The 53,131-nt window shown below is 65.4% G+C and carries 47 protein-coding genes; 30 read left to right on the top strand and 17 right to left on the bottom strand.

Annotation, left to right across the window (positions count from 1 at the left end):
* Nucleotides 1-267: 267 nt before the first annotated feature.
* Nucleotides 268-1,080 (bottom strand): class I SAM-dependent methyltransferase, encoded by an 813-nt coding sequence (locus ATB98_RS03705; protein ID WP_066869196.1) that lies wholly within the window; start codon nucleotides 1,078-1,080, stop codon nucleotides 268-270.
* A gap of 205 nt (nucleotides 1,081-1,285) precedes the next feature.
* On the opposite strand from ATB98_RS03705, the gene ATB98_RS03700 reads away from it, so the two are divergent.
* Together ATB98_RS03700 and ATB98_RS03695 are read left to right on the top strand one after the other, a co-directional pair.
* Nucleotides 1,286-1,606, top strand: coding sequence for a LysR substrate-binding domain-containing protein (locus ATB98_RS03700; RefSeq protein WP_066869192.1), 321 nt, complete (start codon nucleotides 1,286-1,288; stop codon nucleotides 1,604-1,606).
* 277 nt (nucleotides 1,607-1,883) lie between these two features.
* Nucleotides 1,884-2,747 (top strand): alpha/beta fold hydrolase, encoded by an 864-nt coding sequence (locus ATB98_RS03695; RefSeq protein WP_066869189.1) that lies wholly within the window; start codon nucleotides 1,884-1,886, stop codon nucleotides 2,745-2,747.
* Nucleotides 2,748-2,781: 34 nt separating this feature from the next.
* Here the strand turns inward: ATB98_RS03695 and otnC are convergent, their stop codons facing one another.
* Together otnC and ATB98_RS03685 are read right to left on the bottom strand one after the other, a co-directional pair.
* Complete coding sequence (gene otnC / locus ATB98_RS03690; protein WP_066869186.1) at nucleotides 2,782-3,459, bottom strand: 3-oxo-tetronate 4-phosphate decarboxylase; 678 nt, start codon at nucleotides 3,457-3,459, stop codon at nucleotides 2,782-2,784.
* A gap of 18 nt (nucleotides 3,460-3,477) precedes the next feature.
* Complete coding sequence (locus ATB98_RS03685) at nucleotides 3,478-4,482, bottom strand: LacI family DNA-binding transcriptional regulator (RefSeq protein ID WP_153436043.1); 1,005 nt, start codon at nucleotides 4,480-4,482, stop codon at nucleotides 3,478-3,480.
* 217 nt (nucleotides 4,483-4,699) lie between these two features.
* Between ATB98_RS03685 and ATB98_RS03680 the strand changes: the two genes are divergently transcribed.
* The 4 genes from ATB98_RS03680 to otnK all read left to right on the top strand — a co-directional run bounded on the left by ATB98_RS03680 (nucleotide 4,700) and on the right by otnK (nucleotide 9,088).
* Nucleotides 4,700-6,016 carry an MFS transporter gene (locus ATB98_RS03680; RefSeq protein WP_066869180.1) on the top strand — a complete coding sequence of 439 codons (1,317 nt, stop codon included), beginning with the start codon at nucleotides 4,700-4,702 and terminating at the stop codon, nucleotides 6,014-6,016.
* A 72-nt stretch (nucleotides 6,017-6,088) separates the two neighbouring features.
* The gene (ltnD, locus tag ATB98_RS03675; protein ID WP_066869177.1) at nucleotides 6,089-7,018 is read left to right on the top strand and encodes an L-threonate dehydrogenase; all 930 of its coding nucleotides are present in this window, start codon (nucleotides 6,089-6,091) and stop codon (nucleotides 7,016-7,018) included.
* A 12-nt stretch (nucleotides 7,019-7,030) separates the two neighbouring features.
* On the top strand, nucleotides 7,031-7,807 hold the full coding sequence (otnI, locus tag ATB98_RS03670; RefSeq protein ID WP_066869174.1) for a 2-oxo-tetronate isomerase: 777 nt from the start codon (nucleotides 7,031-7,033) through the stop codon (nucleotides 7,805-7,807).
* 3 nt (nucleotides 7,808-7,810) lie between these two features.
* Nucleotides 7,811-9,088: a 3-oxo-tetronate kinase gene (otnK, locus tag ATB98_RS03665; protein ID WP_066869171.1), complete on the top strand. Its 1,278-nt coding sequence runs from the start codon at nucleotides 7,811-7,813 to the stop codon at nucleotides 9,086-9,088.
* A gap of 177 nt (nucleotides 9,089-9,265) precedes the next feature.
* On the opposite strand, the gene ATB98_RS03660 is transcribed toward otnK, so the two are convergent.
* The 6 genes from ATB98_RS03660 to gcl form a co-directional block, all read right to left on the bottom strand.
* A complete protein-coding gene (locus ATB98_RS03660) occupies nucleotides 9,266-10,189 on the bottom strand; it encodes a DUF930 domain-containing protein (RefSeq protein WP_066869168.1) in 924 nt (307 codons plus the stop codon).
* Nucleotides 10,190-10,353: 164 nt separating this feature from the next.
* Nucleotides 10,354-10,845, bottom strand: a complete 492-nt coding sequence (locus ATB98_RS03655) for an ureidoglycolate lyase (protein WP_066869165.1) — start codon at nucleotides 10,843-10,845, stop codon at nucleotides 10,354-10,356.
* A gap of 134 nt (nucleotides 10,846-10,979) precedes the next feature.
* Nucleotides 10,980-12,248: a glycerate kinase type-2 family protein gene (locus tag ATB98_RS03650; protein ID WP_066869163.1), complete on the bottom strand. Its 1,269-nt coding sequence runs from the start codon at nucleotides 12,246-12,248 to the stop codon at nucleotides 10,980-10,982.
* 119 nt (nucleotides 12,249-12,367) lie between these two features.
* The gene (locus ATB98_RS03645) at nucleotides 12,368-13,252 is read right to left on the bottom strand and encodes a 2-hydroxy-3-oxopropionate reductase (RefSeq protein ID WP_066869160.1); all 885 of its coding nucleotides are present in this window, start codon (nucleotides 13,250-13,252) and stop codon (nucleotides 12,368-12,370) included.
* 5 nt (nucleotides 13,253-13,257) lie between these two features.
* Complete coding sequence (hyi, locus tag ATB98_RS03640; protein WP_066869157.1) at nucleotides 13,258-14,073, bottom strand: hydroxypyruvate isomerase; 816 nt, start codon at nucleotides 14,071-14,073, stop codon at nucleotides 13,258-13,260.
* Nucleotides 14,074-14,156: 83 nt separating this feature from the next.
* Nucleotides 14,157-15,941 (bottom strand): glyoxylate carboligase, encoded by a 1,785-nt coding sequence (gene gcl / locus ATB98_RS03635; protein WP_066869153.1) that lies wholly within the window; start codon nucleotides 15,939-15,941, stop codon nucleotides 14,157-14,159.
* A 266-nt stretch (nucleotides 15,942-16,207) separates the two neighbouring features.
* On the opposite strand from gcl, the gene ATB98_RS03630 reads away from it, so the two are divergent.
* Entirely contained in the window at nucleotides 16,208-17,029 is an 822-nt protein-coding gene (locus ATB98_RS03630) for an IclR family transcriptional regulator (RefSeq protein WP_066869150.1), read from the top strand.
* Between the two features lie 39 nt (nucleotides 17,030-17,068).
* On the opposite strand, the gene ATB98_RS03625 is transcribed toward ATB98_RS03630, so the two are convergent.
* Nucleotides 17,069-17,944 carry a LysR family transcriptional regulator gene (locus ATB98_RS03625; RefSeq protein WP_066869147.1) on the bottom strand — a complete coding sequence of 292 codons (876 nt, stop codon included), beginning with the start codon at nucleotides 17,942-17,944 and terminating at the stop codon, nucleotides 17,069-17,071.
* Nucleotides 17,945-18,172: 228 nt separating this feature from the next.
* Between ATB98_RS03625 and ATB98_RS03620 the strand changes: the two genes are divergently transcribed.
* From ATB98_RS03620 to ATB98_RS03585, 8 genes are all read left to right on the top strand, one after another.
* Entirely contained in the window at nucleotides 18,173-19,501 is a 1,329-nt protein-coding gene (locus tag ATB98_RS03620; protein WP_066869210.1) for a dicarboxylate/amino acid:cation symporter, read from the top strand.
* A 127-nt stretch (nucleotides 19,502-19,628) separates the two neighbouring features.
* The gene (locus ATB98_RS03615; protein WP_066869144.1) at nucleotides 19,629-20,450 is read left to right on the top strand and encodes a bifunctional allantoicase/(S)-ureidoglycine aminohydrolase; all 822 of its coding nucleotides are present in this window, start codon (nucleotides 19,629-19,631) and stop codon (nucleotides 20,448-20,450) included.
* A 260-nt stretch (nucleotides 20,451-20,710) separates the two neighbouring features.
* Nucleotides 20,711-23,164 (top strand): DNA ligase D, encoded by a 2,454-nt coding sequence (gene ligD / locus ATB98_RS03610; protein WP_066869141.1) that lies wholly within the window; start codon nucleotides 20,711-20,713, stop codon nucleotides 23,162-23,164.
* A gap of 25 nt (nucleotides 23,165-23,189) precedes the next feature.
* The gene (ku, locus tag ATB98_RS03605; protein ID WP_066869139.1) at nucleotides 23,190-24,071 is read left to right on the top strand and encodes a non-homologous end joining protein Ku; all 882 of its coding nucleotides are present in this window, start codon (nucleotides 23,190-23,192) and stop codon (nucleotides 24,069-24,071) included.
* Complete coding sequence (locus ATB98_RS03600) at nucleotides 24,071-25,159, top strand: tetratricopeptide repeat protein (protein WP_066869135.1); 1,089 nt, start codon at nucleotides 24,071-24,073, stop codon at nucleotides 25,157-25,159. The genes ku and ATB98_RS03600 overlap by 1 nt, the downstream gene beginning before the upstream one ends.
* A gap of 87 nt (nucleotides 25,160-25,246) precedes the next feature.
* Nucleotides 25,247-25,894, top strand: coding sequence for an alpha/beta hydrolase family protein (locus ATB98_RS03595; RefSeq protein ID WP_066869132.1), 648 nt, complete (start codon nucleotides 25,247-25,249; stop codon nucleotides 25,892-25,894).
* Nucleotides 25,891-26,664, top strand: a complete 774-nt coding sequence (locus ATB98_RS03590; RefSeq protein WP_066869128.1) for an exodeoxyribonuclease III — start codon at nucleotides 25,891-25,893, stop codon at nucleotides 26,662-26,664. The genes ATB98_RS03595 and ATB98_RS03590 overlap by 4 nt, the downstream gene beginning before the upstream one ends.
* A 91-nt stretch (nucleotides 26,665-26,755) precedes the next feature.
* Nucleotides 26,756-26,956 (top strand): DUF2905 domain-containing protein, encoded by a 201-nt coding sequence (locus ATB98_RS03585; protein ID WP_066869125.1) that lies wholly within the window; start codon nucleotides 26,756-26,758, stop codon nucleotides 26,954-26,956.
* A 30-nt stretch (nucleotides 26,957-26,986) separates the two neighbouring features.
* Here ATB98_RS03585 and ATB98_RS03580 read toward each other — a convergent pair whose 3' ends face one another.
* Nucleotides 26,987-27,448: a YbhB/YbcL family Raf kinase inhibitor-like protein gene (locus ATB98_RS03580; RefSeq protein WP_066869207.1), complete on the bottom strand. Its 462-nt coding sequence runs from the start codon at nucleotides 27,446-27,448 to the stop codon at nucleotides 26,987-26,989.
* 482 nt (nucleotides 27,449-27,930) lie between these two features.
* Between ATB98_RS03580 and glgA the strand changes: the two genes are divergently transcribed.
* A complete protein-coding gene (glgA, locus tag ATB98_RS03575; protein WP_066869122.1) occupies nucleotides 27,931-29,391 on the top strand; it encodes a glycogen synthase GlgA in 1,461 nt (486 codons plus the stop codon).
* Nucleotides 29,392-29,584: 193 nt separating this feature from the next.
* Complete coding sequence (locus tag ATB98_RS03570; RefSeq protein ID WP_066869120.1) at nucleotides 29,585-30,496, top strand: DMT family transporter; 912 nt, start codon at nucleotides 29,585-29,587, stop codon at nucleotides 30,494-30,496.
* Between the two features lie 242 nt (nucleotides 30,497-30,738).
* Here the strand turns inward: ATB98_RS03570 and ATB98_RS03565 are convergent, their stop codons facing one another.
* Nucleotides 30,739-32,004 (bottom strand): adenylate/guanylate cyclase domain-containing protein, encoded by a 1,266-nt coding sequence (locus ATB98_RS03565; protein WP_066869117.1) that lies wholly within the window; start codon nucleotides 32,002-32,004, stop codon nucleotides 30,739-30,741.
* 3 nt (nucleotides 32,005-32,007) lie between these two features.
* Entirely contained in the window at nucleotides 32,008-32,559 is a 552-nt protein-coding gene (locus ATB98_RS03560) for a methylated-DNA--[protein]-cysteine S-methyltransferase (protein ID WP_066869114.1), read from the bottom strand.
* A 462-nt stretch (nucleotides 32,560-33,021) separates the two neighbouring features.
* On the opposite strand from ATB98_RS03560, the gene argE reads away from it, so the two are divergent.
* The 6 genes from argE (at nucleotide 33,022) to ATB98_RS03530 (ending at nucleotide 40,062) form a co-directional block, all read left to right on the top strand.
* Complete coding sequence (gene argE / locus ATB98_RS03555; protein ID WP_066869111.1) at nucleotides 33,022-34,167, top strand: acetylornithine deacetylase; 1,146 nt, start codon at nucleotides 33,022-33,024, stop codon at nucleotides 34,165-34,167.
* A 116-nt stretch (nucleotides 34,168-34,283) separates the two neighbouring features.
* A complete protein-coding gene (locus tag ATB98_RS03550; protein ID WP_066869107.1) occupies nucleotides 34,284-35,204 on the top strand; it encodes a 2-hydroxyacid dehydrogenase in 921 nt (306 codons plus the stop codon).
* A gap of 29 nt (nucleotides 35,205-35,233) precedes the next feature.
* Nucleotides 35,234-35,587, top strand: coding sequence for a cupin domain-containing protein (locus ATB98_RS03545; protein ID WP_066869104.1), 354 nt, complete (start codon nucleotides 35,234-35,236; stop codon nucleotides 35,585-35,587).
* Between the two features lie 400 nt (nucleotides 35,588-35,987).
* Entirely contained in the window at nucleotides 35,988-37,451 is a 1,464-nt protein-coding gene (locus ATB98_RS03540; protein WP_066869101.1) for an aldehyde dehydrogenase family protein, read from the top strand.
* 99 nt (nucleotides 37,452-37,550) lie between these two features.
* Nucleotides 37,551-38,594, top strand: coding sequence for a tartrate dehydrogenase (locus ATB98_RS03535; RefSeq protein ID WP_066869097.1), 1,044 nt, complete (start codon nucleotides 37,551-37,553; stop codon nucleotides 38,592-38,594).
* Between the two features lie 13 nt (nucleotides 38,595-38,607).
* Nucleotides 38,608-40,062: an NAD-dependent succinate-semialdehyde dehydrogenase gene (locus ATB98_RS03530; protein ID WP_066869094.1), complete on the top strand. Its 1,455-nt coding sequence runs from the start codon at nucleotides 38,608-38,610 to the stop codon at nucleotides 40,060-40,062.
* A gap of 267 nt (nucleotides 40,063-40,329) precedes the next feature.
* Here the strand turns inward: ATB98_RS03530 and ATB98_RS03525 are convergent, their stop codons facing one another.
* Both ATB98_RS03525 and ATB98_RS03520 read right to left on the bottom strand, forming a co-directional pair.
* Nucleotides 40,330-41,604, bottom strand: a complete 1,275-nt coding sequence (locus ATB98_RS03525; protein WP_066869091.1) for an NAD(P)/FAD-dependent oxidoreductase — start codon at nucleotides 41,602-41,604, stop codon at nucleotides 40,330-40,332.
* Between the two features lie 15 nt (nucleotides 41,605-41,619).
* Nucleotides 41,620-42,288, bottom strand: coding sequence for a haloacid dehalogenase type II (locus ATB98_RS03520; protein WP_066869090.1), 669 nt, complete (start codon nucleotides 42,286-42,288; stop codon nucleotides 41,620-41,622).
* Nucleotides 42,289-42,608: 320 nt separating this feature from the next.
* On the opposite strand from ATB98_RS03520, the gene ATB98_RS03515 reads away from it, so the two are divergent.
* The 7 genes from ATB98_RS03515 to ATB98_RS03485 all read left to right on the top strand — a co-directional run bounded on the left by ATB98_RS03515 (nucleotide 42,609) and on the right by ATB98_RS03485 (nucleotide 51,079).
* Nucleotides 42,609-43,445: a GNAT family N-acetyltransferase gene (locus ATB98_RS03515; protein ID WP_066869087.1), complete on the top strand. Its 837-nt coding sequence runs from the start codon at nucleotides 42,609-42,611 to the stop codon at nucleotides 43,443-43,445.
* 15 nt (nucleotides 43,446-43,460) lie between these two features.
* Nucleotides 43,461-44,834 carry an aspartate aminotransferase family protein gene (locus tag ATB98_RS03510; protein ID WP_066869084.1) on the top strand — a complete coding sequence of 458 codons (1,374 nt, stop codon included), beginning with the start codon at nucleotides 43,461-43,463 and terminating at the stop codon, nucleotides 44,832-44,834.
* Nucleotides 44,835-45,069: 235 nt separating this feature from the next.
* Nucleotides 45,070-45,813, top strand: a complete 744-nt coding sequence (locus tag ATB98_RS03505; protein WP_153436041.1) for an HAD-IA family hydrolase — start codon at nucleotides 45,070-45,072, stop codon at nucleotides 45,811-45,813.
* 86 nt (nucleotides 45,814-45,899) lie between these two features.
* Entirely contained in the window at nucleotides 45,900-47,510 is a 1,611-nt protein-coding gene (locus tag ATB98_RS03500) for an ABC transporter substrate-binding protein (protein ID WP_066869204.1), read from the top strand.
* A 91-nt stretch (nucleotides 47,511-47,601) separates the two neighbouring features.
* Nucleotides 47,602-48,552 carry an ABC transporter permease gene (locus ATB98_RS03495; RefSeq protein ID WP_066869201.1) on the top strand — a complete coding sequence of 317 codons (951 nt, stop codon included), beginning with the start codon at nucleotides 47,602-47,604 and terminating at the stop codon, nucleotides 48,550-48,552.
* A 2-nt stretch (nucleotides 48,553-48,554) separates the two neighbouring features.
* Nucleotides 48,555-49,418: an ABC transporter permease gene (locus ATB98_RS03490; protein ID WP_066869199.1), complete on the top strand. Its 864-nt coding sequence runs from the start codon at nucleotides 48,555-48,557 to the stop codon at nucleotides 49,416-49,418.
* Nucleotides 49,418-51,079, top strand: a complete 1,662-nt coding sequence (locus ATB98_RS03485; RefSeq protein ID WP_066869078.1) for an ABC transporter ATP-binding protein — start codon at nucleotides 49,418-49,420, stop codon at nucleotides 51,077-51,079. The genes ATB98_RS03490 and ATB98_RS03485 overlap by 1 nt, the downstream gene beginning before the upstream one ends.
* Before the next feature lie 248 nt (nucleotides 51,080-51,327).
* Here ATB98_RS03485 and ATB98_RS03480 read toward each other — a convergent pair whose 3' ends face one another.
* On the bottom strand, nucleotides 51,328-51,804 hold the full coding sequence (locus ATB98_RS03480; RefSeq protein ID WP_066869075.1) for an Lrp/AsnC family transcriptional regulator: 477 nt from the start codon (nucleotides 51,802-51,804) through the stop codon (nucleotides 51,328-51,330).
* A gap of 272 nt (nucleotides 51,805-52,076) precedes the next feature.
* Complete coding sequence (locus tag ATB98_RS03475; RefSeq protein WP_066869072.1) at nucleotides 52,077-52,976, bottom strand: PhnA-like protein; 900 nt, start codon at nucleotides 52,974-52,976, stop codon at nucleotides 52,077-52,079.
* Between the last annotated feature and the right edge of the window lie 155 nt (nucleotides 52,977-53,131).

Below are 53,131 nucleotides of genomic sequence, written 5' to 3'. Positions count from 1 at the left end.
GCAAATCAGTCCCTCTGTTGCAGCCGTAGGGAATCACGGCAAAAACCCAAAAGCCAGAGGGCTTTTTCAGCAGCCTGCTAAGGCACTTATGCAATTTCAGCGGATCTCGTCCATGCAACACCACCGCCAGCTTGCGGGCCAGCGCGACACGCGCCTTCGGGACCGCGGCTCTGTGTGAAGAAACCCGCCGCCACCTGCCTTGCCCGGAATGGCGCCACTCGGAACGCCATCCGGGATGGCTCATGTTAATCGGTTGAGGAAAGCGCGTTATCCCCTGGCTGTCGCCAGATTGGTGCTGAGCTCGAAAGCAAGTCCCGATCCGTCGCTGTATTGTTGCAGCGCGGGCGCACTCTCGCTCACGATCTCCTCCACGATGCGCTTGCGTTCCTCATCGGCCATGGCTTTGCCGGCAGCACTCATCCCGACCAGCGCCATCGTATTCAATCGCAAGAATGGCGCGCCGTCCGTGAAACGGATGGTGCGGGATATCTTCCTTGAGTGGACCCCGTCGAACCCGGCCCCGCGAAGCAGCGCCTCAAGTACGGCCGCATCTCCGAAGCTGTACCGCTGATCGATGATGGCGCCTAGATGGCGCTCCGCCACGCGGCGCAAATCCCGAAAGAACGGTATTTCATTGTCAGAGCGCCACGTCGCCACCGCCAACCTGCCACCCTTTGCCAGGGCCCCCCGCATCTGCGCTGCCGCCGCGGTCTTGTCAGGAAAGAACTGCATTCCTTGCTGGCAGACGACCACGTCGAACTGCTCCGCGTCGCGAAGAGGCAGAGCGCTGGCATTGCCAGTGCGCCAGTCGATACGCGGTGCCACGGCGCGCGCAACGGCGAGCATATCGGAACTGATGTCGATGCCGACGATGTTGTATCCCGCGTCGCCGAGGCGCTCCTCTGCGACGCGTGCGACTATTCCTGTACCACAAGCTATATCGAGGACACGATCGCCTGAAGACAGTCCCAGGTCCTCGAGAGTCATTTCGGCCCACGGCCGAAAGAGAGGGCGAACGAGCCACCGCTCGTACATCTCCGGGAAAGCTGCCTGGTTCATTGCGTAGCTGGGAAGGGTCATCACTATCCTCCGCGAAGTTGCCGCCCGGTCATTATTTGGACACATGGCGAACGTCCGTTTCATCAGCGGGCCGGTCATTCTGGCACCGAAGCTCGTATGGCGACAAACCCATTTCTCCGCTTTCCCACCAAATCCGAGAGCATGCCGATTTCGGCGAGGCCGAGCGCGATACTGCGGGCGATGTCGGCGCCTTGGCGTTCCTTCCTTGCAGGATCACCTCGACGCGCAAGCGGCGCGCATCGGTCTGCGGCTCAGGCCGCGCATCCGGCTGCGCGGCTTCGACGACATCTGCCGGATGGCGAGCGCCGGTGCCGGAGTCGGCATCGTGCCCGAGACGGCTGCACGCCGCTGCCGGAAATCGATGCAGATCTCCGTCAAACGATTGGCGGAGGATTGGGCGGTGCGTCGCTTATCGCTCTGCACCCGCAGCGATACGGAACTGACGCCGCTCGCGCAGAGCCTGCTCGAGCATCTTGAAGGCGAAGGTGAGGGGCCGGTGTTCACACTGACCAAGTACAAAGGATGACCGCCGGCGGGAAGCGAACGTCTGTGGCACCGCCGATGATCTCGTTATGTGCTTCGAAGATTGCAAACTCACGCTCGTCCGGCGGCGGCATCGATTGGAGCTTCGGCCGCAAGCGCGGGCTCGGCCCTCCCGACAGGCACCGATCCGTGGAAAGCGGAAACTTTGGCTCCAAATAATCCGAAGCGATCCTTGATGTGCTTTGCCGCGTCGCATGTGGCGCTCAGGGAGTGCGGTTTGCAGAACATCCATGATTATCCCAGCAGAGGAAAGGGCGATCATGACTCTCAATTCAGAGACCATTACTATTCGCGGGAGGAAAATCGCCGCGAGGACGGGCGGCGATCCGGCGAAGCCGGCGATCCTCCTACTCCATGGCTTTCCAAGCTCATCGAGGATGTTCCGGCACGTCATGAACGAGCTTTCATCCGTCTCTTATGCCATCGCGCCGGATCTTCCTGGTTTCGGTGCGTCCGATGTGCTGGACAAGCCGACCTTCGCGGGCTTCGCCGATACAATGGAGGATCTGTTGGATCAGCTCGGCATCGAGTCCTTTTACCTCTATCTCCACGATTACGGCGCTGCGGTCGGCCTCCACCTCGCCACCCGGGTCCCTGAGCGAATCCGCGGCCTGATCATTCAGAACGCAAATGCCCATCGATCCGGAATGGACGCGCAATGGGCGGATACCGAGCGGTTCTGGCGGGAGCCGAACCCCGAGCGCGAGCGCGCGGCCACGGCGCACCTGACTTTCGAAGGAACGCGCGACCAATATATCGGCGGCATTCCTGGCGACATTGCCGAACAGATGGAGGAGGCCTGCTGGCAGGAGGACTGGCAGATCATGTCGCGGCCAGGACGGATTGAATACCAGCGCGCCCTTGTCTTCGACTACGGGCAGCATGTCGCGAGATTTGATGAGATCGCCCGCTATCTGGAGGAGCGTCAGCCACCGGCGCTGATGATTTGGGGCCGCCACGACATTTTCTTCGCCCTCGACGAGACGCTCAGCTGGATGAAGGCGCTGCCCCGCATGGAGGCCCACATCCTGGACGGCGCACACTTCTTACTCGAGACCCACGGCGACCAGGCGGCGATGTTGATGAAAGAATTCATCCGCCAGACTGAGGATTCTCGCCCCTAGCTAAGGGCAGATGCAAGGGGCGGACGCTGGCCCCTCAGCCGTGATCATGCCCCTCATGACGGGCAAGCGACGGCAATTCCAGGCCGAAGGTTTTGACGAGATCGGCGACCTGCTCGGGGCTCAGATAGCGCGGGTTGAGGTTGCGCAGGAGCAGATAGAGCTTCGCCGTCTCCTCCAGTTCCTCCGTGGCGAAGACGGCCGCTTCGAGACTGTCGCCCGCCACCACCGGCCCGTGATTGGCCAGCAGCACGGAGGAATATTTGCCCGCGAGCCCGCGGATCGCATCGGCGACCGCCGGATCGCCGGGGCGATAGTAGGGCACGAGCGCGGTCTCGCCGGCGCGCATCAGGTAGTAGGGCGTCATCGGCGGCAGGGCGGCGCGAGGATCGATCTCGGGCAGCATGGTCAGCGCCACCGCATGGGTCGAATGGAGGTGAACGATCGCCTTCGCGCTGCCGCGGGTTTCGTAAAGGGCGGAATGAAGCGGAATCTCCTTGGTCGGCTTGTCGCCGGAAACGAGCCGGCCACCGGCGTCGAGCCGCGCGATACGGGCGGGATCGAGGAAGCCGAGCGAGGCATTGGTGGGCGTCACCAGCCAGCCGCCGTCGTCGAGGCGGAGCGAGATGTTTCCCGACGAGCCCGGCGTCAGGCCCCGCTCGAACAGCGATCGGCCATAACGGCAGATTTCCTCGCGCAGACGTGTCTCCGACATTTTCGAGATCCTTTCGGTTCAGGCGGTCGCGCCTTCGATGAGTTCGAAGCCCAGGTCGACGGCCTGCGGCGGTGCGTCTGCGACGACCAGTTCCGCAGCCACCTGGCCCGTGGCGACGCGCGGCGTGCGGATGGTCGAGAGGGGCTGCGGCGTGACCCGGCCGATGTCGAGGCCGTTGTGGCCGAAAAGGGCCAGCGCCGAGGGGACCGGGATGCCGCGCGCCAGGCAGTGGAAATAGCCGCCGAGCGCCATGTCGTCGTTGGAAAAATAAACCGCATCGAGGTCGGGATAGCGGGCGAGCAGCCGCTCCAGGCCCAGCCGTCCGCCTTCCACCGATGACGGGCCGGCGTGGATTTCCCGCCCGGCGAGCGCCGCGCCGGCGGCGCCGAGCGCTTCGCAGAAGCCGTCATGGCGCTTGGCCGCGCGGGTGTCGCGATCGAGATCGTGGCCGACATAGCCGATCCGCCGATAGCCGCGCCTCAACAGGAACTCGGCACTGGCGCGGCCCGCCGCGCGGTTGGAGAAGCCCACCGCCAGGTCGAGCGCCGTTCCGTCGAGGTCAAGCAGCTCGGCGACCCGGCAGCCGCTCGCCCGCAGCATCTTGAGCGTACCTTGGGTGTGCTCGAAACCGGCGAGCATCACCGCGGTCGGCCGCCAGGCGAGCATGGCGGCGACAAGCGCTTCCTCGCGCTCCGGATCGTAATCGGTCACGGAAAAGACCGCCTGATGCTGGTTTGCTTCCAAGACCGCACTTGCGCCGCGCAGCACGTCCGGGAAGACGATGTTGGAGAGCGACGGGATGACGAAGGCGACGAGCCGCGATCCGGCCGATGCGAGCGTTCCGGCAATCCGGTTCGGCACGTAGCCGAGCCTTTCCACCGCCTCCATCACCCGGTCCCGCGTCTTCCTGGAAAAGGAGCCGTGATTGCGCAGCACCCGCGACACGGTGCTTTCGCCGACGCCCGCGGCCTGCGCGACCTCGGCAAGCGTCACCGCCGGCTGATGCCTGTAATCCAAAGTCATCTCCGAGCCTGTTCCTGTCGCCCGCGCTCCTCAGTCCAGCGTGCGGCGCGTTCGTATTTTCAATTGAATACCCGGTTTTTTTGGCAGCGCTACCATTTTTTGTTGGCAGCGCTGCCAAAATGGTTTACCGATAATTGGCAGCGCTGCCACTTTCCGCGGCAGCTCCGCGCCGGACAATCACAGGGACATTCCGGCAAGCCAAAAGGAGGAGGAAATCATGACGCTGCAAACGCAGGCGCCGGCCGCTGGCGCTTACTTCGAGAAGGCGGTGGAGGAACGCGCCTACGGCAAGGTCTTCTGGAGGATCGTCCCGTTCCTCATGCTCTGCTACGTGGTCGCCTATCTCGACCGCGTCAATGTCGGCTTTGCCAAGCTGCAGATGTCGAGCGAGCTTGGCCTGTCGGAGGCGGCCTACGGTATCGGCGCCGGCATCTTCTTCATCGGCTATTTCCTCTTCGAGGTGCCGAGCAACGTCATCCTGAACCGGGTCGGCGCCCGCGTCTGGATCGCCCGCATCATGATCACATGGGGGCTCATCTCCGCCGCCTTCATGTTCACCTCCTCGGAAACGGCCTTCTATTTCCTTCGCTTCCTCTTGGGGATCGCCGAGGCCGGCTTCTTTCCCGGCATCATCCTCTACCTGACGTCCTGGTATCCGGCGCATCGCCGCGCCAAGATCGTCGCCACCTTCATGTCCGCGATCCCGATCTCGGCGATCTTCGGCAACCCGCTTTCGGGCCTGATCATCGACGGCTTCGACGGCACGCACGGCCTTTCCGGCTGGCAATGGATGTTCCTGATCGAGGCCGTTCCCGCGGTCCTGCTTGGCATCGTCACCTTCTTCTATCTCGACGACAGGATCGGCGACGCGAAGTGGCTGACGGATGAGGAGAAGAATGTGCTGACGGCCAATATCAATGCCGACAACCGCGCCAAGGCATCGAGCCCGCACGGTATCGTAGCGACGATGACGGATCCGCGCGTCTGGCTGATGTGCCTCATCTATTTCTGCTTCGTGCTCGGACAGTACGGCCTCAATTTCTGGATGCCGACGATGGTCAAGGCATCGGGCGTCGTCGGGAACCTGCAGATCGGGCTGATTTCGGCGATCCCCTATATCTGCACCTTCATCGCGATGTTGGCGCTCGGGCGGTCCTCCGACCGGCTGCGCGAACGGCGCTGGCACCTCGTCATCCCCGCGCTGATCGCCGCCGGCGGCTTCGTCGCCGCGACGATGGCGGGAAGCACGACCGTCGCCATCATCTGCCTTTCGCTTGCCGCCGCCGGCGCGATCAGCTGCGCACCGCTCTTCTGGTCGCTTCCGACCGCCTTTCTCGCCGGCACCGGCGCTGCCGCCGGCATCGCCTGGATCAACTCGGTCGGCAATCTCGCCGGCTTCCTCGGGCCGTTCATGGTCGGCTACCTGAAGGACCTCACCGGCAGCAACAGCGCCGGCATGTATTTCCTCGCCGCGGTTCTGGTGATCGGCGCAGTCGCGGTGCTGACGGTTCCCGCGAAGAGCGTCAACCGCTAAAACCAATGAGACGACGCCCTCCGGGCCGTTCCGGAGGGCCAAACGACTCTCGATAGACTGGAGAACATCATCATGTCACTGGCTGTTGAAAATCCCGGACGCGGTGCCGCCGCCGTCATCGGCCTCGGCTCCATGGGGTTCGGCATGGCACAGTCGCTGAGGCGTGCCGGCCTCGATGTCGTCGGATACGACGTTGCCGCCGCAGCCGTCGAGCGTTTCGTCGCGGAAGGCGGTCGCGGGGCGCGCACGCCGAAGGAGGCAGCCGGCGATGCCGACATCGTCGTTTCGGTCGTCGTCAACGCCGCCCAGACCGAGGCCGTCCTCTTCGGCCCCGACGGCATCGCCGAGGCGATGAAGCCCGGCGCCGTCTTCGTCTCCTCGGCGACGATGGACCCCGCCATCGCCCGCAACCTGTCGCAACGGCTCGAGGCCCTCGGCCGCCACTACCTCGACGCACCGATCTCCGGCGGCGCCGCAAGGGCTGCGAAGGGTGAGCTGACGATCATGGCCTCGGGCTCCGCCGAGGCCTTCGCCGCCGCCCGCCCCGCCCTTGATGCCATGGCCGCCAAGGTCTACGAATTGGGCGACGCCGCCGGGACCGGCGCGGCCTTCAAGATGATCAACCAGCTTCTTGCCGGCGTGCACATCGCCGCCGCCTGCGAGGCGATCAGCTTCGCGGCCAAGCAGGGCCTCGACCTTCAGAAGGTCTACGAGGTGATCACGGCCTCGGCCGGCAATTCCTGGATGTTCGAGAACCGGATCCCGCATGTGCTTGCCGGCGACTACACGCCGCTCAGCGCGATCGAGATCTTCGTCAAGGACCTCGGCATCGTGCAGGACATGGCGCGCGCCGAGCGCTATCCGGTGCCGCTGGTCGCGGCGGCGCTGCAGATGTATCTCGCCGCCTCTGGCGCCGGCATGGGCCGCGACGACGATTCCTCCCTGGCGCGGCTCTATGCCCAGCTCTCGGGCGCCGCGTTGCCCGGCATCGACAAGGCCTGAAGGACGACAAGCATGCCCGTTTTCGCCGCCAACCTGACGATGATGTTCAACGAGTGGTCGTTCCTCGACCGCTTCGATGCCGCCGCCGAAGCCGGGTTCACGGCCGTCGAATATCTCTTCCCCTACGAGGCGCCGCCGGAGGCGATCGCCGAAAGGCTCGCGCGCAACGGCCTGCAGCAGGCGCTCTTCAACCTGCCGCCGGGCGACTGGGCGGCGGGCGAGCGGGGCATCGCCGCCCTTCCCGGCCGCTTCGAGGACGTGAAATCCGACGTCGAACGGGCACTCGACTATGCGGCAGCGACCGGGGTCCAGCGGCTGCACCTGATGGCGGGCCTCGCCGATCCTTCCGACGAACGCGCGACCGCCTGCTATCGGCGCTCGGTCGCCCATGCCGCCGGGCGGCTTGCCGAGAAGGGGATCGATCTGCTGATCGAGCCGATCAACGGCCGCAACATGCCCGGCTATTTCCTCAACGATTTCGGGATCGCCGAGCGGCTGATCGACGAGCTCGCACTTGCGAACCTGAAGCTGCAGTTCGACATCTATCATCGGCAGATCCTCCATGGCGACGTTGCGATGGCGCTTCGCCAGCTCCTGCCGGTCACCGGCCATATCCAGATCGCCAGCGTCCCTTCGCGGCACGAGCCGGACGGGGAGGAGCTGAACTATCCCTATCTCTTCGAGGAGATCGACCGGCTCGGTTACGCCGGCTTCGTCGGCTGCGAATACACCCCGCGCGGCGGCACGCTCGATGGCCTCGCCTGGTTCAAACCTTTTGCACGGAGCTGACCGATGACTATCCTGCTCGGATCGATCGCCGATGACTATACCGGCGCCTCCGACCTCGCCAACACGCTGACGAAGAACGGCCTCAGCACCGTGCAGACGGTCGGCATACCCGACCCGTCACTTGCCTTGCCGGACGTCGACGCGGTGGTCGTTTCGCTGAAGATCCGCTCCGTCGAGGCCAAGGAGGCGGTCGCCGAAGCCGGCAAGGCCGAACGCTGGCTGCGCCAGCGCGGCGCCGCCCATGTGCTCTACAAGATCTGCTCGACCTTCGATTCCACCGATCAAGGCAATATCGGTCCGGTGACGGAGGCGCTCGCCGAAGCCGCGGGGGCCGGCAGCGTGCTCGTCACCCCCGCCTTTCCGGAGACCGGCCGCACCGTCTATCTCGGCCACCTCTTCGTCAACGGCCAGCCTCTCGACGAGAGCCCGCTGAAGGACCATCCGCTGAACCCGATGCACGACGCCAATCTGGTGCGCGTGATGGCGCGACAATCGCTGGGCGCGGTCGGCCTCGTCGAGCTGGCGACGGTGGCGGCCGGACCGCAGGCGGTGAAGGCGCGGCTCGAGGCGCTTCGGGCCGAGGGCGTCGGTGCGGCGATCGCCGATGCGGTCTTCGAACGCGACCTCGAGACGCTCGGCGAAGTCGCGCTCGAAACGCCCGTCTCCACCGGCGCCTCCGGGCTCGGGCTCGGGCTTGCACGCGCGATTGTCGGCTCCGGCCGCGCATCGGCGCGCGGCGGGACGGGCGACGCTATCCGCCCGGTCGGAGGCCTTGCGGCGATCGTCGCCGGCAGCTGCTCGGCCGCGACGCTGAGGCAGCTTGAGATCGCCGAACGCTCGATGCCCGTGCTGCGGCTCGACACCGAAAGGCTTCTCGCCGGATCCGACGAGCTTGCCGCCGCGATCGCCTGGGCCAGCGAGCGGATCGCCTCGGGCCCCGTCGCCATCGCCGCCAGCGCCTCACCGGACGTCGTTTCGCGGCTGCAGGCGCGCTACGGCCGCGAGGCCTCCGGCCATGCCATCGAGACGGCGACGGCGACGATCGCCGGCGAACTGGTGGCGCGCGGCGTCAAGCGCCTCGTCGTCGCCGGCGGCGAGACCTCCGGCGCCACCGTCGACAGGCTGGCGATCCCCGCCTTCCTGATCGGCCCCGAAATCGCCCCCGGCGTGCCGGTGCTGCGCACCGTCGGCAATGCCCAGGGCGACATGCTGCTCGCGCTCAAGTCCGGCAATTTCGGCGGCGAGGACTTCTTCAACGCCGCGCTCGCGATGATGCACTGAGGACACGGCGCACGTCGAAGAATGCCCCTCACCCTAACCCTCCCTAAGCCTGCGTCGCTTGCGGGAAGAGGGAACTTCTTGCGCCGGAGCGGGCCGCAAGTCCCTTCTCCCCGTCAGAACGGGGAGAAGGTGCCGGCAGGCGGATGAGCGCGAACGCCGGGGGAAAAGCCCCGCCCTTCAATCTCTCGGAAACTGCCGCGCGCCCCACTCGCTCTTCGGAATGGCCGCCCCGATGGCGAAGCGGAAGGAGACGACCGACATTTCCTCCGCATCGATCTCGCACCTGAAGTCGATGGCGTACCATTGCCCGCGGCTGCGGAACGCCCCGCCTTTGGCGCTCACCCCCGTTTCCGAAACGAAGCCGCCGGAGGGGCCGAAGGGAACGAGAATGTCCGGGAAGGCGTCGGGCCTTGCGTGGCGCACCTGTTCCAGCGCCTCGAAATTGCAGATTTGCTTGATGCGCTCCTTCGGCGGCAGCTGCCCGATCGCCTGCTTTGCGCGCGGGTGGGACAGGGCGTTTTTCGAATAGAGCTCCGCCGCTTCAACGAGCCTGCTTGCCTCCCGCTCCGATGCCGCTTCCGCGACCTTGGCCGTCTCCACCGGCTTTGCCTGGTCCGGTATCGGCCTTTCCATCGGAACCGGCGCAGGCTGCAAGGCCGGTGCGACATCCTCGCCGCCGTTCACCGCGTCCTCGGCCTCGACGCGCAATTCTGCAACCGCCGTCCTGGTTTCCGCCGGCTCGCTGGCAGGGCTCTCCGTCTTTGCCGTTGGGGCCTGCGATGCCTCATGCGTCTTGCGGGGGCTGTCGGCCCTGTTCAGCGCCGCCGGCGGCAACGCCGGCTTCGCCGGCTCTTTCTTTTCGACCTCAGCCGCGGCCGACTCGAAAGCCTGAGGCTGCGGCCGCGCCTGCCCGCTCTTCGCCGGCTTCGGTTCTTCCTTTGGCTTTTCCGCGCCCTTCGGCGGCGGCGGGACGAGCTCGACATTGATGCTCGGCTCCTGCGCCGGCGCCGAGAGTTCCGGCAGCCGAACGAGCAGGAGAAAGGCGAGAGCCAGATGCAGGGCGACCGAGGTCGGCATGCCCCAACCGGTCTCCCCCCACATTTTCCTCGCCAATGTGTGCATCGCTCGAAAAGATCACGGACTCGAAAGCCGGAACCTAGAGCATTTTGCAGTCAGGTGGAAACACCTGACGTCGCACGAATGCGGCAGGAACAAGCAGATAGAGCGGGGGCGCGAGCGCACCCGCCTGCTGCAATGCAAATGGATCAGGCGTATTCGACCCGATAGGGCTTGTCGAAGAAATGCTCCTCGAGATTGCAGCCGCTGCCGCCCCGGTCGATGACGACGAAGTCGGAAACGGCATGGAGCGGCGTCAATATCCCGTGCCAGACGTTCCGGCCGATGTTGACGCCCTGGCCGGGCGCCGTCTCGAAGGCGACCGGCTCTCCCGGTTCGCCGCCCTCGTCCGGCGCGACGACGACGAGAAAGGAATTGTCCGTGAGCGGTATGAAGGCCTGGCTCCCGAGCGGGTGGCGTTCGACCATCGTGAGGGCCAGCGGGATGTCATAGGGCTCGCCGCGCAAGAGGCTCACCAGCGTTCGCGCCTCCGGCCCGCTCGTCTCCACCTTCGCGAGGTCATGATAGCGCACGCACTTGCCGGCGTTGATGGGAAAGCTCCTCGCCTCGTCGAGCTCGATGACGTCGCCGAAGGGCGCGAACGCGTCGCGTGAAAGCGGCCGGATCGGTAGGGACTTCATGGTGTTTCCTTCCCTGTTGGAGCATTTTGCAGTCAGGCGGACTCACCTGACGTCGCGCAAATGCGGCAAAAACAAACAGATAGAGCGGTGGCGCGAACGCATGTGAGTGCAGTCCGCACTAGCGGCGGGTTCGATCATTGGATCAGGATCGCGCGGAAATCGTTGACGTTGGTGCCGGTGGGGCCCGGCTTGAAAAGGTCGCCGAGCGCGTCGAAGGCTGCCCAGCTGTCGTTGCGCTCGAGGAGCGCGGCGGCGTCGAGCCGCCGGGCGACGAGGCGGGCGATCGTCCTGTGGTCGGCAAAGGCGCCGGCATTGTCTTGCGAGCCGTCGATGCCGTCCGTGTCGGCGGCGAGCGCCGAGATGCCGCCGACACCGTCGATGCCGAGCGCCAGCGACAGGAGGAACTCGCCGTTGCGGCCGCCGCGGCCTTCGCCGCGGACCGTCACGGTGGTTTCGCCGCCGGAAAGCACGACGACCGGTTTCGCGAAGGGGCGGTTCCTTTGGGCAACCTCTCGTGCGATCGCCGCATGGACGAGCCCCACGTCGCGCGCCTCTCCCTCGATCGCATCGGAGAGAATGACCGCTTCGATGCCGGCATGCCGGGCCATTGCTGCAGCAGCCTCGAGCGAGACCCCGGCCGAAGCGATCAGCCTCACGTCGTTCCGGGCAAGACGCGGATCGGACGGCCTCGGCGCGTCCGCCGCATCGCTCGCCAGCCATCGCATGACCTTTTGCGGCAGCGCCAGACGGTAGCGTTCGACGATCTTCAAGGCGTCCTCGCGGCTCGATGCGTCGGCGATCGTGGGGCCGGACGCAACCAGCGCCGGCTCGTCGCCGGGAATGTCGGAAACGACCAGCGAGACCACCCGTGCCGGATGGGCGGCAGCGGCAAGACGCCCGCCCTTGATCAAGGAAACATGCTTGCGCACGGCGTTCATCGCCCGGATCGGCGCGCCGGAGGCGAGCAGCGCGCGATTGACGGCGATCTCGTCCTCGAGCGAGAGGCCCGGCGGCGGCGCTGGAAGGAGCGCCGAACCGCCGCCGCAGATCAGCGCCACGACGAGATCGTCCTCGCTGAGCCCGCTCACCTCGTCGACGAGCCGCCGCGACGCCCGAAGCCCGCTTTCATCCGGCAAGGGATGCGAAGCCTCGCGCACCGAGATGCGCTCGCAGGGAACGCCGAAGCCGTAGCGCGTGACGACGGCGCCGGTAAGCGGCCCCTCCCACAGCCTCTCCAGCGCCCGCGCCATCTGCGCCGCGCCCTTGCCGGCGCCGACGACGACCGTGCGGCCCTTCGGCGGCTCGGGCAGGTTGGCGGCAATGACGCGCGCCGGATCGGCGGCGGCGACCGCCGCGGCGAACAAGCCTTCGAGGAACCGACGCGGTTCGGCGATGACGACCATTTCTCCTCCCTTTCAAAAAAAGCCCGGGCGGCCGCTCCTCCTCCGCCGCCCGGATGCGTGGTCGCGCACGGCGGCTGGGGACGGCCGCCGGCGGATCCATGCGCTTGCGTCTCCGGGGCTCACGCCACCTTGTGGTTCGCCATGCGTTCGAGCGCCCTGACGAGCCCGGAATGGTCGAGGCCCTCGTCGCCATGGGCGGCGCAGCTGTTGAAGAGCTCTTGCGTCGCCGCGGTGTTCGGCAGCGAGACGCCGAGACTTTTCGCCCCCTGCAGCGCGAGGTTCAGATCCTTCTGATGCAGCGAGATGCGGAAGCCGGGCTCGAAGCTGCGCTTGATCATGCGCTCGCCGTGGACTTCGAGGATGCGCGAGGAGGCAAAGCCGCCCATCAGCGCCTCGCGCACCCGCGCCGGGTCCGCCCCCGCCTTCGAGGCGAAGACCAGCGCCTCGGCGACGGCCTCGATGGTCAGCGCCACGATGATCTGGTTGGCGACCTTCGTCACCTGGCCGTCGCCGCAATCGCCGACGAGCGTGATGTTCTTGCCCATCAGCTTGAAGAGCGGCAGGGCGCGCTCGAAGGATGCCGGCGAGCCGCCCGCCATGATGCTGAGCGTGGCGTTCCTGGCGCCGACCTCGCCGCCGGAGACCGGCGCATCGATATAGTCGGCGCCCGTTTCGCGGATTCTCCTGGCGAAGTCCTTCGTTGCGATCGGCGAGATGGAGCTCATGTCGATGACGAGCTTGCCCTTGCCGAGGCCGCCATGGACGCCGTTCTCGCCGAAGAGCACGTCCTGCACCTCCGGCGTATCCGGCAGCATTAGGATGATCGTGTCGACCACTTCCGCGAGCACCTTGGGCGACTCGACGATTTCGAGCCCGTTGTTGATGAGTTCCTGGCGCGGCCGCACGCTGAACTTCGAGGTCATGACCGTGTGGCCGGCATCCTGCAGATGGCGCGCCATCGGCGTGCCCATGATGCCCAGTCCGATGAAACCGATAGATGCCATTATGCTTAGCTCCTGATTTGGATGATGTCTGCGGATTGGCGGCGGCTGCGCTCGCTGCCGAGCCAGCCAAGCCCCTCCGCGGTTGTCGTCAGCGGCTTGTATTCGCAACCGATCCAGCCGTCGTAGCCGGCCGCATCCAGCGCGTCGAAGACGAAGGGGTAATTGATCTCGCCGGTCCCAGGCTCGTTGCGGCCGGGATTGTCGGCGAGCTGGACATGCGCGATCTTCTCGCGATGGCGCCGGTAGGTGCCGATCAGTTCTCCCTCGGTGCGCTGCTGGTGATAGAGGTCGTACTGGATGAAGAGATTGTCGCTGCCGACCTCCTCGATGATCGAGGCTGCCTGACCGACGGTGTCGAGATAGAAGCCGGGAATGTCGAAGCGGTTGATCGGCTCGATCAGGAGGCGGATGCCGCACTTGCCGAGCTCGGTTGCCGCGAGCTTCAGATTGGCGACGAGCGTCGTGCGCAAGACGCTGTCGGGCACACCATCCGGCGCGATGCCTGCGAGGCAATTGACCTGGTTGCAGCCGAGCGCGGTCGCATAGTCGATGGCGCTCGCGACCCCCTTGCGGAATTCGTCGATGCGGTCCGGCAGGATGGCGATGCCGCGCTCGCCGCGGGCCCAGTCGCCGGCCGGCAGGTTGTGCAGCACCTGTGTAAGGCCATGGCGCTCAAGCGCGTTCCGGAGCGCCCCCTTCTCGAACTCGTAAGGGAAGAGGTATTCCACCCCTTCGAAACCGGCCTTGGCGGCGAAAGCGAATCGGTCGAGGAACGGCACCTCGTTGAACAGCATGGTCAGGTTCGCAGCAAATCTCGGCATACGATCACTCCTGTTAGAGTTGGGGCGGGATGCGGGCGGAAAACCGCACACATTTCGTCGATCCCGCCCTTGTGGCTCCTTCTTCAATCGAGAAGGGCGGCGATCGCCGTCGGCGCATCCTCGCCGCGTTCGGCAAGCTCCTCGAACTCGACGACGGCGTTGATGTCCGCCCCCATGGCGATGTTGGTGACCCGCTCGAGGATGAACTCGATGACGACCGGCACCTGGTGCTCGTCCATCAGCGCCTTTGCGCGTTCGAAGGCATCGGCGAATTCGTTCGGGCTCCGGACCCGGATCGCCTTGCAGCCGAGGCCTTCGGCTACCGCGACATGGTCGACGCCGTAGCCCTTCTCCGCGTCGCCGCCGGCATTGATGTTGTCGAAGGCGAGGCTGACCTCGAAATCCATGTCGAAGCCGCGCTGCGCCTGGCGGATCAGGCCGAGATAGGAATTGTTCACGACCACATGCAGGTAGGGCAGCTTGTGCTGGGCGCCGACCGCAAGCTCCTCGATCAGGAACTGGAAATCGTAGTCTCCGGAAAGTGCGACGATCGGCCGGCTCGGATCGGCGGCGCGCACCCCGAGGGCTGCCGGCAGCGTCCAGCCGAGCGGCCCGGCCTGGCCGCAATTGATCCAGTTGCGCGGGCGATAGACATGCAGGAACTGCGCGCCGGCGATCTGGCTCAAGCCGATGGTCGAGACGTAGCAGGTGTCGCGGTCGAAGGCTTTGTTCATCTCCTCATAGACGCGCTGGGGTTTCAGCGGCGTCTGGTCGAAATGGGTCTTGCGCAGCATGGTGCGCTTGCGCTCGCGGCATTCCTCGGCCCAGGCCGACCAGTCGCGCAGCCTGCCGGCCGCCTTCCACTCGGTCGCGACGTCGAGGAAGAGCTTGAGCGCCGCGCCTGCGTCGGAGACGATGCCGAAATCCGGCGCGAAGACGCGGCCGATCTGCGTCGGTTCGATATCGACATGGATGAACTTGCGGCCTTCCGTATAGGTCGCGACGTTGCCCGTGTGCCGGTTGGCCCAGCGGTTGCCGATGCCGAAGACGAAGTCGGAGGCGAGCAGCGTCGCATTGCCGTAGCGATGCGATGTCTGCAGGCCGCACATGCCGGCCATCAGCGGATGGTCGTCGGGAATGGCGCCCCAGCCCATCAAGGTCGGAACGACGGGGACGCCGGTGATCTCGGCGAATTCGGTGAGCAGATCGCAAGCATCCGCATTGATGATGCCGCCGCCAGCGACGATCAGCGGCCGCTCCGCCGCATTCAGCATGGCGATCGCCTTCTCCGCCTGCGCGCGCGTCGCCGCGGGCTTGTAGGGCGCCAGCGGCGCATAGGTCTCCGGGTCGAACTCGATTTCGGCGAGCTGGACGTCGACGGGCAGGTCGATCAGCACCGGACCCGGCCGGCCGGAGCGCATCAGGTGGAACGCCTTCTGGAAGACGAAGGGGACCAGCGCCGGCTCCATGACGGTGACCGCCCATTTGGTAACGGGTGCGGCGATCGCGGCGATGTCGACGGCCTGGAAATCCTCCTTGTCGAGGCGCGCCCGCGGCGCCTGGCCGGTGATGCAGAGGATCGGGATCGAGTCCGCAGAGGCGGAGTAGAGGCCGGTGATCATGTCGGTGCCCGCCGGCCCCGATGTGCCGATGCAGACGCCGATGTTGCCGTGCCTGGCGCGGGTGTAACCCTCGGCCATGTGCGAGGCGCCTTCGACATGGCGGGCAAGGATGTGGCGGATCGATCCGCGGGCCTTCAGCGCCGAATAGAGCGGATTGATTGCGGCACCCGGAACGCCGAAGGCGCAATCGATGCCTTCCTTCTCCAGAACATGAACCGCTGCGTCGACAGCACGCATCTTGGGCATGGGAATTCCTCCTGTTTCATTGGAAGGCTAATCCATTTTCCAGGGACCGCAACAAATTTGTGGAAATGATTTCCATTCAGTGGAAATAAAGATTTTCAACAAACAGGAGAAAATCGAACGCAATCGCCCTACTGCATGTCTCCCTGAATCGACCCGGTTTCAGGAGACATGCAGCGAACGAAAGTGCTACAGCGACCCTTGCGTGTTCGATGAGGCACGCGGCGCCGTAGAGATCGACGGCGGCAAACTTGATTTGGAGGCAGGGCATGGACGCGACGGGCAAGGGAAAGCGCGGGCGAAAGGCCGGAGAGAACGCCGCGCCCGCTTCCGTGCAGGTGCTCGACCGAAGCCTGACGCTGTTCAGCCTGGTTGCCGACCGCGACGGCTCGACGCTCACCGACCTTGCGGATCAGACGGGTCTGGCGCCCTCGACGATCCACCGCCTGCTGACCTCGCTCGCCAGCCACGGCATGGTCGCGCATGATCCCGACACCGGCGAATGGACGATCGGCGTCAGGGCCTTCGAGATCGGCAATGCTTTCCTGCGCTTCCGCAAGCTCGGCACGATCAGCCGCCCCTTCCTGAAGCGCCTGATGGACGAAAGCGGCGAGACGGCCAATATCGGCATCGAGGATGAAGGCGACGTGGTCTTCATCTCGCAGATCGAAAGCCACGCACCGATGCGCGCCTTCTTCCGCCCCGGGCGTCGCGGGCCGATCCACGCCTCCGGCATCGGCAAGGCGATCCTCTCCACCTGGTCCGACACGGAGGTCGCGAGGAGCCTGAGCGGCAGAACGCTGACTCGCTTCACCCACCGGACGCTCGACACGCTGCCGGCGCTCATCAGGAATGTCCAGGAGATCCGCCATCGGGGCTGGTCGGTCGACGACGAGGAACACACGCTCGGCATGCGCTGCATCGCCGCGCCCCTTTTCAACGAATATGGCGAGGCGATCGGCGGCATCTCCATCTCCGGCCCGACGGTCCGGATCGACGACGAGAAACTCGCGATACTCGGCCCCGTCGTGCGCCGGAGCGCGGACGAGCTGACACGCGCGATCGGCGGCCACAGGCCCGGGGAAGGGTGACGCGGAGGAGGAGACGCCGAGGCACCCCCAAGCCAGCACTTACGCAAACATCTCCCTCGTCATTTCCAGGAAGCTCGCAACGACCGGACCATGGTTGGGTCGGCTGATGACGTAGACGTCGGCCTCCGGAGCCGGCTCCATGAGCGCGCGATAGACGATGCCGGGCCGCGAGAGATTTTGGATGCATTCCGGAACGAGCGCCACGCCGAGACCCGCCGCCACCAGGCTGGTCAGCGAATAGGACTCCACCACCTCATTGGTGATGTTCGGCACGAATCCCGCCGCCACGCAGCAATCGTGCAGATAGCGGGCAAACCGGGAATCGACGAGCCGGAGAAAGACGAAGCTTTCTCCCTCGAGCGCGGCCAGTTCGATTTTCTCCCGGTCCGCCAGCGGATGGTCTTCGGGCAGCGCAACGCCGACCTTTTCCTGCCAGGCGACCGTCGCGACCAGATCGGCATTGTGGCGGGGCCGGCGCACGAAGCTCAGGTCGGTGCGATGGGCGATGAGCGCGGCCTCCTGTGTCTGCGGGTCCATTTCGTGGATGCGGACGAAGACCCCCGGTGAATGATCCTTGAATCGCGCCACCAGGGTCGAGAGCGGCCCGAGCAACACCGATCCGGTCGTGCCTATGTTCAGCGTTCCGACCTGGCCGGATCCGATGGCGCGCGCCTGGTAGGCGGCGTGCTCGACCTGCCCGAGGATCATCCGCGCATGATTGAGGAAATCGGCCCCCGCCTCGGTGAGCTCGACATTCCGGCTGGAGCGCGCGAAGAGCCGCGTGCCGATCTCTTCCTCCAGGTCCCTGATCTGCTGGCTGAGCGGCGGCTGGGAAATGTTCAGGCTCTTCGCCGCCGCCGTGAAGCTCGCCGCCTCTGCTACGGCAACGAAATAGCGCAGATGGCGCAGTTCCATCGCGGCCTCCTTTCCATATGCTGAACGTCTCGATCAAGTCGAACAATATATTGGACGTATGATCGATCAAGCCCCAACCTTATCCACCACGATCGGCCGGGGTCTTGCGAGGAGGTGCGCGAACCGGGGTCGATGCCTTCCGCCCTTCCCGAACCCTGGCTCGGCGTGGCGGAACATGCAGCAGATCGGCCGAACGGAGCGGCCATCAAGCTTTCTGGGAGGAAGCATATGCGCAAGTTTGGAAAATCCCTGTTCGGGCAGGTCGTCATCGCCCTCGTCCTGGGCATTCTCGTCGGCGTCGTCTCGCCGGAATTCGCATCGCAGTTGAAGCCGCTCGGCGACGGCTTCATCAAGCTGATCCGGATGGTCATCGCGCCGCTCGTTTTCGGCGTCGTCGTTCACGGCATCGTCAGCGCCGGCGACCTCCGGAAGGTCGGGCGCGTCGGTCTGAAATCCCTCATCTATTTCGAGGCCGTGACCACGATCGCGCTCCTCATGGGGCTTGTCGCCGCCTATGTCTTCGGTCCCGGGCACGGCATGAACATCGATCCGACGAGCCTCGACGGCAGCGCCTTGAACTCCTATACGGAGAAGGTTTCCCAGGTCACCGGCACCGTCGACTTCCTGCTGCGGATCATTCCGACCACGGTCGTCGATGCCTTTGCCAAGGGCGACGTGCTGCAGGTGCTGCTCTTCGCCGTCCTCTTCGGCGCGGCCCTTTGCCTCGTCGGCGAGCGCGGCAAGCTCGTCGCGGAGGTGATCGACCAGACGACGCAGGTGCTCTTCAAGGTGATCGGCTTCATCGTCCGGCTGGCGCCGGTCGGCGTCTTCGGCGCCATCGCCTATACGGTCGGCAAATACGGCATCGGCTCGCTGCAGCAGCTTGGCTACCTGCTTGTCCTGCTCTACGCGACGATCATCATCTTCGTCGTCGGCGTGCTCGGCCTCATCATGCGGCTCGCCGGCTTCAGCCTCTTCAAGTTCCTGGCCTATCTGCGCGAGGAACTGATGATCGTTCTCGCGACCACCTCGTCGGACAGCGTTCTGCCCCAGGTCATGCGCAAGCTCGAGCGGTTGGGCATCAAGGATTCCACAGTCGGCCTGGTCATCCCGACCGGCTACTCCTTCAATCTCGACGCCTTCTCCATCTATCTCACCCTCGCCGCCGTGTTCATCGCGCAGGCGACCAACACGCCGCTGGCAGCGGGCGACCTCATGCTGATCCTCGGCGTGGCGCTGCTCACCTCGAAAGGGGCGCACGGAATCCCAGGTTCGGCAATCGTCGTTCTGGCTGCAACACTTTCAGCAATTCCGGTGATACCGGCGATAGGGCTCGTCCTCGTACTGTCGGTCGACTGGTTCGTCGGCATTGCCCGGGCGCTCGGCAACCTGATAGGCAATTGCGTGGCCGCCGTGGTCATCGCGGTGTGGGAGGGCGATATCGACCGCGAACAGGCCCACCGCGTGCTCAACGGCGAAGAGACTGCGGTCGAGCCATCGCCGGCGTTCGACCCTGTCGCGACCTCCGCCCTCGCTCATCCGGCGGGCACGCACTAGATCACGATGATTTCAGGTCTGGTGGACCTGAAATCATGAAGGTGATCGACTCTAATTTGGAGCGGGACGCGAGCGCATTCCGCTCCAACCCGAAGATCGCTCACGGGAGCCTCGTTAGGAAACCAAAATGCAAAAGTACTATTTCCCCGAGGGAGGTCATCCTCCTCAATCAAACCTGCTGACGGACCGGGCCGTGTTCACCGAGGCCTATGCGGTCATCCCCAAGGGCGTTATGCGCGACATCGTGACGAGCTACCTGCCGTTCTGGACGAATACGCGGCTCTGGGTCCTGTCGCGCCCGCTCTCCGGCTTCGCCGAGACCTTCTCGCAGTACATCATGGAGGTCGGCTCCTCCGGCGGCAGCGAGCGGCCGGAAACGGACCCGCGCGCCGAGGCTGTGCTGTTCGTCGTCGACGGCGAATTCCGCCTGACGATCGCCGGCGAATCGCACCGGATGCAATCCGGCGGCTACGCCTTCATCCCGCCCGGCACCGAATGGAGCCTCAGAAACGAGTCGGGCGCCCCGACACGCTTCCACTGGATCCGCAAGGCCTATGAGAGGGTCGACGGCATCCCGCTTCCCGAGCCGATCGTCACCAACGAGCGGGAGGTGAAACCTGCGCCGATGCCGGAGACCGACGGCCGCTGGGCGACGACCCGCTTCGTCGATCCTTCGGACATGCGCCACGACATGCATGTGACCATCGTCACCTTCGAGCCCGGCGGCACCATCCCCTTCATGGAAACCCATGTGATGGAGCATGGCCTCTACGTGCTCGAAGGCAAGGCGGTGTACCGGCTCAACAACGATTGGGTGGAGGTGGAAGCCGGTGACTATATGTGGCTCAGGGCCTTCTGCCCCCAGGCCTGCTATGCCGGCGGACCGGGCAAGTTCCGCTACCTGCTCTACAAGGACGTCAACCGGCATATGAAGCTTGGAGCGGCGTGAGCGGCTGAGCGGCTGTTGTTACCCCCTCTGGCCTGCCGGCCATCTTTCCGACAAGGGGGGAGAAAATCTGTGGCACGCTTCGCGCCTCCACTGGAGCCTTCCGGCTGCCGAAGCGCTTCAATCGAAGGCGGGGGCTCAACCGCGAATCGTCTCCCCCTTGTGGGGGAGATGGCCGGCAGGCCAGAGGGGGTTTGCCGCAAAACTGACCATGGCGGCCGCGGATATTGCGGCCGAGCGGTATAAGCCATAGCCTTGACACGATGGCGACGTCGAAGCTTGAGGCCTACCGCAGGAAGCGGGATTTTTCGAAGACGCCGGAGCCGGTCGGAAGTCCCGCCGGCGACGGCAATCGCTTCGTCGTGCACAAGCACCATGCGACCGCGGACCATTATGATCTGAGGCTCGAGGTCGGCGGCGTGCTGAAGAGCTGGGCGGTTCCGAAGGGGCCGTCGCTCAATCCGGCCGACAAGCGGCTGGCGGTGGAAACCGAGGATCACCCGCTCGACTATATCGACTTCGAGGGCGTGATCCCCGAAGGCGAATATGGCGGCGGCCCGATGATCGTCTGGGATCGCGGCGTCTGGGCGCCGATGGACGATGTCGAGGAGAGCCTGCGCAAGGGTGCCTTCAAGTTTCGTCTTGCCGGCGAGAAGTTGAATGGCGGCTGGATGCTGACGCGGCTGAAGCCCAGGCCCGGCGAGGACAAGGTCCGCAACTGGCTCCTGTTCAAGGAGCGCGATCCTGCCGCCGATGCCTCGCTCGATATCCTCGCCGCCCGGCCGGAAAGCGTCAAAACCGGGCGACGCATCGAGGAACTGGCGGAAGAAGCGAAGGCGCCGCCGAAGCCGGTCAGGCTCAATCCCGGCGCCCTTCCCGGCGCAGTCAAGGGCGCCGCCCCGGAACGCCTCGAACCGCAGCTGGCGACGCAGACGGCCGCCCCGCCGGACGCCGGACAAGGCTGGCTGCACGAGATCAAGTTCGACGGCTATCGCACCATGGCGCACCTCGCCGGCGGCACGGTGCGCCTCATCACCCGCGGAGGGCTCGACTGGACGAAGCGCTACGGCGACCTGCCGGAGGCATTCCGGGGCCTGCCGTGCCGGGATGCGATCATCGACGGCGAAATCGTCGTGCTCGAAGATGGGGGGATCAGCCGCTTCGCGCTGCTGCAGGAGGCGCTTTCCACCGGCGCCGGCAACAAGCTCGTCTTCTACGCCTTTGACCTCCTCCACCTCAACGGCTGGAACCTTTCCGGCGCACCGCTCGAAAAGCGAAAGGCGCTCTTGAAGCGATTGCTTGCGGGCCAAATATCGAGCCGCTCGGCGATCCAGTTCAGCGACCATGTCGTCGGTGACGGGCGCCCGCTCTACGACCAGGCCTGCGCGATGGGCCTCGAAGGGATCATCTCGAAGCGCGTCTCGGCGCCCTACCGGAGCGGCCGATCCAAAACCTGGACCAAGACGAAGGCGCTGCAGACCGGTGACTTCGTTATCGCCGGCTACACGGTGTCCGAGGCCGCAGAGGGCCTGGCGGCGCTGGCGCTCGGCGAATGGGAAGACGGCGAGTTGCACTACCGCGGCAAGGTCGGCACAGGCTTCGACGCCCTGATGCTGAAGCAGTTGCTCGCGCGGCTGCAGCCGCTCCGCGACGGCGCGGTGCCGCTCGAGGGGGCGCCGAAGGAGATCATCTGGGTGCGGCCGGTGCTGAGGGCCCACGTTCACTACGGCAACAGGACGGCGGACAATCTGCTCCGCCATCCCGTCTTCAAGGGGCTGCGCGACGTGGAACTGTCGACACCGGTCGCGGCGTCGCGAAAGCGGCTGATCTCGGACGCCGACCTCGCGGGCATCACGATCACCAATCCGACCCGCCGCCTCTTCGGCAAGTCCGGCGCGACCAAGCTCGACGTCGCCGTCTATTACGCGATGGTCGGCGATTTCATGCTGCCGCATATCCTCGGTCGCCCGGTTTCGCTCGTGCGCTGCCCGACGGGAAAACCTGAAGATTGCTTCTTCCAGCGTCATCCCTTCACCGGCATGCCGTCTTCCGTCGCGTCCTTCCCATCCACCAATGCGGAAGGCGAGGCGAAGTCCTACCTGGCGGTGGAGGATGCAAAGGGATATCTGGCGCTGGCGCAGTTCGGCGTCATCGAATTCCATTGCTGGGGAACGACGCGCAGGCTCCTCGACAGGCCGGACCGCATCGTCTTCGACCTCGATCCCGGCGAAGGCATCGACTGGCGGGAAGTGGTCGAGGCGGCCGTCCACATCAAGGCGGAGTTGGAGGCGCTCGGACTCGTCCCCTTCGTCAAGACCTCGGGCGGCAAGGGGGTCCACCTCGTCGCGCCGGTCGAACCGAGGCTCAACTGGAAGAGGACGCACCAGGCGACGAGCGCGATCGCCGAACGTCTCGTGGCGACCGCGCCCCAGACCTTCACCACCACCATGGGCAAGGGCAACCGCGTCAGGCGCATCTTCATCGACTTCCACCGCAACGCCCGCGGCCACACCTGGGCCGCGCCCTACTCGCTGCGCGCCCGCACGAACCTGCCGGCCTCGACGCCCGTGAGCTGGGCCGATCTCGAAGCTATCGACGCTCCGGGGGATTTGAACTATTCTTCGCTGCCGGGCCTGCTGGCCACATCCGGCGACCCCTGGGCCGATATCGGCGACTTCGCCAGGGAACTGCCGCTTCTATCCGAGACGGGAAAGTAATCGTAGTGCCGCGTAGGAGACCACCATGGCACCCAGGGCAAGTTGGAAAGGCTATCTCAGACTCAGCCTCGTGAGCTGTCCGGTAAGGCTCTATCCCGCCACCAGCACGAGCGAGCGCATCACCTTCAATCAGCTCCACAAGGACACCCACAACCGGATCAACATGAAACCCGTCGATCCGGAGCTCGGCCTCGTCGAGCGGTCCGACCTCGTCAAGGGCTACGAATACGAGGACAAGAAATACATCATCATCGAGGACGCCGATCTCGAGAGGGTCAAGATCGAGTCCACCCACACGATGAACATCGAGGCCTTCGTCGACGAGCAATCGGTCGACGTCATCTACCGCGACACGCCCTATTACCTCGCGCCGGACGGGGCGATGGCCGAGGAGACCTTCATCGTGCTGCGCGAAGCGCTCCGCCGGACCGGCAAGCTGGCGATTGCCCGCCTCGTGCTGTCGAGCCGCGAGAGGATCGTCACCATCGGTCCGCGAGAGACCGGCATGTTCGTCTGCACCTTGCGCAATCCCAACGAAGTGCGCGGCACGGCGGATTATTTCGGCAATGTTCCGGTCGGAAATCCCGATCCGGAAATGCTGCAGCTCGCCGAAGCGCTCATCGAGCAGAAGGTGACGACCTTCGATCCGAAGAAATACGAGGATCGCTACGAGATCGCGCTGATGCAGATGATCCGCGAGAAGCTCAAGGGTCACAAGCCGATCATCGCGCAGGCGCCGGAACGCGGCAACGTCATCAACCTGATGGATGCGCTGAAGGCGAGCCTTTCGCAGGCGAAGCCTCCCGCCAAGAGCAAGCCGAAGGCCGAACCGGCCGCAAAGCCGGCTGCAAAGAGCACCGCGGCCAAGCGCGCGCCGGCGAAGCCCACCGCCAAGAAGAAAGCCTGATGGCGGTTCTCGGCCACACCTTCGGCATCATCGGCACGCTCGCCGCCTTTCCACGGCGGCAGGTGGCGCGCGCGGTCGAACGAAAGGGCGGGCATCTGCGCCGCGGCGTAACCCGGCAGACCGCCTTTGTCGTCTTCGGCCGCAGCCTGCTTGCCAAACCAGGCGAGGCCGAGATCGAGGCTCGTTTTGTGGGCCTCGCCGAGAGTGGCCGGCGCGCGCTCAGCGAGAACGGCTTTCTTCGCCTGCTCGGCCTCGCGACTTTGCCGGTAACCCCGGCGCTGACCCGGCAGTCGCTGATCGACCAGTCGGGGCTTTCCCCGCGCCATCTCGACCTCTTGTCGCTCTTCGATGCCTTCGAGCACGACAGCGAACCCTATTCGTTCCGGGACCTGATCCTCGCCCGGAAATATGCGGGCCTCATCGCCGGCGGCGCCGGCTGGAGCGCGATCGCGCGCTCGGTCCATCGCTCCGGGAACGTCGCCGCGCTCACGGCGCTGTCGCTGCACCACGACGGCACCGACACGATCTATGCGCGCCGCGCGGAGGGGCTGAGCGAACTCGACGGGCAATTGCTGCTCGATGTCGCAACCCCCGACGATGTCGAGCTCGAGGACCTGTTCGCTCGCGCCGAAGATGCCGAGGCGGCGGGCGACTACGACGAGGCGGCCGCGTACTACCAGCGCTATCTCGCCATCGACCGCACGGACTCGGTCGCCGCCTTCAACCGCGCCAATTGCCTGAAGGCCGCCGGCCGCGAAGCGGAAGCGGCGCACGACTATGCGCGCGCCATCAAGCTCGATCCCGCCTTCGTCGAGGCCTGGTTCAACCTCGCCGGCCTCATGAGCGAGCGCGGCCGCACCGACACCGCCCGCCGGCACCTGGCGAAGGCGATCGAACTCGACGGCGACTACGCCGATGCGGTCTTCAACCTCGCCAAGCTGGAGTTCGATGCCGGCAACCTCGCCGAGGCGCGCCGCTGGTGGCTGCGCTATCTCGAGCTCGACCGCGACTCCGAATGGGCGCGGACCGCCGAACGCGGCGTGCAATTCGTGAACCTTCATCTCCTTCCTGCGGCACGGCGCGTCTGACCGGATCCGCCGGGATTGCTGCAGCGTTTTCGATCATCGCGTGACCCGTTACGGCTGAGTGGGCACGCGACAGGACGGTTGGCTTGAATGGACGCAAAATTTCTTTTCGACGGGCCCGACGATGCGCCCGTCACCATTCTCCTCGCACACGGCGCCGGCGCGCCGATGGATTCGGCCTCGATGACCGCGACCGCAAAGGCGCTTGCCGCCGCGGGCCTTCGCATCGCCCGCTTCGAATTCGGCTATATGGCGGCGCGGCGGAGCCTGGAGGGCCGCAAGCCGCCGCCCCGCGCCGAGACGCTCAATCCGGAATACCGCGCGGCCGTCGCCGCGCTCGGCGCCGACGGCCCGCTCGTGATCGGCGGCAAGTCGATGGGCGGGCGCGTCGCGAGCATGGTCGCCGACGACCTGCTCGCCGACGGACGGATCGTCGGACTCCTCTGCCTCGGCTATCCCTTCCATCCGCCGGGAAAGCCGGAGCAGCTTCGCACGAAGCACCTCGCCGACCTCAGGACGCCGACGCTGATCTGCCAGGGCACCCGCGACGAGTTCGGCACCCGTGCCGAGGTCTCCGGCTACGAGCTCTCCGACCGGATCGAAATCCTCTGGCTCGAAGACGGCGACCACGACCTCAAGCCGCGCAAGAGCATCTCGGGCTTTTCCGCCGCCGACCACCTGAAGACGGTGGCCGAGACGGTGGCGCGGTGGGCGGTCTCCCGAACTGAGCCTCGATGAAGATCGCCACCTTCAACATCAACGGCGTGAACAAGCGGCTCGACCATCTCCTGGCCTGGCTGGCGGCCGCCGGGCCCGACATCGTCTGCCTGCAGGAGCTGAAGGCGACGGACGGCGAGTTTCCGAAGGCGGCGATCGAGGCGGCGGGATACGGCGCCGTCTGGCGCGGACAGTCGGCATGGAACGGGGTTGCGATCCTCGCCCGCGGCTGCGAACCGGTGCTGACGCGCGCGGCGTTGCCGGGCGACCCCTCCGACACACAGAGCCGCTACATCGAGGCCGCGGTCAGCGGCATCCTGATCGCCTCGCTGTATGCGCCGAACGGCAATCCGCGGCCAGGGCCGAAATTCGACTACAAGCTCGCCTGGCACGAGCGCCTGAAGCGGCATGCCGCCGAATTGTTCGCGACCGGCCTGCCGGTGATCCTTGCCGGCGACTACAACGTGGTGCCGGAAGCGCGCGACATCTATCCAACCCGCTCCTATGACGACAACGCGCTCGTCCAGCCCGAAAGCCGCGCCGCCTTCCGGGCGCTGCTCGATCAGGGCTGGCTCGACGCGCTGCGCAAGGTCCATCCGGAGGACCGGCTTTTCACCTTCTGGGATTATCGCCGCCTTCGCTGGCAGCGCGACGCGGGCCTGCGCCTCGACCATATACTTCTCAGCCGCAAGCTCACCCGCCGGCTGAAGGGCGCCGGCATCGACCGCGAGGTGCGCGGCCGCGACGGGGCAAGCGACCATGCGCCGGTCTGGATCACGTTGCGGGATTAGACAGGGGGGTGTGTTCTCTTCCCGCGTTGATCTTCATTCGCCGGCCGGGCAAAGGGTGCAACTGCCGCAACCGCTTCCCATATTTGAAACCATGTCCCGCATCCTGATCATCATCGGGCTCATCATCGTGGCGATCGGCATGGCCTGGCCGTGGCTCGCCCGGCTCGGCCTCGGCAGATTGCCGGGCGACATCCTGATCCAGCGCGAGAATTTCACCTTCTACCTGCCGATCACGACGGGTCTCATCGTCAGCGTCGTGCTTTCGCTGGTCCTGTGGCTGATCAACCGATGAACCGGCGCCGGAAGTCGACAAGGATGCAGGCTAACCCTCGTAGGTGCCGACGAGCACCGCTTCCTTGATGAGATGCTTGCACGCTTTCTTCCAGGCCTCCGCCGCCCCGACGTCCTCGGGAATCGTCAGATGGTCCACATCGAGGGCCGCAAGCCTGAAGCGGTAATGGTGCACGCCCGTGCCCGGCGGCGGCTGCGGCCCGTCATAGCGGGCGTTGCCGAAGTCGTTCCTGATGAACTTGATGGCATGTTCCGGCCCGGTGTCGACGGCTTGCGCAAGCTCGGTCCAACCCCCGGGAATGTTGATGATCCCGCAATGGCGGAACAGCCCGCTCACCGCATCCGGATCCTCGACGACCAGAGCAAGGCTCTGCGTCCCTTCCGGCGTGCCGGTCCATTTGAGCGGCGGGAACAGGTTCTCGCCGCGGCGGGTGTATTTCTTCGGGATCGGCTGACCCTCGGCGAATGCGGGGCTGATCAAACTGAAAGTCATCATCTGCCTCCTTCCATGATGGTCGGCGGACATGAAAGGCACCGCCGCCTGAGATGCGAAAGCAGTTCGTGGCGCGACGTTGCATGTTGCGCGCTCCTCGGCTGAAGCGCCAGCGTCCGCTGCACGGATGATCAAAAAAAGCCTCGCCGAAGCGAGGCTGACAAGACGAACCAGCATAGGAGTGACCGCCAGGGAGCCGATGCCGTCATCCACTCCGTGGGATCGAGCATTGAAACTTCAAACGCGCAACAATGTTCCACGACGGCAGCGAAAATCCGCATTAGCGGGGCGGCGGCGAGGCCCTGCGGAAGGCCTCTTGCAGCGCAGCATAAGGACGGCCGCTCCCGTTCGCTGCCCGGGTCGCAGGCCTCGTCAAAAATTCCCCGCACGACCGGAACTTTGAGGGTCGTGATTGTGTTGATTGGGGCAAGTCGGCGACGATGAGGCTGGGCGCAGCCAACCCAATCCCCGGAACATGATCGATGAACATACTCTCCGTGACGGCCGAGATATTTCCGCTGGTCAAGACCGGTGGGCTTGCCGACGTCGCGGGATCGCTCCCCAAGGCGCTGAGGGCCCACGGCATCAATACGCGCAGCATCGTTCCGGGATATCCCGCCGTCATGCGCGCCTTGCGCGGAACGTCGGTGGTTTCGCAGTACGACGATCTTTTCGGCGAGCGCGCCACGCTGCTGGCGGCAGAGCCCGACGGATTGGAGCTCTTCGTGCTCGACGCCCCGGCCTTCTTCGACAGGCCCGGCCCTCCCTATACCGACCGGAACGGTCGGGAATACGAGGACAACTGGAAACGCTTCGCCGCTCTCTCCCTCGTCGCATCGCAGATCGCAGCCGGCCTGGTGGCGAACTGGCGTCCGGACATCATCCACGCGCATGACTGGCACGCCGCACTGAGCCTCGTCTATCTGAAATACGCCGGCAACGGGTCGATCCCGCGGATCATGACCGTCCACAACATGGCCTTCCAGGGGCAGTTCCCCGCCTACCATTTCCGCAATCTCGGCCTGCCGGACGAAGCCTATTCGATCGACGGCGTCGAGTACTACGGCGACCTCGGCTATCTGAAAGGCGGGCTGCAGGCGGCCGACGCGATCACGGTCGTCAGCCCCACCTATGCGCGGGAAGTCATGTCGCCCGCCTTCGGCATGGGGCTCGAAGGCGTGATGAACGCGCGCCACGCCGACGTCGTCGGCATCGTCAACGGCATAGACATGGACGTATGGGATCCGGCGTCGGATCCCTACATCGATCAGACCTATTCGGCGCGCACGCCGCTGCGACGCCTGCCGAACCGGCAGGCGCTGCTCGATCTCTTCGGCCTGGAGAATACGAGCGGGCCGGTCTTCGCCAGCGTCAACAGGCTGACATGGCAGAAGGGCATGGACCTTCTGGCGGCCACCGCGCGGGAAATCGTCGAGGCCGGCGGCACGCTGGTCGTCCAGGGCGAGGGCGACGCCGGGATCGAGCGCGCTTTCCTGGAGCTCATGCGGCGGTTTCCCCACCGCGTCGGCGTCCGGATCGGCTTCGATGAAGCGCTCGCCCACAGGATCCATGCGGGAGCCGACGCCATGCTCGTTCCCTCGCGCTTCGAACCCTGCGGCCTGACGCAGCTCTACGCCTTGCGCTATGGCTGCGTGCCCGTCGTTTCCCGCACCGGCGGCCTGTCGGAAACGATCATCGATGCCAATGACGCCGCGCTTCACGCGCAGGTCGCCACCGGAATACAATTTGCCCCCATCGACGCGCATGGATTGCGGCTGGCGCTGCGCCGCGCCTTCAAGCTCTTCCGGCGCCGGGGCGACTGGGAGGGGCTGCGCCGGCAGGGCATGAAGACGGACTGCTCCTGGCATCGCAGCGCCGCCAGATATGCCGAGCTTTACGGCGAACTGTTGAACCCCGACATCCGCCTCGCCGGCAGCGCCTGAAGCATATTGCAGTCAGGCGGCATCACCTGACGTCGCATAAATGCGGCAAGAACAGACAGATAGAACGCCGGCCGCGGGTCATTCGCAACGGTGATGAATCGATCAGCAATGGTGCATGGATCGCATCGCCGGAATGTGCCAATGGATGCGCGGCGGAAAACCGCCTCGCGCCCTCCCGAAGGAACATGCACACATGGCCGTCGACAGCGTCTCCGGCAGCTTTTCCCGCGAAACCGCCGCCGCCCGCGCGGGCGTGCTCGTCATGCTCCTCGGCATGCTGATGTTTTCGCTGAACGATGTCATGGGCAAGTGGCTGGTCGCGACCTACTCGGTCGGCCAGGTGGTGCTCATCCGCAGTCTCGCCGCGGCGATCCTGCTTGCTCCCTTTCTCTGGATCAGCGGTCCGAAGAAGCTTTTCGCCGTGGAGCGGCCGGGACTTCAGCTTGCCCGCGTCGTCGCCTCGACGGCGGAGGTTTTCTCGTTCTATTTCGCCGTCGTCTACCTGCCGCTCGCGGACGTCATGACCTATTGGCTGGCGGCACCGATCTATGTCGCGGCCGTCTCGCCGCTGGTGCTCAAGGAACCGGTCGGCTGGCGGCGCTGGAGTGCGATCGCCATCGGCTTCGTCGGTGTCGTCATCGCGCTCGAGCCGTCCTCCGAGGCGCTCACGCTGCCGGCCTTGATCTCGATTCTCGGCAGCATGTTCTTCGCCTTCATGATGATTTCCGGACGATCGTTGCGCGGGACGCCCGACACCACGCTCGCCTTCTGGCAGATCGTCGGTGCGGCGCTCGCCGGCCTCGTCTGGGCGCCCTTCGACTGGACGCCGCTGAAACCGCTCGACATGGCGCTGCTCGCCCTGCTCGGCGTCGTCGCGATGCTGGCGCACCTGCTCGTCAACCGGGCGCTGAAGCTCGCCGACGCCGCGACCGTCGCGCCGCTGCAATATACGCTCCTCTTCTGGGCGATCGTCTTCGGCTGGCTGATCTTCGGCGATGCGCCCAGGCTGTCCATGGTCCTCGGCGCCGGCCTCATCGTCGCCTCCGGCCTCTTCATCTTCTTCCGCGAGCAGCAATTGAAGCGGCAGGGGCGGTTGAGGGCCTGAGCTGAATTAGAGCAGGCAAGGCCCCTCATCCCGCTGCCGCGACCTTGTCCCCGTCTTGACGGGGAGAAGGGGTATGCCGCGCCGGCGCCAGCGTCTTCGCCCCGTTTCGACGAGGGAGAAGTGGTATGCCGCGCCGGCGCCGCGAGTCTCCTTCGCCCCGCCTGCGGGGAGAAGGTGGCCGGCAGGCCGGATGAGGGGCGTTTCCCTGCCGCGCCCACGCCTCAGGTCCAGCGACGACGCCCCTATTTGCTGCCCGAAAGCGCAAAGACCTCCACCGGCTCGTCGAGCCCTCTCAGGGGATGGAAACCGAGATTTTCGAGTGTCGCCGCACAGCCCGCTCTTTCCACGAAGGCTCGAGAGAGGAGGACCGGGTGTTGCAATTCCTTGGTCAGGCTTTCGAGCCGCGAGGCGATGTTGACCGCCGGGCCGATGACGGTGAAATCCAGGCGTTTGTGCGAGCCGATATTGCCATACATCACGTCGCCGACATGGACGCCGATGCCGTAGCCGAGCGGGTCGTGCCCCTTGCTCACGTTTTCCTCGTTCAGCCTGGCCAGGGCGACCTGCGCCTCGCCGATCGCCCCGAGAAGATTGCCGCAGGCGCAGGGGTCGCTCAGCGGGAAGATCGCCAGGAGCCCGTCGCCCATGAATTTGAGGATCTCGCCGCCATGCCGCTCGATCGGTTCTGACAGGGCGTCGAAATAGCCGTTCAGCAGGTCGATGACGTCGTCGCGCGGCCAGAGGTCGGAGAGCCTCGTGAAGTCGCGAAGGTCGCAGATCAGGATCGCCGCGCCGACGGTGACGCCGCTGCCGCGGGTGATGGCGCCGGCGAGGATCTGCTCGCTCGCATGCGGCCCGACATAGGTTTCGAGCAGCGTGCGGGCGAAGCGGTTTTTCAGCCTGATTTCGCTGACGAGCGCCAATGCCGGCAGAATGTCCATGAGGAATGCGGTGTCGTCGGGACTGAAGCCGCCCGGCCTGTCGCTCGCAAAGGTGATTGCGTGGCGCTTGCCGAGCGTATGGTAGAGCGGCCAGATGATGTAGTCGGTGAGACCGTCGGCCCGCAATTCGTCGTAGAGCGGATAGTCCGGACCGTCCGCCGCCGGGTCGTCCAGGTGCCGGCGCACCTCCTCGGCCCCCTCGTTGAATCCGCGCAGCGGGCTGTTCAGGTATTGCGACGTGTCCTCGACGCCATAGGCGTAGGTGTCGATCTCCGCCTCGGTCAATCCCTTCCGCCAGAGAATGCGGGCGCCGAGCCATTGCGGGTGATGAATCCTGAAATGCAGCGACGCCCGGGCGACGGGGATGCCCGCTTCCACCAGTTTCCGGCACATCTCGACGAAGATATTGTCGATGAACCGTTCGCCCCTGGTTTCGAGGACGAGCCAGTCGATGATCCGGCGTCGCCGCGCCGGCCATGCGCCATCGTCGCCGTGAAGCGCCCTTGCGCCTGCCTCCATCAGGGACTGCATCGCCACCTCCGCTTCGCCGGCCTTCGTCATTGTCATCGTTCAAAATCCCAGTCTTTGCTGCGCCGGTTCCGGCGGCCCGACATGGACGCCTTCGAGTTCGAGCATGCGCATCTTCGCCGACGAACCGCCGGGAGCGGAGAACCCGCCGATCCTGCCGCCCGCGGCAAGCACGCGATGGCACGGTATGATCAGCGCCACCGGGTTCTTCGCCATCGCCTGGCCGACGTCCCGCGCGGCCTCCGGACCCGCGCCGAGCTCCTTCGCGAGCGCGCCATAGGTCGTCGTATGCCCCCACGGGACTTTCCGCGCGGCCTGATAGATCCGCGTGAAGAACACGTCCTGTCCAGCGAGATCGAGCTCGAAGCCGGAAAAATCCGTTTCCTTGCCCTCGAAATAGAGCCTCACCGCCTGGACCGCCGTCATGATGTGCGGCGGCGGATCATGCGGCTCCGCGGCCGCCAGGCGCCGCAGGAGCAGCCGCTCGGTGGAGTCTGCGCTTTTCGTCGGCAACTGGAAGCGCGTGATGCCGGCATCGCTCCAGGCAATGCCGCAGAAACCGCCCGCGGTTTCGAAGATGTGATAGCGATGCACTGTTCGATCCGCCTGTTTCCCTGCTGCATATTCTCCGAATCCCAATCGATGCAGGATGAGAGATGCAGCAATTCGAGGTGCTCCAGCGGTTCCTGCGCGTCCGAAGGGGACGCGCGGCGCCGTGGAGCATTCAGAGAAAATCGTGCGGGCGGGCCGCGAATTCAACCCGTTTTCAGCGAAGCGGCCGTCTAAACTTCAGCCGAAAACCTGATTGACCCGCGCACAGGTGAGCGGCGTGCCCCGCCGGCTTCCAGCGCGATACAGGGACGATCGGCCGCCCATGGTCGAGCGGCTCATCTGGATATAGCCGCCCGCCGGCAATAGAATACGCTTCAGATCGGGCCATTTTCGAAACTTTCCACCGATGCGGCCGGTCTTTCGGCAGGCAGACGCTCACCTGCGTTCTATCCTGATGAAGTAGTAGCCGGGCTTCCGTCTCCTGCTTTTGCAAAGGTTTCCCTGATGTCCTCTCCCCCCGTCGCCAAATCGCCAGAAGAGATCCTTGCCCGTCTCATTTCCTTCCCGTCGGTGGTCGGAACCGCGAACGGCGACATCGTCGAATGGATCGGCACTTATCTCCGTGACCTCGGGGCGAGCGTCACCGTCCTGCCCGGACCGGAGGGCGATCGCTGGAACCTCTTCGCCACCCTCGGCCCGGCGGACCGACCCGGGATCATTCTCTCCGGGCATATGGACGTGGTGCCGGCCGCAGAGCCGAACTGGTCGAGCGATCCCTTCTCGCTGCGGCGGGAAGGCGAGCGGCTCTACGGCCGCGGCACGAGCGACATGAAGGGTTTCCTTGCCGCGGCGCTTGCGGCCTTGCCGGCGATCGCCGCGCGGCCGCTTTCCCGGCCTCTGCATCTGGCCTTTTCCTATGACGAGGAGGCGGGCTGCCGCGGCGTCCCGCATCTCCTGTCGCGCTTGCCCGAGCTCTGCGCCAGGCCCGAAGGCTGCATCGTCGGCGAGCCGAGCGGCCTGCGCGCGATCCGCGCCCACAAGGGAAAGGCCGCCGCCCGCATCGAGATCACCGGCCGCACCGGCCACTCCTCGCGACCGGACCTAGGCCTCAATGCCGTCCATGCCATGGCGGAAATCGTGACCGAAGCGGTCCGCTCGGCCGAGGCGCTGACGCAGGGGCCGTTCGACGACAATTTCGAACCGCCCTATTCCTCGCTGCAGGTCGGCACCATTACCGGCGGACAGGCCGTCAACATCATTCCCGATCGCTGCGCGATCGAAATCGAGGCGCGTGCGGTCGCAGGCGTGGACCCCGCCGGTCTTTTCGCCGGCATCGAGGCGAAACTCGCGAGCCTCTCCGAGCGAGGCTTCACGACGCGCTGGGAAGGCTTGAGCGCCTATCCGGCGCTCTCGCTCAGGGAGAATGCGCCGCTCGCCGTTCTCCTCGGCGATTTGACCGGGCAGGAGCCGCTCCCCGCCGTCAGCTACGGCACGGAAGCGGGCCTCTATCAGGCCGCCGGCATCGACGCGATCATCTGCGGCCCGGGCGACATCGCGCGCGCCCACAAGCCGGACGAATATATCGAGATCGGCGAGCTCGCGGCCTGCCGCAAGATGATCGAGGCTTTGGGGCAGAGGCTCAGCGCTTGAGAGCTTTTTGCGGTGGACTCACCTGACGTCGCACCAATGCGGCAAGAACAAACAGCCGCGCTTCGGAGAAATCTGCCGGCCGGCGAGAATGGCGAATACAATTACCGAGGAAGACCATGTTTCTGTTCAATTCCGATGCCGAGCGGGCGAAGATCTTCGCGGCCGAATTCGACCGCGAGCTTCCCTCCCTGCCCTTCGTCACCGATCCCGGCAGCGTCGATCCCGCCGCGGTGCGCTATCTCCTGACCTGGACCGCTCCGCCGGACCTCGACCGTTACGTCAACCTCGAAGTGCTGTTCTCGATCGGCGCCGGCGTCGACCAGTTCGCCCTCGACCGCCTGCCGAAAGGCGTCAGGATCGTCAGGATGATCGAGGGCGGCATCACCCGCATGATGCAGGAATATGTGACGCTCGCCGTGCTCGCGCTCCATCGCGACCTTCCCGGCTATCTCGGGCAGCAGCGCGCCGGCGAATGGCGCATGCGCCCCGTCCGGCAGGCGACCGAGCGGCGGGTCGGTGTCCTCGGCCTCGGCAATCTCGGCCAGGCGGTCCTCGAAAGCCTCCGGCCCTTCGGCTTTCCGCTCTCGGGCTGGAGCCGCTCGCCGCGCGAGATAGCAGGTGTTGCCTGCCACCACGGAGAGCAGGCGCTTGCCGGCTTTCTCGCCGCGCAGGACATCCTGATCTGCCTGCTGCCGCTGACCGCCGAAACACGCGGCATCCTGAACGCCCCGCTCTTCGGCAGGCTGCCGACGGGCGCGGCGCTGGTGCATGTCGGGCGCGGCCCCCAACTCGATACGGAGGCGCTCATCGCCGCCCTCGACAGCGGCCAGCTCGGCGGTGCCGTCCTCGACGTCACCGATCCGGAGCCATTGCCGGCGGACCATCCGCTGTGGCGTCACCCGAAGGTGATCGTCACGCCGCATATCGCCAGCGTCACGCAGCCGGAAACGGCCGCCAAGGCCGTCATCGACAATATCCGCCGCCATGAAGCCGGCCTCGATCCGATCGGCCTCGTCGATCGCGACCGCGGCTATTGATCCCTCCCCTCAACCGACAAAGGAAATCCATGTCTCTTCTGAAGACCATCGACACGAACCCCGGATTCGAGCCCAAGCGGTCGGCGCCCTTGCCCGAACGGCTGATTTCCGGCAATCCGTCCTTCAGGACCTGGGCCCAAGACGCCGCCCGCGACGGCATGATAAACACCGGCGTCTGGGAAGCGACACCCGGGGAGACCCGCTCGATAAAGGGCGAGACCTTCGAGTTCTGCCATATCCTCGAGGGTGTCGTCGAACTGATGCCGGAGGGCGGCGAGCCGGTCGTCTACAGCGCCGGCGATAGCTTCGTCATGAAGCCGGGCTTCGTCGGCGTCTGGAAGACGGTGAAAACGGTCCGCAAGATCTATGTGACCGTGACCTGAGGCGCACGCCGCAACAGGCCTTGAAGAAGGGCCCGTAACCGCCGCATCAACGCGAAGGAACCACGCTCGCAGCTTGCGGGCGTATCGCGTTTCTCCGGGCCCCGGCAATTGCATTCGCCCCGCCCTTCGGCGTGGCCGGGCTCGACCCTGCCATGCGCCGCAAGCGCGGCACGGCCTCCCGAAGATTTCGCTGTCCTACCGCCAAAAACACTATTTTCCGCCGTCCCTGCATCGTCAGTCGATGCATGCTGCTCGGCATCCTCCGCTAGTCTCAGCTGAGCTAGAGCATTTTGCAGTCAGGCGGGATCACCTGACGTCGCACAAATGCGGCAGAAACAAGCAGGTAGAGGTGGCGCGAACGCATGTGAGCGCATACCGCTCCAAGCGCCGAGGACCCTCGATGACTCTCAGCTTTGACCCGGACTCCCTCTCCTTGCCCATCGGGCACTTCATCGGCGACCGCCTGGTGCCGGCCGACGGCGTCATCGACATGCACCGGCCGTCCGACGGCAAGGCCTATGCGGGCTGCCCGCTCGCCGACGAAGCCCTCGTCGACCGCGCCGTCGAAACCGCCAGGGAGGCGCTGAAGACCAGCAACTGGGGCGGCGTCAGGCCGCGCGAGCGCACCGTCGCGCTGCAGCGCTGGGCCGACCTGATCGAGAGCGAGGCGGAAACCCTCGCTAGGCTGGAGGCGCTTTCCTCGACCCGCCCCGTCGGCCATCTCGTCGCCGGCGACATTGCCGTCAGTGCCGAGCAGATCCGCTTCTTCGCCGAGTTCGCCGACAAGGAGGGAAGCGACGTCGTGCCGACCGACGACGGCAATCTCGGCATGGTCATGACCGAGCCCTATGGCGTCGTCGGCGCCATCACCCCCTGGAACTTCCCCGTTTCGATGGCCGCCTGGAAGCTCGGGCCGGCGCTTGCCGCCGGCAATGCGGTTGTGCTGAAACCCTCCGAAATGACGCCGTTCTCGACCATCTACCTTGCCGAGCTCGCAATCCGCGCCGGCCTGCCGGCCGGCCTCATCAACATCGTTCTCGGCGATGGCCCCGTCACCGGCAACGCGATCACCGGCCATCCGGACATCGCCAAGGTGAGCTTCACCGGCTCGACCGGCGCCGGCGCGGCGATCATGGCCAATATCGCCCGCACCGGCGTCAAGCCGATGACACTGGAGCTCGGGGGCAAAAGCCCGCAACTGGTCTTCGCCGACGCCGATCTCGACAAGGCGGCGGCGGCGATCGCCCAGAGCATGCTTTCGAATGCCGGCCAGGCCTGCGTCGCCGGCTCGCGCCTGATCGTCGAGGAAAGCGTCGCCGCGCCGCTCGCCGAGGCCATCGTCACGCGCATGAAGGCCGCGAAGGCCGGGCCCACCTGGGACGAGACGAGCGACTATTCGCCGATCATCTCGAAGCGGCAGTTGAACCGCATCCACGGCATCGTCGAGGCGGCGGTGGCGACGGGCGGCGAATGCCTGTTCGGCGGCGCCCCGATGGATGCGCCGGGCTATTTCTATCAGCCGACCCTGATGGCGGTGCGCGACAGTTCGTCGCCGGCGATCACCGAGGAGATCTTCGGCCCGGTGCTCACCATGCAGACCTTCGCCGACGAGGAGGAGGCGCTGGCGCTTGCCGACCACCCGACCTACGGCCTGGCGGCCGGCCTCTTCACCCGTGACCTGTCGCGCGCCCTCAGGCTGACGCGGCGGCTCCAGGCGGGCACCATCTGGGTCAACCGCTACAGCCGCTCGCGCGACCACATCCTGCCGACCGGCGGCTACAAGCGCTCCGGCATCGGCAAGGATCTCGGCCGCGAGGCCTACCACGCCAACCGCAAGAGCAAGAGCGTGCTCATCAGCCTTTAGAGCGCAGCGCTCGCACGCGTTCGCGCTGCCGCTCTATCCGTTTGTTTTGCCGCGCGTCAGGTGAATCCGCCTGACTGCAAAATGCACCAGGGAGCCTCAATGAAATCCTATTCGATCGCACTCATCCCCGGCGACGGCATCGGCCAGGACGTGACCGACGCCGCCTGGCAGGTTCTTTCGACCGTCGCCAGGCATTCCGGTTTCACCCTCACCGCCACGCCCTTCCCCTGGTCCTGCGCCTTCTACAAGGAGACCGGCGCGATGATGCCGGCGGACGGCATCGAGACGCTCCGCCGCTTCGATGCGATCCTGCTCGGCGCCGTCGGCTGGCCGGCGCAAGTGCCGGATTCCGTCTCGCTGCATGGCCTGCTGCTGCCGATCCGCAAGGCCTTCGTACAATATGCCAATATCCGCCCGCACCGGCTGCTGCCGGGTGTTCAGGGGCCGCTGAAGGCAGAGGGCTTCGACATCCTCTGCATTCGCGAAAATACCGAGGGCGAATATTCCGGCGCCGGCGGCCGCGTGCATCAGGGAACCGCGGACGAGGTCGCGGTCGAGACCTCGATCTTCACCCGGGCCGGCGTCGAGCGGATCCTGCGCTTCGGCTTCGAACAGGCGCGCGCCCGTCGCCGCAAGCTCGCCTCGGTGACCAAGTCGAACGCCCAGAAATATTCGATGGTGTTCTGGGACGAGATCACGCGTGAGCTCGCTGCCGAATACCCGGACGTCGAGGTGACGAGCTATCACATCGATGCGATGGCGGCCCGCATGGTGATGGCGCCTGAAAGCCTCGACGTCGTCGTCGCCTCCAACCTCTTCGGCGACATCCTGACCGATCTCGGCGCCGCCATTCAGGGCGGCTTGGGCTTTGCCGCCTCGGCCAACATCAATCCCGACAGGAGCGCCCCATCGATGTTCGAGCCGGTGCACGGTTCCGCGCCGGACATCGCCCATCTCGGCATCGCCAATCCCATCGCCGCCATCTGGTCCGGCGCGATGATGCTGGACCATCTGGGTGAAGCAAGGGCCGCACGCAAGGTGATCGAGGCGCTCGAACGAACGACCGCCCGCGGCATCGGCACCGTGCCCGGCAAGGACAGGACCGAAACCATCACCGCGGCAGTGCTCGCCGCACTCGATTGAGGAGGGACATGACATGGAATTGAAGGACAAGGAACTGTTCCGGCAAGCGGGCCTGATCGGCGGTGAATGGGTCGGGGCCGCATCGGGCGATGTCGTCGAAGTCGTTGATCCGGCGAGCCAGGCGGTCCTCGGAACCGTTCCGGACATGGGAACGGCCGAGACCCGTGCCGCCATCGAGGCGGCGAATGCTGCCTTCGGCCCGTGGAAGAAGAAGACCCATGCCGAGCGAGCCGCCCTCATCGAGCGCTGGTACGCGCTGATGATCGAGAACCTCGAGGATCTGGCGCTGCTCTTGACGCTCGAACAGGGCAAGCCGCTCGACGAGGCGCGCGGCGAGATCCGCTATGGCGCGGCCTTCGTCAAGTGGTTCGCCGAGGAGGCCCGCCGCATCGGCGGCCACACCATCCCCTCGCCGACGCCGGACCGCCGCATCGTCGTTCTCAAGGAAGCGGTCGGCGTCTGCGCCATCGTGACGCCGTGGAATTTCCCCAACGCGATGATCACCCGCAAGGTGGCGCCGGCGCTCGCGGCCGGCTGCACCGTCGTCATCAAGCCCTCGGAGTTCACGCCGTTCTCGGCACTTGCGCTTGGCGTCCTCGCCGAGCGCGCCGGCATTCCGGCCGGCGTCATCAACATCGTCACCGGCATGCCGACGGCGATCGGCAACGAGTTCATGGCGAACCAGACGGTGCGGAAGATCTCCTTCACCGGCTCGACCCGCGTCGGCTCGCTGCTGATGCGCGGCGCCGCCGACAGCGTCAAGCGGCTTTCGCTCGAACTCGGCGGCAATGCCCCCTTCATCGTCTTCGACGATGCCGATCTCGACCTTGCCGTCGAAGGGGCGATCGCGTCGAAGTTCCGCAATGGCGGCCAGACCTGCGTCTGCGCCAACCGCATCCTGGTGCAGGCCGGCGTCTATGACGCCTTCGCCGAGAAGCTCAGCGCCCGCGTCAATGCGATGAAGGTGGGCCCCGGCACCGAGCCCGGCGTCGCCATCGGCCCGATGATCAACGCGGCGGCGATCGAGAAGATCGAGCGCCACGTCGAGGACGCCTTGGCCAAGGGCGCGAAGGTCGCCGCGCGCGGCAGGTCGGTGCCGGAAGGCAGGCAGTACACCGCCCCGGTCGTCCTGACCGGCGCCACCACCGAGATGCTGCTCGCCGGCGAGGAAACCTTCGGTCCGGTCGCGCCCCTCTTCCGTTTCGAGACCGAGGAAGAGGCGATCGCGATCGCCAACGGCACCCCCTTCGGCCTTGCCGCCTATTTCTACACCGAAAGCCTGAAGCGCTCCTGGCGCGTCGGCGAAGCGCTCGAGTTCGGCATGATCGGTCTCAACACCGGTGCCATCTCGACCGAAGTCGCCCCCTTCGGCGGCGTCAAGCAGTCGGGGCTCGGCCGCGAGGGCGCGCAGGCCGGCATCGAGGAGTATCTCGAGATGAAGAGCTTCCACATCGGCGGGCTCGGCTAGAGCATTTCGCACGCGCAAATGCGGCAAAAACAAACGGATAGAGCGGTGGCGTAAGCGCATCCCGCTCTATCGCGCCGTATGGTGACCACCCCTCATCCGGCTGCCGCCACCTTCTCCCCGTTCTGACGGGGAGAAGGGACTCGTCGCGCTGTCGGCGGTCCCCAAAAGTACCCTCTCCCCGCAAGCGGGGAGAGGGTTAGCGTGAGGGGCAGTCTCGTTGCATTTAAAGGAAAATTTAGGTGCAGAGAGTCTTGTACGGCGGCCGCGCTACCGGACCCTGTCCAGCATCTTGTAATACATGCCGACCAGCGGCAGGAACCAGGGCTTGCCGAAATGCCCGGGAACGGCGGGCCATTCGAGGCCGCTCAGCGGATTGCGGTCCGGCCGGTCGAGGATCGCATCGGCGATGATCATGCCGAGATGGGTCGAAAGCTGGGCGCCATGGCCGGAATAGCCCATGGCGTACCAGACCCCGTCATGGTAGCCGGCGCGCGGGAAGCGGTCCTTGGTCATGTCGACGAGGCCGCCCCAGCAGTAATCGATCTCGACATGAGCGAGCTGCGGGAAGATCTCGGCCAGGCTCGCCTTGAGGATGGCGCCGCTTTTGGCATCCGAGCGCTGGTCCGAGGTTGCCGAAAAGCGGGCGCGCCCGCCGAAGATCAGCCGGTTGTCGGGCGAGAGCCGGAAATAGTTGCCGATGTTCATCGACGTGACGCAGGTGCGGTTGCCCGGCATCGTCGCGGCGATCTCCGCGTCGGTCAGCGGCCGTGTGGCGATGATGAAGCTGCCGACGGCGATGATCCGGCGGCGGAAATAGCCGAAGCTTGCAGGCGTATAGGCGCCGGTGGCGACCAGCACCTCGTCCGCCGTGACCTTGCCGCGGGCGGTCTTCAGGTGATGCCGCCCGTTCAGGCGCGTGTGCTCGATGACCGCCGCCTTTTCGAAGATCGTCGCGCCGTGACGCTCGGCCGCCTCGGCGAGCCCGACGACGTAGCGGCCCATGTGCATCATGCCGCTCTTCTTCGAGAGCATGGCCCCGAAGAAGGGCGAGCCGACTTCCCGCTTGAGATCGTCGGCGCCGAGCAGCGCCGTGTCGGGATCGACCTCCGCATGAACCGCCTCGAAATTGCGGGCGATCGCGTCGAAATGCTGGGGCTTGGAGGCGAGCTTCAGCTTTCCGGCGCGCCGGAAATTGCAGTCGATGCCTTCCTCTGCGATCAGCGCCTCGATGGTGTCGATCGAATCGTCGAGCGCCTTGTAGAGCGCGATCGCCCGCTCCTTGCCGAGCTCCGCCTTTGCCGCGAGATAGCTGTGGGCGAGCCCGTTGTTCAAATGCCCGCCATTGCGGCCGGAGGCGCCCCAGCCGACCCTTTCCGCCTCCAGCACGACGACCTTGGCGCCCGCCTTGGCCAGTTGCCGGGCGGCGGCGAGACCGGTGAAGCCGCCGCCGATCACCGCGACGTCGTAATGACCCTCGACCGGACCTTGCACGCCGCCGGCAAAGGCGGGAGCGGTGTCGTGCCAGTAGGATAGGAGTTTCATCGGGGCGCCCTTCTTTTAAAGACCTACGACGCCGGGCAGGCCGGAAATGTCGGCGATCTCGACGTAGCCGTAATAGGGGTTCGCCGGCTCGTGGCGGCGATTGACCCAGACCTTGTTCTTGATGCCGAGGTCATGCGCCGACATCAGATCATAGCGGAATGACGACGAACAATGGAGGATATCCTCCGGACCGCAGCCGAGCATGTCGAACATGTATTCGAAGGCCTTGAAGCGCGGCTTGTAGGCCTGTGCCTGTTCCGCGGTATAGACGGCATGGAACGGCGCGCCGAGCTTCTCGACGTTCGACATGATCTGCGAATTCATCGCATTCGAGAGGATGACCAGCGGGATCTCCTTGGCGACCTTGGCAAGGCCGGCCGGCACGTCCGCATGCGGACCCCAGGTCGGCACGCGCTCATAGACCATCTTCGCGGCTTCATCGCGGAACTTGATGCCGTTGCGCTTGCAGGTCCGTTCGAGCGAATTGTGCACGACTTCGGCATAGGGCTTCCAGTCGCCCATGACCTCGTCGAGGCGGTAGGCAGCGAAATTCCTGACGAACTCGGCCATGCGCGGCTCGTCGAGCTGTTCGCTGTAGAGATCGCGTGCGGCTTCCGCCATCTGGAAATTGATCAGCGTGCCGTAGCAATCGAAGGTGATGTATTTCGGACGGAAGCTCGCCATGCGCATTCTCCTCTTCAATGAAGCGATCCGGTATGTGAGAAGAAGCATAGGCCTCGGCCGCCCCTCGGCTCGCCTGATTATGCGGCCATCGGAAGCAGAATCTATCGTATCCAAAGTCGGGTTTGGCAGAAGGTTGCGGGCGTCGGCGGCCGCCTCGCTCGTTTGGAGGCCTGCCATCTCCTCGGGCGCCATCCCCGCCAGCATAAGATGCGGCGGCCGATCGGTGCAAAGCTATAAGATACCGCGCGGACCATGGCCTTCAGACGATCTGCCGGCCCGCAATCCTTCAGACTTCCAGCCAGGACATGAAGGAACGACCCATGCAGACAAGTCAGATCGATCTTGCGGCCTTCGGCCCCGAACACCTGGAGGCATCCGTCAAACTCTCCCGGCAGGCCGGCTGGCCCCATCGTCTGGAAGACTGGCGGATGGCGCTGGCGCTGAGCCAGGGCGTCGTCGCCCTCGAGGCCGGCAGGGTCGTCGGAACGACGCTGGTGACCGCCTACGGGAACGATTGCGCGACGATCAACATGGTGATCGTCGACGAGGCGATGCGCGGCCGTGGCCTTGGCCGCAAGCTGATGGACGCCGCATTGCGGCTCGCCGGCGACCGGTCGCTCAGGCTCGTGGCGACCACCGAAGGCCTGCCGCTCTATGAAAAGTTCGGTTTCCAGGAGACCGATCGCATCCTGCAGCACCAGGGTGTCGTCGGAGACATCGCCGCATCGGCTGAAACGGAGGCTGCGACTACGGCCGATATCGAAGCGATCGCCGAACTCGATCGGCTCGCCTTCGGCGCCGACCGGCAGGCGCTGATCGCCTACCTTGCCGAGGTCGGCGAATTCGCCGTCGTCCGCCATGACGGCCGCGTGGTGGGCTTCTCAGCGCTGCGCCACTTCGGCCGTGGCGAGGTCATCGGGCCGGTGGTTGCCGCTGACCTCGGCGATGCCAAGGCGCTCGTCGCCCATTTCATCGCCCGTCGCCCCGGCCGGTTCCTGCGCGTCGACACGATCGCCAGTTCCGGCCTCGCACCGTGGCTCTCTGCGCAGGGTCTTGCCCATGTCGACGGCGGCGTCGCCATGATGAACCCTCCGACCGCGCCACCGGCCGATCCCGTCGCCATGACTTTCGCCCTCACCAACCAGGCACTCGGCTGATCCGGAGACATCCTCATGTACAGCAATTCCCTCATAGAACTCGATCGCGCCCACCTCATCCATCCGGTCGCTTCCTATCGCGGCCATGAGAAGCTCGGCGTGCGTGTGCTCGCCTCGGCCAGGGGCGCAACGGTAACCGACGCTTCCGGCAGGCAGTTGATCGACGGCTTCGCCGGGCTCTGGTGCGTCAATGCCGGCTACGGGCACGAGAGCATCGTCGAAGCCGCCACCCGGCAGATGCGCGAACTTCCTTACGCCACCGGCTATTTCGGCCTCGGTTCGGAACCGGCGATCCGGCTTGCGGCGGAACTCGCGGATCGGGCGCCGGGCGACCTCAACCACGTCTATTTCACGCTCGGCGGCTCCGACGCCGTCGACAGCACGATCCGCTTCATTCGCTACTATTGGATCGGCCGCGGCGAGCCGCAGCGCGACCAGTTCATATCCGTCGAACAGGGCTATCACGGCTCATCCACCGTCGGCGCAGGCCTGACGGCACTGCCGGCCTTCCATGCCGGCTTCGGCATCCCCTTCGACTGGCAGCACAAGATTCGGTCGCATTATGCCTATCGAAACCCGGTCGGCAACGCTCCGCAGGCGATCATCGACGCCTCGCTCGCCGCCCTGAGGCAGAAGGTCGAGGAGATCGGGCCTGAGCGGGTCGCGGCATTCTATGCCGAACCGATCCAGGGTTCCGGCGGCGTGCTGGTGCCGCCCAGGGGCTGGATGAAGGCAATGCGCCAGCTCTGTCGGGAGCTCGGCATCCTCTTCGTGGCCGACGAGGTGATCACCGGCTTCGGCCGCACCGGTCCGCTCTTTGCCTGCCACGAGGATGAGATCGTGCCGGACTTCATGACCGTGGCGAAGGGCCTGACCTCCGGCTATGTGCCGATGGGCGCGGTTTTCATGGGCGACCATATCTACCAGACGATCGCCGACAGCGCCGGTGCTGCGGCGGTCGGCCACGGCTACACCTATTCGGCCCATCCGGTCAGCGCCGCCGTCGGTCTCGAAGTACTGAAGCTCTACGAGAACGGCTTGCTGGACAATGGCCGGAAGGCGGGCGCGCGTCTTATGGCCGGCCTGGAAAGCCTCAGGGATCATCCCCTCGTCGGCGACGTGCGCGGCCGGGGCATGCTCGCTGCCGTCGAACTCGTCGTCGACAAGGAAAAGAAGACCCCCTTGCCCGCTGCAGCCGAACCGGCACGCCGGATCTTCGACCGCGCCTGGGAAAACGGCCTCGTCATCCGCGCCTTCGCCAACGGCACGCTCGGCTATGCGCCGCCGCTCTGCTGCACCGAAGCGGAAATCGACGCGATCATCGAGCGCACGCGGATGACGCTCGACCAGACGCTCGAGGACCCCGACGTCCGCGCGGCACTCGCCTGACGGGCGGCCGCCTCTGCTTCTCGGCCGGAACGGCGATCTACCGGTTTGCGCCGATATTCGCAATTTTGTGCCGCCAACCTTCTCCCATTCAGAGACTCCGGCGAGCCGTTGCTGCGAAACTCGAATGGCTGAGGCGTGGAAAAGCCCGCGAAGCAGGTCTTCTGCGGATGAATGGAATGCGCTGCTGGCCGAAGAAGGACAGCATTTTCTTCTGTAGGCAGCCGCGTGACGATTTATGTTGCGCTCAACCGAGGACGGAGACTTGGCAAAGACTTTCGCGGACTTCAAATATCTGACCTTCGATGTCGTCGGCACCCTGATCGATTTCGAGGCCGGCCTCAAGGATTGCCTCGCGGGCATCGCCAGGGAGGCGGGCGTCGCGGTCGACGGAGAGGAAGCGCTCACCCTTTACCGCGCGGCACGCTATTCGCCCGATGCCGATCTCTTTCCGGACGACCTCGCGCGCGTCTATCTGGCCATCGCGCCGAAACTCGGCCTGCCTGCCGAACGGCCATACGGCGAGCGGCTGCGCGATTCCGCCAGGAACTGGAAAGGCTTTGCCGACAGCGCCGAGGCGATGGCGCGGCTCGCCGGGCGCTATAAGCTCATCGCCATGACGAACGCCAGGCGCTGGGCCTTCGACCATTTCTCTCGCGCGCTCGGCAATCCCTTTTACGCCGCCTTCACCGCCGACGACACCGGCACGGAGAAGCCCGATCCCGCCTTCTTCGAGAAGGTCTTCGCCTTCATCGCGGCGGAGGGTGGCGCCAAGGGGGACATCCTCCACGTCGCCCAGAGCCAGTACCACGATATCGGCATCTCGCGAAAGCTCGGGCTTACCAATTGCTGGATCGAGCGGCGCCACGCGCAGAAGGGCTACGGCGGCACGATCGAACCGGCTGAATTCACCAAACCGGACTTCCACTTCACCTCCATGGCGGCGCTTGCTGATGCCGTGGAGAAAGCCAACGCCGCCTGAACGGGAGGCGGATCATTCCAATTGAACCCCGCGCACGAAAAAAGACGGGGCGCGATCCGAGCAACCACCAACCTATGGGGAACGCCATGAACGACAAGATCACCAACTGGACCAGAAAAGACGACGCAATCGTCGAAGCCGCCATTCGCCGCGGTGCCACCCGCCGCGAGCTCCTGCAGATGCTGCTGGCCGGCGGAGTAGCGATGTCCGCAGGCAGCCTCGTGCTCGGCCGGGCCGGCAATGCCGTTGCCGCCACGCCGGTCGCCGGCGGCGCGCTGAAGGCGGCCGGCTGGTCGTCCTCGACCGCCGATACGCTCGATCCGGCGAAAGCCTCGCTCTCGACCGACTATGTACGCTGCTGCTCCTTCTACAACCGCCTCACCTTCCTCGACAAAAGCGGCACGCCGCAGATGGAACTGGCGGAGGCGATCGAATCCAAGGACGCAAAGACCTGGACCATCAAGCTGAGGAAGGGGGTCACCTTCCACGACGGCAAGTCGCTCACCGCCGAGGACGTGATCTTCTCGCTGAAGCGCCATCTCGACCCGTCCGTCGGCTCGAAGGTCGCGAAGATCGCCGCCCAGATGACCGGCTTCAAGGCGGTCGACAAGGAGACGGTCGAGATCACGCTCGCCAATCCGAATGCCGACCTGCCGACCATCCTGTCGATGCACCACTTCATGATCGTCGCCGACGGCACGATCGACTTCTCCAAGGGGAACGGCACCGGCGCCTTCGTGAGAGAAGTCTTCGAGCCCGGCGTGCGCTCCGTCGGCATCAAGAACAAGAACTACTGGAAGTCCGGGCCGAACGTCGATTCCTTCGAGTACTTCGCAATCAGCGACGACAGCTCGCGCGTCAATGCGCTCCTGTCCGGCGACATCCACCTCGCCGCTACGATCAACCCGCGCTCGATGCGCCTCGTCGAGGCCCAGGGCGACGGCTTCGTGCTCTCGAAGTCCACCTCCGGCAGCTACACCAATCTCAACATCCGCATGGACCAGGAGCCCGGCAGCAAGCGCGACTTCGTCGAGGGCATGAAATACCTCGTCAACCGCGAGCAGATCGTCAAGTCGGCGCTGCGCGGGCTCGGAGAAGTCGGCAACGACCAGCCGGTTTCGCCGGCCAACTTCTACCATAATGCCGATTTGAAACCCCGCGCCTTCGATCCCGACAAGGCGAAGTTCCATTTCGAGAAGGCCGGCGTCCTCGGGCAATCCATTCAGGTCATCGCTTCCGAGGCGGCAACCGCCTCGATCGACATGGCGATGATCATCCAGGCCTCGGCCGCCGAGATCGGCCTGGGGCTTGACGTGCAGCGCGTGCCCTCGGACGGTTACTGGGACAATTACTGGCTCAAGGCGCCGGTTCATTTCGGCAACATCAATCCGCGCCCGACCCCGGACATCCTGTTCTCGCTGCTCTATACGTCGGAAGCGCCGTGGAACGAGAGCCAATACAAGTCGGAGAAATTCGACAAGATGCTGATCGAGGCGCGCGGCTCGCTCGACCAGGAGAAGCGCAGGGCGATCTACAACGACATGCAGGCGATGGTCGCCAATGAAGCCGGCACCATCATCCCCGCCTATATCTCCAACGTCGACGCGACCACCGCCAAGCTCAAGGGTCTTGAGCCCAACCCGCTCGGCGGCCAGATGGGATATGCCTTCGCGGAATATGTCTGGCTCGAAGCCTGATCGAGCAGGGCGTTTAGGGGGCTGCAGCCGCGCCGCTGCAGCCCCCAGGCTCATGGTTTTGAAATCAATCTTGAACGGAAAGGGAGCGCGCGTGAACAACCGGGTCCTATCCCTTGTGCTGAGCAGATTGCTCATCGCCGTGATCACCCTGGTGATCGTCTCCTTCGCCGTGTTCTTCGCGACGACGCTCCTGCCGGGGGACACCGCATCGATCCTGCTCGGCCAGGCCGCCACGCCGGAGGCCGTCGAAGGCCTGCGCAAGGCCATGCATCTCGACGAGCCGGCGATCTTCCGTTTCCTGCGCTGGATCGTCGGTCTCGTGCAGGGCGACCTCGGCACCTCCTATGCCAACGAGATGCCGGTCGCCGATCTGATCGCCGGCCGCTTCGTCAACACGCTGAAGCTCGCGGGCGTCACCGCGCTCTTCTCCGTGCCGATCGCGCTGACCCTCGGGATCACAGCGGCGATGCTGCGCGGCTCGCTCTACGACCGGATCGTCACCGTGCTGACGATCGGCGTCATCTCGGTTCCGGAATTCATGATCGCGACTTCGGCGGTGCTCGTCTTCGCCGTCTATCTGAAGTGGCTGCCGGCGCTCTCCTTTGCCAATGAAGTCACGTCTCTCTCCGATCTCCTGCGCATCTATGCCATGCCGGTGATCACCCTGACTTTCGGTGTCTCGGCGCAGATGATCCGGATGACCCGGGCGGCCGTGATCGAAACGCTCAACACGCCCTATGTGGAGATGGCGTTGCTCAAGGGCGCCTCGCGGCCGCGCATGGTGTTTCGCCACGCGCTGCCGAACGCGCTGGGCCCGATCGTCAATGCGGTTGCGCTTTCGCTTTCCTACCTGCTCGGCGGCGTCATCATCGTCGAGACGATCTTCAACTATCCGGGCGTTGCCAAGCTGATGGTCGACGCGGTTTCCACCCGCGACCTGCCGCTGATCCAGAGCTGCGCGATGATCTTCTGTCTCGGCTACCTGCTCCTGACCACCACGGCCGACCTCATCGCCATTCTTTCCAATCCGAGGCTTCGATGACCATGACCCCTTCGAGCACATCGACCACCTCCATCCGGACGTCCGGAAGCCGCCTTGGCTATCGCTTCAACCTCGTCGGCGTCATCGGCTTTACGATCATCATCGCCTGGGCGCTCGTCGCGGTCTTCGCGCCGCTCATCATCCCCTATCCGGTCGGCGAGATCGTCGACCTCGACTATTTCGGCCCGATGAGCCGCGACTTCTGGCTCGGCTCCGACTATCTCGGTCGCGACATGCTCTCGCGGATCCTGATGGGCGCCCGCTACACGGTCGGCATCTCGCTTGCCGCGGTGACGATCGCCTGCTTCTCCGGCGTGGTGCTCGGCATGATCGCGGCGGTCGCCGGCGGCTGGCTCGACACGGTAGTGAGCCGCTTCCTCGACGCGCTCAACTCGATCCCGAGCAAGCTCTTCGGCCTCGTCGTCGTCGCCGCCGTCGGTTCGTCCATTCCGGTGCTGATTCTGACGCTGTCGGTGATCTACATTCCGGGGGCCTACCGCTTCGCCCGGGCGCTTGCCGTCAACATCAATGCGATGGATTTCATCACCGTCGCCCGGATCCGCGGCGAAAGCACTTGGTATCTGATCCGCTCCGAGATCCTGCCCAACATCGTCGGGCCGGTGCTCGCCGATCTCGGCCTCCGCTTCGTCTTCATCGTCCTCCTGCTCTCCGGCCTCTCCTTCCTCGGCCTCGGCGTCCAGCCGCCCTATGCCGACTGGGGGGCGCTGGTGCGCGAGAATATCGGCGGCCTGCCCTTTGGCGCGCCGGCGGTCATGTTCCCGTCGCTTGCCATTGCCAGCCTGACGATCAGCGTGAACCTCCTCATCGACAACCTGCCGCAGAAGATCCGTGATCGGAGTGAATGATGGCCAATCTCGTGGAAATCCGTGACCTGAAGGTCGAAGCGACCACCGATTCCGGCCGCCGGGTCGAGATCATCAAGGGCGTCAGCATCGACATTGCCAACGGCGAGATCGTGGCGCTGATCGGCGAGAGCGGCTCCGGCAAGACGACGATCGCGCTGACGCTGATGGGCCACGCCCGTCCCGGCTGCCGCATTGCCGGCGGCAGCGTCTCCGTCGGCGGCCGGAACATGGCGGCGCTCGGCGAAAAGGAGCGTGCCCGCATCCGCGGCACCGAGGTCGCCTATGTGCCGCAATCGGCCGCCGCCGCCTTCAACCCGGCTGCCACCATCATGGACCAGGTGATCGAGGTCACCCGCATCCACAAGCTGATGCCGCCCGAGGCGGCGCGTGCCAAGGCCGTCGAGCTCTTCCGGGCGCTGTCGCTGCCCGAGCCGGAGACGATCGGCAGCCGCTATCCGCACCAGGTCTCCGGCGGGCAGTTGCAGCGCCTTTCCGCCGCCATGGCGCTGATCGGCGACCCCAGGCTCGTCATCTTCGACGAGCCGACCACCGCGCTCGACGTCACGACCCAGATCGAGGTGCTGCGTGCCTTCAAGTCGGTGATGAAGAAGGGCGGCATTGCCGGCGTCTATGTCTCGCACGACCTCGCGGTCGTCGCCCAGATCGCCGATCGCATCGTCGTCCTGAAGGGCGGCGAAGTGCAGGAGGTCGGCACGACCGAGGAAATCCTCAGCGATGCCAAGCATCCCTATACGCGCGAACTGCTCGACGCGTTCGAACCGAAGCCGCGCGGCGCCGCCGGTCCCGCCGCGCCGCACCCGGCCCCGCTGTTGGAGGTCGATACGCTCATCGCCGGCTACGGGCCGCGCCAGGCGGACGGATTGCCGCTCGTGCGCGCCGTCAAGCAGGTCTCCCTCAAGGTCGAGAAGGGCCGCAATCTCGGGATCATCGGCGAATCCGGCTGCGGCAAGTCGACCCTTGCCCGCGCGATTGCCGGCATCCTGCCTGCGGTTTCGGGCAGCATCCGGTTCGACGGCCGCGACCTCGGCCGCAGCGCCCGCGAGCGCTCACGCGAACAACTGCGCGAGATGCAGATCGTCTTCCAATATGCCGACACGGCGCTCAACCCGGCAAAGTCCGTCGAGGACATCCTCGACCGGCCGCTCGCCTTCTATCACGGCATGGGTCGCAGCACCCGCAGCGCCCGCATCGATGAGCTGCTCGACATGGTGCGCCTGCCGCGCAACCTGCGCCATCGGCGGCCGTCGGAGCTCTCCGGCGGGCAGAAGCAACGCGTCAATTTCGCCCGGGCGCTCGCCGCCGAGCCGAAGCTGATCCTCTGCGACGAGATCACCTCGGCGCTCGACACCGTCGTCGCCGCCGCGGTCATCGACCTGCTCAAGGAGCTGCAGCGCGAGCTCGGCCTCTCCTACGTCTTCATCAGCCACGACCTGTCGACCGTCCAGGCGATCTGCGACGAGGTGGTCGTCATGTATGCCGGCGAAAAGGTCGAGCAACTCGCCGCCGCCGACCTCGCCGGCGGCGCCAGGCACCCCTATTCAAAGCTGCTCTTCTCGTCGGTACCGAAACTCGACACCGGCTGGCTCGACGGCCTCGACCATCAGCCGGAACTGGCACGCGCCTTCGGCAGGGCGGGATAGCGGGCTGCGGTCTCGCGCTGCAGTGGCCCTCATCCGCCACCTTCCCCGCAGCGGCCGCAAGCGGGGCGAAGCGGCGATGCCGCACCGCCTCAGTCCCCTCCTCCCGCGTGCGGACGCGTGCGGGGAGAGGGCTATGGCATTTTGCAGTCAGGTGGAATCACCTGACGTCGCACAAATGCGGCAAAAACAAACAGATAGGGTGAGGGGCAAAATTCTCGGACAACCGCGATCGATCGCGACAATCCGAATTACACCGGGAACAGGCTCGTCAGCGGCATGTGCGACTTGACGATCGGCGATTTCAGGACGACGTAGCTGAAATACTTGTCGATGCCGACGTCCATGTCGGTGAGCCGCTCCATGATCGTCTGGTACTCGACGATGCCGCCGGTGACGAATTTCAGGAGATAGTCGTAGCCGCCGGACACGAGATGGCATTCGACGACGGAGTCGACCTTCTCGATCGCAGCGAGAAACCGGGCGAAATCGATCTGGCGATGGTTCTTGAGCGTCACTTCGGTGAAGACCGTCAGCGTCTGGCCGAGCTTGGCGATGTTGATCTGCGCCGAATAGCCGGCGATATATCCTTCCGCCTGCAGTTTCTTCACCCGCATCAGGCAGGGACTGGGTGACAGGTTGACGAGTTCCGCGAGCTCGACATTGGTGATGCGGCCGTTTTTCTGCAATTCATAGAGAATTTTGACATCGATGCGGTCGAGTTTCATCGGCGCTCTCCAATTGCGGACTGCTCCGCATCGGTCAGCATATTATGCGGTTTTGGTGGCATGACAAGTCGACTCGATGCAATCATTGGGAAAAAAGACAGGTAAAACAGTGAATTAGCACAAACGTTTGGTGAGCTCCCCTGGCGCAGACGAATATGCTGTCAATGAGCCGCAGCCAGCATGAGAGCCATCTGGCGCCAAGCAACTGCCTGTTTTGCCGCGCGTCTGAGACGCGCGGTAAGATGAAAAGACGGGGATGACGGCTCGGCAGTTCAGGTGGACAAACGGGTGTCCGTCAGCCGGTCGACATGCTTGGTGCCGTACCAGCCGCCGATCCACGCCGCGACCGCTCCCAGCACCAGTGCGACGAAGCCCAGGAGGGCCCCGCTGGCGACGACCGCCGCCGCCGCATCCGCGGCCTCCGTTGCTTTCCGTTTGACGTCGTCTACCCCGGTGCGATAGCTCTGCTCATACCGCTCGACCCGCATGCGTGCCTCGTCGGGCGGGATGTTCTGAGCCCGTGCGAGCGCATCCGCCGCACGGTTGCGGGCTTCCTCGGCCTGTGCTTCGTCGCCGGTGACGAGCGCGCGAAATGCGGTCACCGCCGTATCGCGGAGCGCTGCCGGATCATTGCCGCCGCTTGCTTCCCGGATCTGCTTCTCGATGTCGGCCATCGGGTCGGTCGCCGTCCCCAAAGCCGGTGCGGCCGTCGTCGCAACGCTCGCCACCGTTCGCCCGGCTCCACCCACCACCGTGCTCAAGCCGCTGAAAGCACCACCGACCAGTGTGCCGACCGACGTGGTCAACATGTAGAGGACAACCAGCGTGGTCGCCGCCCACGTCGTCAGCCCGTGATAACCACCCGTCGAGGCACTGGGGCGTCCGGAAAGACGGCTCGCGATGTAGCCGCCGGCGAATGCGGCGATGATGCCCGAAAGCACGAACCACAGGCCGCCGGCGATCGAGAAGGAGGTCGCTTCCGGGGTGTCTCCGCCGGCGGGATCGATCACCGCTGCTCCGATGCCGACCCCGAGCAGGTTGAGCAGGAACTGGAGGGCAAGTGCGACCGCCGTTCCTGCGAAAATGGCTCCCCAGGAAACCTGATGGAGCGCGGCAGTGGCAAGTGGCTCTGGAGACGGGGCCACGCGGCTTGTAACGACTTGGTCGGCCATCGGCCATTCCTTTCTTCGCAAAATGATTGGGAGGTGGCGACTAACCACTTTCAAGTCGAATCGTTCCGGTGCGTCGATCATGTCCCAGGGAGTGGTGTAGGTGGCGGCTTTGGTCGCCGCGTTCTCCGGCATGGGCCGGGATGATCAGCGCGCCA

Source organism: Sinorhizobium saheli (assembly GCF_001651875.1).
GTDB lineage: Bacteria > Pseudomonadota > Alphaproteobacteria > Rhizobiales > Rhizobiaceae > Sinorhizobium > Sinorhizobium saheli.
Note: the sequence above shows the minus strand (reverse complement) of the source record. Positions and strands in the feature narration are given on the sequence as shown.

Excerpts from the sequence above, each read along its gene's own strand:
- ATB98_RS03475 (WP_066869072.1), bottom strand. The coding sequence starts at position 52,976 with ATGGCCGACCAAGTCGTTACAAGCCGCGTGGCCCCGTCTCCAGAGCCA.
- ATB98_RS03505 (WP_153436041.1), top strand. The coding sequence starts at position 45,070 with ATGTTGCGCTCAACCGAGGACGGAGACTTGGCAAAGACTTTCGCGGAC.
- ATB98_RS03485 (WP_066869078.1), top strand. The coding sequence starts at position 49,418 with ATGGCCAATCTCGTGGAAATCCGTGACCTGAAGGTCGAAGCGACCACC.
- ATB98_RS03705 (WP_066869196.1), bottom strand. The coding sequence starts at position 1,080 with ATGACCCTTCCCAGCTACGCAATGAACCAGGCAGCTTTCCCGGAGATG.
- ATB98_RS03480 (WP_066869075.1), bottom strand. The coding sequence starts at position 51,804 with ATGAAACTCGACCGCATCGATGTCAAAATTCTCTATGAATTGCAGAAA.
- ATB98_RS03530 (WP_066869094.1), top strand. The coding sequence starts at position 38,608 with ATGGAATTGAAGGACAAGGAACTGTTCCGGCAAGCGGGCCTGATCGGC.
- ATB98_RS03565 (WP_066869117.1), bottom strand. The coding sequence starts at position 32,004 with ATGACAATGACGAAGGCCGGCGAAGCGGAGGTGGCGATGCAGTCCCTG.
- hyi (WP_066869157.1), bottom strand. The coding sequence starts at position 14,073 with ATGCCGAGATTTGCTGCGAACCTGACCATGCTGTTCAACGAGGTGCCG.
- ATB98_RS03630 (WP_066869150.1), top strand. The coding sequence starts at position 16,208 with ATGGACGCGACGGGCAAGGGAAAGCGCGGGCGAAAGGCCGGAGAGAAC.
- ATB98_RS03600 (WP_066869135.1), top strand. The coding sequence starts at position 24,071 with ATGGCGGTTCTCGGCCACACCTTCGGCATCATCGGCACGCTCGCCGCC.
- otnK (WP_066869171.1), top strand. The coding sequence starts at position 7,811 with ATGACTATCCTGCTCGGATCGATCGCCGATGACTATACCGGCGCCTCC.
- ATB98_RS03580 (WP_066869207.1), bottom strand. The coding sequence starts at position 27,448 with ATGACTTTCAGTTTGATCAGCCCCGCATTCGCCGAGGGTCAGCCGATC.
- ATB98_RS03595 (WP_066869132.1), top strand. The coding sequence starts at position 25,247 with ATGGACGCAAAATTTCTTTTCGACGGGCCCGACGATGCGCCCGTCACC.
- ATB98_RS03585 (WP_066869125.1), top strand. The coding sequence starts at position 26,756 with ATGTCCCGCATCCTGATCATCATCGGGCTCATCATCGTGGCGATCGGC.
- ATB98_RS03685 (WP_153436043.1), bottom strand. The coding sequence starts at position 4,482 with ATGACTTTGGATTACAGGCATCAGCCGGCGGTGACGCTTGCCGAGGTC.
- ATB98_RS03620 (WP_066869210.1), top strand. The coding sequence starts at position 18,173 with ATGCGCAAGTTTGGAAAATCCCTGTTCGGGCAGGTCGTCATCGCCCTC.
- ATB98_RS03545 (WP_066869104.1), top strand. The coding sequence starts at position 35,234 with ATGTCTCTTCTGAAGACCATCGACACGAACCCCGGATTCGAGCCCAAG.
- otnI (WP_066869174.1), top strand. The coding sequence starts at position 7,031 with ATGCCCGTTTTCGCCGCCAACCTGACGATGATGTTCAACGAGTGGTCG.
- ATB98_RS03550 (WP_066869107.1), top strand. The coding sequence starts at position 34,284 with ATGTTTCTGTTCAATTCCGATGCCGAGCGGGCGAAGATCTTCGCGGCC.
- otnC (WP_066869186.1), bottom strand. The coding sequence starts at position 3,459 with ATGTCGGAGACACGTCTGCGCGAGGAAATCTGCCGTTATGGCCGATCG.
- ATB98_RS03680 (WP_066869180.1), top strand. The coding sequence starts at position 4,700 with ATGACGCTGCAAACGCAGGCGCCGGCCGCTGGCGCTTACTTCGAGAAG.
- ltnD (WP_066869177.1), top strand. The coding sequence starts at position 6,089 with ATGTCACTGGCTGTTGAAAATCCCGGACGCGGTGCCGCCGCCGTCATC.
- ATB98_RS03540 (WP_066869101.1), top strand. The coding sequence starts at position 35,988 with ATGACTCTCAGCTTTGACCCGGACTCCCTCTCCTTGCCCATCGGGCAC.
- ATB98_RS03510 (WP_066869084.1), top strand. The coding sequence starts at position 43,461 with ATGTACAGCAATTCCCTCATAGAACTCGATCGCGCCCACCTCATCCAT.
- ATB98_RS03570 (WP_066869120.1), top strand. The coding sequence starts at position 29,585 with ATGGCCGTCGACAGCGTCTCCGGCAGCTTTTCCCGCGAAACCGCCGCC.
- ATB98_RS03500 (WP_066869204.1), top strand. The coding sequence starts at position 45,900 with ATGAACGACAAGATCACCAACTGGACCAGAAAAGACGACGCAATCGTC.
- argE (WP_066869111.1), top strand. The coding sequence starts at position 33,022 with ATGTCCTCTCCCCCCGTCGCCAAATCGCCAGAAGAGATCCTTGCCCGT.
- ATB98_RS03520 (WP_066869090.1), bottom strand. The coding sequence starts at position 42,288 with ATGGCGAGCTTCCGTCCGAAATACATCACCTTCGATTGCTACGGCACG.
- gcl (WP_066869153.1), bottom strand. The coding sequence starts at position 15,941 with ATGCCCAAGATGCGTGCTGTCGACGCAGCGGTTCATGTTCTGGAGAAG.
- ATB98_RS03650 (WP_066869163.1), bottom strand. The coding sequence starts at position 12,248 with ATGGTCGTCATCGCCGAACCGCGTCGGTTCCTCGAAGGCTTGTTCGCC.
- ATB98_RS03695 (WP_066869189.1), top strand. The coding sequence starts at position 1,884 with ATGACTCTCAATTCAGAGACCATTACTATTCGCGGGAGGAAAATCGCC.
- glgA (WP_066869122.1), top strand. The coding sequence starts at position 27,931 with ATGAACATACTCTCCGTGACGGCCGAGATATTTCCGCTGGTCAAGACC.
- ATB98_RS03515 (WP_066869087.1), top strand. The coding sequence starts at position 42,609 with ATGCAGACAAGTCAGATCGATCTTGCGGCCTTCGGCCCCGAACACCTG.
- ATB98_RS03660 (WP_066869168.1), bottom strand. The coding sequence starts at position 10,189 with ATGTGGGGGGAGACCGGTTGGGGCATGCCGACCTCGGTCGCCCTGCAT.
- ATB98_RS03655 (WP_066869165.1), bottom strand. The coding sequence starts at position 10,845 with ATGAAGTCCCTACCGATCCGGCCGCTTTCACGCGACGCGTTCGCGCCC.
- ATB98_RS03525 (WP_066869091.1), bottom strand. The coding sequence starts at position 41,604 with ATGAAACTCCTATCCTACTGGCACGACACCGCTCCCGCCTTTGCCGGC.
- ATB98_RS03535 (WP_066869097.1), top strand. The coding sequence starts at position 37,551 with ATGAAATCCTATTCGATCGCACTCATCCCCGGCGACGGCATCGGCCAG.
- ligD (WP_066869141.1), top strand. The coding sequence starts at position 20,711 with ATGGCGACGTCGAAGCTTGAGGCCTACCGCAGGAAGCGGGATTTTTCG.
- ATB98_RS03615 (WP_066869144.1), top strand. The coding sequence starts at position 19,629 with ATGCAAAAGTACTATTTCCCCGAGGGAGGTCATCCTCCTCAATCAAAC.
- ATB98_RS03490 (WP_066869199.1), top strand. The coding sequence starts at position 48,555 with ATGACCCCTTCGAGCACATCGACCACCTCCATCCGGACGTCCGGAAGC.
- ATB98_RS03645 (WP_066869160.1), bottom strand. The coding sequence starts at position 13,252 with ATGGCATCTATCGGTTTCATCGGACTGGGCATCATGGGCACGCCGATG.
- ATB98_RS03625 (WP_066869147.1), bottom strand. The coding sequence starts at position 17,944 with ATGGAACTGCGCCATCTGCGCTATTTCGTTGCCGTAGCAGAGGCGGCG.
- ATB98_RS03590 (WP_066869128.1), top strand. The coding sequence starts at position 25,891 with ATGAAGATCGCCACCTTCAACATCAACGGCGTGAACAAGCGGCTCGAC.
- ku (WP_066869139.1), top strand. The coding sequence starts at position 23,190 with ATGGCACCCAGGGCAAGTTGGAAAGGCTATCTCAGACTCAGCCTCGTG.